43 protein-coding genes and 3 tRNA genes (2 of these 46 cut by a window edge) are annotated in these 57671 nt (G+C 31.6%); 17 read left to right on the top strand and 29 right to left on the bottom strand.

The features are described from left to right. A protein-coding gene (gyrA, locus tag H0I26_RS11730) for a DNA gyrase subunit A (RefSeq protein ID WP_218699085.1) crosses the window boundary here: on the top strand, positions 1-670 show its 3' end. 1889 nt of this gene lie to the left of the window's left edge; only the last 670 of its 2559 coding nucleotides appear in the window; its start codon lies off the left edge, out of view; the stop codon is at positions 668-670. A gap of 26 nt (positions 671-696) precedes the next feature. Continuing rightward, positions 697-1920, top strand: a complete 1224-nt coding sequence (locus H0I26_RS11735; RefSeq protein ID WP_218699087.1) for a tetratricopeptide repeat protein — start codon at positions 697-699, stop codon at positions 1918-1920. 53 nt (positions 1921-1973) lie between these two features. On the opposite strand, the gene H0I26_RS11740 is transcribed toward H0I26_RS11735, so the two are convergent. Both H0I26_RS11740 and H0I26_RS11745 read right to left on the bottom strand, forming a co-directional pair. Beyond that, positions 1974-2723: a C40 family peptidase gene (locus H0I26_RS11740; RefSeq protein WP_218699089.1), complete on the bottom strand. Its 750-nt coding sequence runs from the start codon at positions 2721-2723 to the stop codon at positions 1974-1976. A 9-nt stretch (positions 2724-2732) separates the two neighbouring features. Next, positions 2733-3911 (bottom strand): acetyl-CoA C-acyltransferase, encoded by a 1179-nt coding sequence (locus H0I26_RS11745; protein WP_218699091.1) that lies wholly within the window; start codon positions 3909-3911, stop codon positions 2733-2735. Positions 3912-4036: 125 nt separating this feature from the next. Here H0I26_RS11745 and H0I26_RS11750 point away from each other — a divergent pair, with 125 nt between their 5' ends. The 5 genes from H0I26_RS11750 (at position 4037) to H0I26_RS11770 (ending at position 7857) form a co-directional block, all read left to right on the top strand. After that, the gene (locus H0I26_RS11750; RefSeq protein ID WP_218699093.1) at positions 4037-6079 is read left to right on the top strand and encodes an HD family phosphohydrolase; all 2043 of its coding nucleotides are present in this window, start codon (positions 4037-4039) and stop codon (positions 6077-6079) included. 91 nt (positions 6080-6170) lie between these two features. Then, positions 6171-6259, top strand: a tRNA-Ser gene (locus tag H0I26_RS11755). A 37-nt stretch (positions 6260-6296) separates the two neighbouring features. Further along, positions 6297-6371 (top strand) — tRNA-Pro (locus tag H0I26_RS11760). Positions 6372-6386: 15 nt separating this feature from the next. Beyond that, positions 6387-6460, top strand: a tRNA-Arg gene (locus tag H0I26_RS11765). Positions 6461-7434: 974 nt separating this feature from the next. Continuing rightward, complete coding sequence (locus H0I26_RS11770; protein ID WP_218699095.1) at positions 7435-7857, top strand: hypothetical protein; 423 nt, start codon at positions 7435-7437, stop codon at positions 7855-7857. A 224-nt stretch (positions 7858-8081) separates the two neighbouring features. Here the strand turns inward: H0I26_RS11770 and H0I26_RS11775 are convergent, their stop codons facing one another. The 3 genes from H0I26_RS11775 to H0I26_RS11785 form a co-directional block, all read right to left on the bottom strand. Further along, positions 8082-8786, bottom strand: coding sequence for a hypothetical protein (locus H0I26_RS11775; RefSeq protein WP_218699096.1), 705 nt, complete (start codon positions 8784-8786; stop codon positions 8082-8084). A 490-nt stretch (positions 8787-9276) separates the two neighbouring features. Then, a complete protein-coding gene (locus tag H0I26_RS11780; protein ID WP_218699098.1) occupies positions 9277-9525 on the bottom strand; it encodes a hypothetical protein in 249 nt (82 codons plus the stop codon). Between the two features lie 308 nt (positions 9526-9833). Next, positions 9834-10292 carry a hypothetical protein gene (locus tag H0I26_RS11785; RefSeq protein WP_218699100.1) on the bottom strand — a complete coding sequence of 153 codons (459 nt, stop codon included), beginning with the start codon at positions 10290-10292 and terminating at the stop codon, positions 9834-9836. Positions 10293-10626: 334 nt separating this feature from the next. Here H0I26_RS11785 and H0I26_RS11790 point away from each other — a divergent pair, with 334 nt between their 5' ends. Together H0I26_RS11790 and H0I26_RS11795 are read left to right on the top strand one after the other, a co-directional pair. After that, complete coding sequence (locus H0I26_RS11790; RefSeq protein ID WP_159022877.1) at positions 10627-10938, top strand: transposase; 312 nt, start codon at positions 10627-10629, stop codon at positions 10936-10938. Positions 10939-10982: 44 nt separating this feature from the next. Then, positions 10983-11834 (top strand): IS3 family transposase, encoded by an 852-nt coding sequence (locus tag H0I26_RS11795; RefSeq protein ID WP_256935337.1) that lies wholly within the window; start codon positions 10983-10985, stop codon positions 11832-11834. Positions 11835-11848: 14 nt separating this feature from the next. On the opposite strand, the gene H0I26_RS11800 is transcribed toward H0I26_RS11795, so the two are convergent. From H0I26_RS11800 to tsaD, 22 genes are all read right to left on the bottom strand, one after another. Beyond that, positions 11849-12322, bottom strand: coding sequence for a hypothetical protein (locus H0I26_RS11800; protein ID WP_218699112.1), 474 nt, complete (start codon positions 12320-12322; stop codon positions 11849-11851). After that, on the bottom strand, positions 12319-13104 hold the full coding sequence (locus H0I26_RS11805; RefSeq protein ID WP_218699114.1) for a M23 family metallopeptidase: 786 nt from the start codon (positions 13102-13104) through the stop codon (positions 12319-12321). The genes H0I26_RS11800 and H0I26_RS11805 overlap by 4 nt, the downstream gene beginning before the upstream one ends. Positions 13105-13395: 291 nt before the next feature. Next, positions 13396-14397, bottom strand: a complete 1002-nt coding sequence (locus H0I26_RS11810) for a hypothetical protein (RefSeq protein ID WP_218699116.1) — start codon at positions 14395-14397, stop codon at positions 13396-13398. A gap of 1 nt (position 14398) precedes the next feature. Further along, on the bottom strand, positions 14399-15871 hold the full coding sequence (locus tag H0I26_RS11815) for a hypothetical protein (RefSeq protein WP_218699126.1): 1473 nt from the start codon (positions 15869-15871) through the stop codon (positions 14399-14401). A gap of 30 nt (positions 15872-15901) precedes the next feature. Then, positions 15902-16486 (bottom strand): hypothetical protein, encoded by a 585-nt coding sequence (locus H0I26_RS11820; RefSeq protein ID WP_218699128.1) that lies wholly within the window; start codon positions 16484-16486, stop codon positions 15902-15904. Between the two features lie 4 nt (positions 16487-16490). Continuing rightward, entirely contained in the window at positions 16491-18563 is a 2073-nt protein-coding gene (locus tag H0I26_RS11825; protein ID WP_218699130.1) for a M23 family metallopeptidase, read from the bottom strand. A gap of 6 nt (positions 18564-18569) precedes the next feature. Further along, positions 18570-19157, bottom strand: coding sequence for a hypothetical protein (locus H0I26_RS11830; protein WP_218699132.1), 588 nt, complete (start codon positions 19155-19157; stop codon positions 18570-18572). A gap of 68 nt (positions 19158-19225) precedes the next feature. Further along, positions 19226-20764 (bottom strand): DUF4280 domain-containing protein, encoded by a 1539-nt coding sequence (locus tag H0I26_RS11835; protein ID WP_218699134.1) that lies wholly within the window; start codon positions 20762-20764, stop codon positions 19226-19228. Then, entirely contained in the window at positions 20757-21644 is an 888-nt protein-coding gene (locus tag H0I26_RS11840) for a hypothetical protein (RefSeq protein WP_218699135.1), read from the bottom strand. Before H0I26_RS11840 ends, H0I26_RS11835 begins: the two co-directional genes overlap by 8 nt. Beyond that, positions 21644-22756 carry a hypothetical protein gene (locus tag H0I26_RS11845; RefSeq protein ID WP_218699137.1) on the bottom strand — a complete coding sequence of 371 codons (1113 nt, stop codon included), beginning with the start codon at positions 22754-22756 and terminating at the stop codon, positions 21644-21646. Before H0I26_RS11845 ends, H0I26_RS11840 begins: the two co-directional genes overlap by 1 nt. Before the next feature lie 12 nt (positions 22757-22768). Next, positions 22769-23836: a DUF2931 family protein gene (locus H0I26_RS11850; protein ID WP_218699139.1), complete on the bottom strand. Its 1068-nt coding sequence runs from the start codon at positions 23834-23836 to the stop codon at positions 22769-22771. A 1-nt stretch (position 23837) separates the two neighbouring features. Then, on the bottom strand, positions 23838-25316 hold the full coding sequence (locus H0I26_RS11855) for a T6SS phospholipase effector Tle1-like catalytic domain-containing protein (RefSeq protein ID WP_218699141.1): 1479 nt from the start codon (positions 25314-25316) through the stop codon (positions 23838-23840). Positions 25317-25334: 18 nt separating this feature from the next. After that, positions 25335-27101 carry a type VI secretion system Vgr family protein gene (locus H0I26_RS11860; RefSeq protein ID WP_218699142.1) on the bottom strand — a complete coding sequence of 589 codons (1767 nt, stop codon included), beginning with the start codon at positions 27099-27101 and terminating at the stop codon, positions 25335-25337. Positions 27102-27355: 254 nt separating this feature from the next. After that, positions 27356-27751 (bottom strand): type VI secretion system tube protein TssD, encoded by a 396-nt coding sequence (gene tssD, locus H0I26_RS11865; protein WP_136584800.1) that lies wholly within the window; start codon positions 27749-27751, stop codon positions 27356-27358. 93 nt (positions 27752-27844) lie between these two features. After that, positions 27845-28231, bottom strand: a complete 387-nt coding sequence (gene tssD, locus H0I26_RS11870; RefSeq protein ID WP_101018444.1) for a type VI secretion system tube protein TssD — start codon at positions 28229-28231, stop codon at positions 27845-27847. Positions 28232-28557: 326 nt separating this feature from the next. Continuing rightward, on the bottom strand, positions 28558-29748 hold the full coding sequence (locus H0I26_RS11875; protein WP_218699144.1) for a class I SAM-dependent methyltransferase: 1191 nt from the start codon (positions 29746-29748) through the stop codon (positions 28558-28560). Continuing rightward, on the bottom strand, positions 29741-30835 hold the full coding sequence (locus tag H0I26_RS11880) for an AI-2E family transporter (RefSeq protein WP_218699156.1): 1095 nt from the start codon (positions 30833-30835) through the stop codon (positions 29741-29743). The genes H0I26_RS11875 and H0I26_RS11880 overlap by 8 nt, the downstream gene beginning before the upstream one ends. 24 nt (positions 30836-30859) lie before the next feature. Then, entirely contained in the window at positions 30860-31366 is a 507-nt protein-coding gene (locus H0I26_RS11885; RefSeq protein WP_218699158.1) for a TrmH family RNA methyltransferase, read from the bottom strand. Positions 31367-31405: 39 nt separating this feature from the next. Further along, positions 31406-32047 carry a DUF4159 domain-containing protein gene (locus H0I26_RS11890; protein ID WP_218699160.1) on the bottom strand — a complete coding sequence of 214 codons (642 nt, stop codon included), beginning with the start codon at positions 32045-32047 and terminating at the stop codon, positions 31406-31408. Between the two features lie 3 nt (positions 32048-32050). Continuing rightward, entirely contained in the window at positions 32051-32755 is a 705-nt protein-coding gene (locus tag H0I26_RS11895; protein WP_218699161.1) for a 16S rRNA (uracil(1498)-N(3))-methyltransferase, read from the bottom strand. Next, positions 32756-33388 (bottom strand): peptidylprolyl isomerase, encoded by a 633-nt coding sequence (locus tag H0I26_RS11900; protein WP_218699163.1) that lies wholly within the window; start codon positions 33386-33388, stop codon positions 32756-32758. A 92-nt stretch (positions 33389-33480) separates the two neighbouring features. Further along, entirely contained in the window at positions 33481-34503 is a 1023-nt protein-coding gene (tsaD, locus tag H0I26_RS11905) for a tRNA (adenosine(37)-N6)-threonylcarbamoyltransferase complex transferase subunit TsaD (protein WP_218699165.1), read from the bottom strand. Between the two features lie 191 nt (positions 34504-34694). Here tsaD and H0I26_RS11910 point away from each other — a divergent pair, with 191 nt between their 5' ends. The 6 genes from H0I26_RS11910 (at position 34695) to H0I26_RS11935 (ending at position 52163) form a co-directional block, all read left to right on the top strand. Further along, the gene (locus H0I26_RS11910) at positions 34695-39074 is read left to right on the top strand and encodes a translocation/assembly module TamB (protein ID WP_256935115.1); all 4380 of its coding nucleotides are present in this window, start codon (positions 34695-34697) and stop codon (positions 39072-39074) included. A gap of 159 nt (positions 39075-39233) precedes the next feature. After that, a complete protein-coding gene (gene pfkA, locus H0I26_RS11915) occupies positions 39234-40220 on the top strand; it encodes a 6-phosphofructokinase (protein ID WP_218699167.1) in 987 nt (328 codons plus the stop codon). Positions 40221-40248: 28 nt separating this feature from the next. Next, positions 40249-41250: a type I glyceraldehyde-3-phosphate dehydrogenase gene (gene gap / locus H0I26_RS11920; RefSeq protein ID WP_218699169.1), complete on the top strand. Its 1002-nt coding sequence runs from the start codon at positions 40249-40251 to the stop codon at positions 41248-41250. 92 nt (positions 41251-41342) lie between these two features. Continuing rightward, positions 41343-42206: an N-acetylglucosamine kinase gene (locus H0I26_RS11925; RefSeq protein WP_218699171.1), complete on the top strand. Its 864-nt coding sequence runs from the start codon at positions 41343-41345 to the stop codon at positions 42204-42206. Then, positions 42207-42572 carry a methylglyoxal synthase gene (locus H0I26_RS11930; protein WP_218699173.1) on the top strand — a complete coding sequence of 122 codons (366 nt, stop codon included), beginning with the start codon at positions 42207-42209 and terminating at the stop codon, positions 42570-42572. 378 nt (positions 42573-42950) lie between these two features. Further along, positions 42951-52163, top strand: a complete 9213-nt coding sequence (locus H0I26_RS11935) for a T9SS type B sorting domain-containing protein (RefSeq protein WP_218699175.1) — start codon at positions 42951-42953, stop codon at positions 52161-52163. A gap of 540 nt (positions 52164-52703) precedes the next feature. Here the strand turns inward: H0I26_RS11935 and H0I26_RS11940 are convergent. Together H0I26_RS11940 and H0I26_RS11945 are read right to left on the bottom strand one after the other, a co-directional pair. Beyond that, complete coding sequence (locus H0I26_RS11940) at positions 52704-53084, bottom strand: Rid family detoxifying hydrolase (protein ID WP_218699178.1); 381 nt, start codon at positions 53082-53084, stop codon at positions 52704-52706. 44 nt (positions 53085-53128) lie between these two features. Beyond that, on the bottom strand, positions 53129-55891 hold the full coding sequence (locus H0I26_RS11945; RefSeq protein WP_218699180.1) for a putative LPS assembly protein LptD: 2763 nt from the start codon (positions 55889-55891) through the stop codon (positions 53129-53131). An 87-nt stretch (positions 55892-55978) separates the two neighbouring features. Between H0I26_RS11945 and H0I26_RS11950 the strand changes: the two genes are divergently transcribed. Together H0I26_RS11950 and H0I26_RS11955 are read left to right on the top strand one after the other, a co-directional pair. After that, positions 55979-57091 (top strand): N-acetylmuramoyl-L-alanine amidase, encoded by a 1113-nt coding sequence (locus tag H0I26_RS11950; RefSeq protein WP_218699182.1) that lies wholly within the window; start codon positions 55979-55981, stop codon positions 57089-57091. Positions 57092-57144: 53 nt separating this feature from the next. Next, positions 57145-57671: the 5' portion of an MlaD family protein gene (locus H0I26_RS11955; protein WP_218699184.1), read on the top strand. 427 nt of this gene lie beyond the right edge of the window; 527 of the gene's 954 nt are visible here — the first part of the coding sequence; the start codon lies at positions 57145-57147; its stop codon lies off the right edge, out of view.

Here is a 57671-nt window from a genome sequence, read left to right on the forward strand (position 1 = left end):
ATATTCTAGACCAAGAACTAATGGTATTAACGCCATTACTATTAAGGATGATGACGAATTATTAGAGGCTAAATTAACGACTGGTAATAGTCAAATTATGATAGCACTTAAATCAGGTAAAGCTATTAGATTTGAAGAAGCAAAAACGAGACCAATGGGACGTAATGCTTCAGGAGTTAGAGGTATTACTTTATCGCATCCAAAAGATGAAGCTATTGGTATGGTGATTGTTGAAAATCCACAGGAGGAAACAGTACTTGTAGTGTCTGAAAATGGGTATGGTAAACGTACTTATATTGATGATCCAGAAGATGGAGAAGCAGTTTATAGAATAACAAACAGAGGAGGGAAAGGAGTTAAAACAATTTCAATTTCCGAAAAAACTGGGGATTTAGTGTCTATCAAAACGGTAACAGATACTGATGATTTAATGATAATTAACAAATCGGGTATTGCGATTAGAATGGCAGTAGAAAGTCTACGTACTATGGGAAGAGCAACTCAAGGAGTTAAATTAATTAACCTAAAAGGTAAAGACTCAATAGCAGCAGTTGCTAAAGTAATGAAAGACGAGAATGAGGAGCTTGATGAAACTCTTGAAGATCTTGAAAACACTACAGATACAGAAGCTGGCACAACTATTGATATTACAGAAGAAGAAGAAGAATAAATAACAATAAATTAAAATAACGAATAATGAAAAAACAATTAATTCTTGCGATAGCATTACTTGTATCTGCTGGCTCTTTTGCACAGAAAAAAGAAATAAAAGCTTTAGAAAAAGCTGTAAAAAATAGTAATTATGCTGAAGCGAAAACTTTAGTAAGTCAACTGGAGTCTATGGAAGGTTCTATGGATAGTAAGTTAAAAGATAAATATTATTTAGCAACAGCAAATGCTTTTTTTGCTAATGGAACAGGATCAAACGAAGATGTCACTAAAGCTGTTGAGTCTTTAGGTAAATTGTCAGGTAATTCTGTTGAAGGTTCTAAATTAAAACGTTCTATAGAAAATGATTTATTAACAAAGGCTAATGATGCCTATACGTCAAAAGATTTTTCTAAGGCTGCCGTAGGTTTTGAGAATCTTTATAATGTTAATAAAGAAGATCCTTCATACTTGTATTATGCTGCTGTAAGTGCACTAAGTGCTCAAGACATGGATGCTGCTTTGAAATATTATGTATTGCTTGATGAATTAAATTATACAGGAGTAGAGACTGAATATTTTGCGACTAATTCAGATGGTAAAGTGGAGGTTTTAAATAAAAACGTAAGAGATAATTATGTTAGATTAAAAACACATACAAATCCAGGTGAAAGACTAACGGAATCTAGACAGGGTGAAATCACTAAAAATATTGTGATTATTTATGCAAATAAAGGAGAGAATGACAAAGCTTTAGCTGCGATGAAAAAGGCTAGAGAAGCTAATCCTGAGGATTCTAATTTATTAGTAACAGAAGCGAACCTTCAGTATAAGTTAGGAAACACTGCTAGGTATGAAGAATTGATAAGTCAAGCATTAATTAATGATCCAAAAAATTCTGAATTACTTTATAACTTAGCTGTATTAGCTACAGATTCTGGTGATCCTGAAAAAGCTAAATCATATTATATTAAGTCATTAGAAATTGACCCAGAAAATGCTAATACCTTAACAAATCTGGCTGTTTTAATTTTAGCTGATGAACAAAGTATTATTGATAAAATGAATAGTTTAACAACATCAGCTTCTGATAATAGAAAATATGATGAGCTTAAGGCTAAGAGAATTTCAATATATAACGAAGCCATTCCTTATTTAGAACAGGTTGTAGAATTAGCGCCTGACAACAAAATTATTGATACTTTATCTAATTTATATAGTGCGATTGGTGAAGAGAGTAAGGCTAAAGCTTTAAGAGAAAGAAAAGAATAAATAAACACACAAGTTTATAACAAAAAAAACCTTCAGAAATGAAGGTTTTTTTGTTATATAATCTTTTTAATGACTCTGAGTTTGTGTGTATGTACTCCTTTGTCCGCGTTGTAAATTCCGGTGTGGTCTAATCGATCAATTCTAACCTTTCCATGGGCGTGAATAATATAGTTATCTTGCATGATAATTCCAACATGAATGATATTTCCTTCAGAATTATCAAAAAAAGCTAAATCTCCAGGCTCACTTTCTTCAATAAAACTCAAAGCTTCACCTTGTGTTGCTTGTTGAGAGGCATCTCTTAAAAGTTTAAAACCATTGAGTTTATAAACCATTTGTGTAAATCCACTACAATCAATACCAAAAGGTGTTTTACCACCCCACAAGTAAGGTGTGTTAAGGTATTTAAACGCAGTAGCAATTATTTCAGATTTGGGATGCTTTATGTTTGAAAACAAACCATCAAAAGAATGGTTTAATAGTTCCAATCCATTTAATGTAGAGCCTAAAATGATTGTATTTAACTGATTATTTTCATCTTGAACAAATTCAACTAAATCCGAAGATAATTTAAGTGGTTCTTGTTGTATTAAAGCATAGTTTTCTTCAGTAATTTCAAGGTATTGTTTGTTATCTATCCAACCTTCATATTTATCAAAAGCTAATCTTATTTTACTCCACTGTTTACGTTGCTCTAAAACTTTGAATGTTTCTCCGTACAACACTTGCGAGACTAACTCGCTAGTATCAGAGGTTTCAAGTCTTAAAGGAATACTACTTAAATTACAAATTCCGAACTGCATTACTTGATTTTAGTGACGTTCTATAATTACAGCAGAGGCACCACCACCACCATTACATATGGTTGCAGCTCCAATTTTTGCATTATTCTGTTCTAATACATTAAGTAATGTGATTAGTATTCTTACACCAGAGCATCCAAGTGGATGACCTAATGATACGGCACCACCATTTACATTAACGTTAGAATCATTTAAACCTAATATTTTCATGTTAGCTAATCCAACCACAGCAAAAGCTTCGTTAAATTCAAAAAACTCAACATCTTTTAAAGTAATTCCTGCTTTATCAATCGCTTTTGGTAACGCTTTAGAAGGTGCTGTTGTAAACCATTTTGGTGCTTGTGCAGCATCAGCATACCCTTTTATAGTTGCAAGAGGTTTTAATCCTAATTCTTTAGCTTTCTCAGCACTCATTAATACCATTGCTCCAGCGCCATCATTAATCGTGGATGCATTAGCAGCAGTTACTGTTCCATCTTTTGAAAAGGCAGGACGTAATGCAGGTATTTTTTCCATTTTTACATTAGTAAATTCTTCATCCTTACTAACTATTATAGGTTCTCCACGTCTTTGTGGTACTTCAACAGGAACAACTTCATTGTCAAATTTCCCAGCTTCCCATGCTGCTGAAGATCTGTTATAACTTTGGATGGCATAAGCATCTTGATCTTCTCTAGAAAAATCATACTCTTTAGCACAGTCGTCAGCACAAACCCCCATTGCATTTTGGTCGTAAGCATCAACTAATCCATCTTTTTGCATACCATCTATAAGCGATGTCGGTCCAAATTTAGTACCTGTTCTTGCATATAAATAATGAGGAATCATACTCATATTTTCCATTCCTCCAGCAACAATAATGTCAGCATCACCCAAAGCAATACTTTGAGCAGCTTGCATCACTGTTTTCATACCAGAAGCACATACTTTATTAATAGTAGTACAGGGTACTGAGTCTGGTATTCCAGCATATATAGCAGCTTGCCTAGCTGGTGCTTGACCAGTTCCAGCCTGCACAACATTACCCATTAATACTTCTTGTACTAATTTTGGATCTAAATTTATTTTATCTAAGGCTCCTTTAATAGCAATAGCACCTAACTTTGTAGCAGGTATGGTACTTAATGCACCTAAAAAACTACCAATTGGTGTTCTTGCTGCGGAGACAATAACGACTTCTTTGCTCATAATATCTATTATTTATAAATATGACGAAATTACTAATTTTTTTAGAAAATTTTAGCCTAATCAGGATATTATAAGTTAATTGTAATATTATAAATTGTTACATTTGAAAAACACGAGTTTTAAGTATGAAAGACCATATTAATGCCCTTTATAAAAACCATTCACAATTTTATAAAATTATACTGTTTATAATAACGACCTTTTTAATCGTTTTTATTTTTCCTAAAAGTGGGCGATTTAAGTATAATTTTGAAAAGGGAAAACCTTGGCAGACAGAAAATCTTTATGCGCCATTTAATTTTGCGATACAAAAATCTAATGCTGAAATATTAAATGAAAAAGCTATAATAGCTTCTCAAACTTCCTATTTTTTTAATAGCCAACCAAAAGTTAAAGAAAAGGTCAAATATGATTTTGAAGCGTCTTTTAGTAAAGTTTTTAGTGATACTTTAAGAAGTTATAAAAAATTAAAGAATAAAGGGAGTAAAATATTAAATGGTTTCTATCAATATGGTATTTTAAGTGAAGATGTCAGTTTAAAGGATGATGATAAGGTTGTTCTTCTTGTAGATAATGTTGAAAAAAGGACCACTCAGTATTCTAATATTCAGAAGATTGGTACTATTAAGAAACAGGTAGATAGTGAGTTAAAAAGTACAATGCTAGAAAAGTATTCTAATAAGCTTACAGCACTTTTTTTTGATATTATACAGGCCGATTTAACTTACAATAGAGCGTTGTCTGAAAATGTTTTAAAAGAAGCTTTAGATAAAATTTCTAAGAATAGAGGTGTCGTGGATAAAGGTACCTTAATCATTTCCAAAGGGGAAATTGTAAATGACTCTAAATATCAAATTTTAGCTTCTTTATCAAAGGAATACGAGTCACAAATATGGAGTAAATCAAATTATAAATGGATCGTTTTCGCTTATACTTTATTAGTGGCTTTAGCTCTTTTGATGTTATTATTATTTATTAGAAAATATAGATTAGATATCTATAAAAATAATACTAAAGTGACTTTTGTCTTTTTTAATGTGTTAATCATGGTATTATTAACAACTTTAGTAGTTGACTATAATCCTGAATATGTTTATTTGGTACCAATAGCAATTTTACCTTTAGTATTGAAAGCTTTTTTTGATGCAAGATTAGGATTATTTACACATGTCATCACAGTACTATTGTTAGGATCAATTGTTCCTAATAGTTATGAATATATGTTCCTTCAAATTATAGCAGGTATTGTTACTATTTTGACCGTTTCTGAGCTATATAAGCGTGCTAATTTATTTATTTCGGTAGGACAGATTACTTTAGTGTATATCATCGCTTATTTTGCGTTTTTTGTAATTCACGAAGCAAGTATTGATAATTTGAAATGGGAAACATTTGGTCTATTTGTATTATGTGGATTAGCGACATTATTTGTACAGCCTCTGATATATGTTTATGAGAAACTGTTTGGGTTAGTTTCGGATGTTTCGCTATTGGAGCTGTCTGACACTAATTCTAAATTATTAAAGGAGTTATCTAATAAAGCTCCCGGAACTTTCCATCATTCCTTAAACGTAGCGAATTTAGCAGAGGCTTCAGCTAATGAAATAAATGCGAATGCGATGTTAGTTAGAGTAGGGGCTTTGTATCATGATATAGGAAAAATGAAGTCACCAACTTTTTTTACAGAAAATCAATCGTCAGGTATTAATGGTCATGACGAATTATCACCAAAGGAAAGTGCTAAGATTATAATAAACCATGTTATTGATGGGATAGAAGTGGCTAAGAAGTATAATTTACCTGATCGGGTCATAGATTTTATAAGAACACATCATGGTACAAGTCAGGTCTATTATTTTTATATGAAAGAAAAGGCGAATAACGAGGATGTTGATATTAATGACTTTACTTATCCGGGGCCAAAACCATTTAGCAAAGAAACAGCAATCCTAATGATGTGTGATAGTGTAGAAGCTGCATCAAAGAGTTTAAAGGAGCCAACCTCTAGTAAAATTGACAATTTTGTCGAAAATATTATAAATAAACAGAAAGATGATGGCCAATTTTTAAATGCAGACATAACTTTTAAAGAAATTGAATCCATAAAAAAAGTGCTAAAGCGCAAGCTTGCAAATATTTACCATTTGAGAATTGAATATCCTGAATAAAATTTAAAAAAAAGTATAAAAAAGGTTGTGATATTTAATAAAGTATCCTAAATTTGCACCCGCAATAACATGCTAAGTTCATTATATTATCGGAGAGGTGCCTGAGTGGCCGAAAGGAACGGTTTGCTAAATCGTCGTAGGTGTTAAAACTTACCCAGGGTTCGAATCCCTGTCTCTCCGCTATAATTTTTCAAAAATTATATTTAGATAACCAATTCGGGGTGTAGCGTAGCCCGGTTATCGCGCCACGTTTGGGACGTGGAGGCCGCAGGTTCGAATCCTGCCACCCCGACTTTTTTATTGCTACGGGCTCGTAGCTCAGCTGGATAGAGCACCTCCCTTCTAAGGAGGCGGTCACAGGTTCGAATCCTGTCGGGCTCACTTAAAGCTTCACTAGAAATAGTGAGGCTTTTTTGTTTTATATAGTTTTCTTATATTTTACTATACTTTACAGCTTTTATTGGGCTATAAATACAATTTCAATACAATTACTATTTAATTAATATACATCTTTCTAGGGGTGCTATAAGGTGCACCATTTTTACCATAGGTGTACCAAAATAAAATTTGAAACTTATAACAATTTATATTTATACTGGTTATTCTTGTCTTAGTAGGTCTCTTATAGACTTTGTTGTAGTAGCTGATATAATCGTGTTTATAGTATAGGGTATCTATTCCATCGTTCTTAAATTTATGCACGATAGTAGTCGCAAAAAAAAATATAATACAACGTTTATCGTTAAAGCCATAGAAAAGGTGTTGATATTTTGTCTATTATTTAAGTGATAACCTCGTGTGTCATAAAACGAATCCTTCTTTTAATATATATTACTTGTTAAAGATGACAAGTATCAGTGTCAATTCTAAAAGTCTTATTTTTTAACTATAGGAACATGTAGCTTGATGTTCTTTTAATTTACATGAATATTTTAAGAGCAATTTAAAATGTTTAAATTTATTACAGCATTGAGTGCTTTCTAGATTAACATTGGATTTATATCTAGGTGTTTGAAGTTCTAAAATTTAATATAGCGTCTTTTAAGAGTAGTTAATTACAGTTGATATGTCACTTTCTTAAAGGAGGAGTATAATGATATGTTTTTATGGTGTATTTACTTCGAGTATAGATCAATAACGTCTTTTTTTTATTAATTATTTATTGTCTTTTATGAATTATTTTAGTCAACACTAAAGTAATTATTTTGATCAAAAAAGTGTATTTTAACGGTTAAATATGTTTTTAAACGATTAATGAATTTTATTTTATTTTGGTGTTTTTTGTATTGATTTAATGCATACTTTTGCAGCCCCAAATCAGACGTATATTTTTTACGTTTTAAACCTAAATTAAAATGAATTACCTATTAAAATTATCACTTGCAATTTGCTTATTATTTTCTGTATCTAGTTGTACTGTAGACTCGTTAGAAGATACTATGGAAGAAAGGTCAATAGATGCTAGTGCAGTTGCACCCAATCAAGCGTGTAGTAACCAAGATCCAAAATCTAAACTAACAAATAACGGAACTGTCGCTTTTACATTTCAAATCTTAGATTCAAACAATAATTTAATTGAATTATTAGAGGTAGCACCAGGAGTTACTTCGGCATGGATTAGTTTCTCAGAAGGAGATACTGTTTTTAATTTAGCTAGTAATACTACAGGTGTTTCTGATGATAAAGTATTTATTAATATGACTAATTGTTCAGAAGTAGAGATTATAGTTAATTCTGGAAACCAAATTGATACTCCAGTAGTAAATAATCTGAACTAAAGTTTAGAAGAGCGCATAATGACTTTTGAATAGTCAATATTGGTGGTGAAAAACAAATAGTTTTTACCACCATTTTTGTTTTAAGTTTTTTCTTAGTCAGGTTATAGCTTATTTGAGATTTCTAACTTTTAGGATAGTTCCCATTTCTTGTATTTGACATCTCAAATATATTAATTTTGAAATTTAAAATATCACTCCGATCTTATTAGGGGCAAAACTTTCAATCATAAGTTTACGATTTGCCCATCGTCGTTGATTTTAAATTTATAGATTTCAGATGCCGAAGATTCTCCATCGTAAACATAAAATAGTCTAGTATTTAGTACTCCATCATTAATATAAAAATATTTCATAAATGCGTGTTGATCACCATTACCTTCGAGTAATATATTAGTTTTGTCTATAATTTTAAATTGAAGATCAAATACTACGAGATCTACTCTTTTTGAAATATTGTTTATTGGTTTATCATATTCTTGATTAAAAATTCCAACCCAAAAAGATTTATTCAATTTATAAAGGTTGTTATTACCTATAGTAATTGTGTTGTTTAATTCTTCAAGGTTTTCATTATTAATTAATAGCTCTAAATCAATAATATTTATTTCTGATTTAACAGTCTTAGTTAAATTAAATGACACTCCTAATTTTTCAAGAGATTCTGTAAATTCATTTTTGACAGACTCTTCATAATCATCGCTCCATATACTGGGATAAGACCAAAATTCCGGAAAATATTTTAAAACATTAATTGTACCTAATTTTGAATCGCTCCAAAGAGAAATAGTATCTGAAGTTATTAATTTATCTTTAATAAATTTAGTGTTCTCTGTTTTTGTAATAGATTTTTTTAAAATAGTATTAGTTTCTAAGTTCTTACAATTAAGAAACGAAAATAAGGGTAATAAAAAAACGATTTTGATTTTCATAGTTATATCTTATTTTTCGTTAATAACAAGTTCGCCACAATGCAAATGAGTATCGTGTAGATCTCCTGTGTCTTTTTTTGTATGACCGGTAACTGTATTTAGATAAGTTGTACTACCTTTTATTCTTTCAGTAAATCCAAACATTTCCATTGCTTTTATAATTTTTTCATGGATGATTTTTCATACGTATAGAATCCATTGCTATGTTTGAAACTAGGAAAAGCAGTGCCATCTTCATAACAAGATCCACCACTTTTGATATCTTTAAAATCACATTTTACTAATGCACCAATAAATGCGGCGAAAATTTCTAGTTGGCTATAACGTTTAAGTGTTTTGTACCATTTATATTTTATAATTAATTTGTTTTATAATAATTAAGACCATTATTCTAAAAATCAGAGCTACTTTCATTTATTTATAGTTTGGTTTAAAATTATAAATTCTAGACCTTGAATCTTTTAGGTGTCAATTGATATCTATTATGTTGTTATTCAGAAATAGTAACTTCTGGTTTTAAAGATGTTATTTTGCCTGTAGTATTTATTTTTAGATTTCTTTTAATAGTTGTTGATTCATCCTCTAAATGCATAAAACTTTTAGTTTGTATTTCATAATCGGAGGACATATTGAAGCATTCATAATAGGCAATATCTTCAAGGCCTATACCAACTGTAATAAGTCTTTTTGTAGGCTTCCCCAAAAGTAGCAGCGTTCTTTTCGTGAAAAGTATAGTCATAATTTTTATATTTATTTGTTTTGTAATTTCCAGGGTAATTTTGTGGAATAGTGTGAAAAGGGAATAATAAACCAGGTGTTTCTATTTTAAAAGTAGCACTCTTTAAAACACCATTGGCTCTTTCTTCTTCTGTGGTTTCTATATCATCACCTTTTATTTTTAGGTATAGTTTAGCGGTGTCTCTAATCGTTATTTTTGGTGTCGATGGTTCTTTAATTGTAGTTGTGCGTACAAAATCTGGTTTTGTGCTAAGATCTGGTGTGCCTCTAAATGGTTTTATTTGTACTTTTTTTCCTTTTAGTGCTTTATCAAAAATTATGGTTAATTTTATTATCTACAACTTCGGTTTTGGCGTATGTGTATAAACCTGATTTACTTTTATCTGTAATATAAGTACTCTCTTTACTTGTTTTAGCTTCTCCTTGAACATAGAAAGACCATCGGATATTCTTTTTGTCTTCTTCAGTGGCTTTATCTTTATACTTGTAATTTTTATTATCTATATCTATGTCTAAAATATATTCTATTACCTTTCCAACAGTAGCTGTTTTTGGTGCATTTATTTTTCCTGCTGGATAGGTTTTCTTTTTAGCATCCTTATCGAATTTTAATATAACATCTTCAGGCTTTTCTTTATCTCTATCTGCTTTATCTTTTTCAGCATCTTTAATTGTTTTTTTACCTGCTTCAGTTTCATCTTCAAGAAGATAAAGCGCTTCTTGCCAACCTTTAAAACTTTTTACAGCATCTTCTGTCTTAGAGCCCATTTTATCTTCTTTTGGACGCAATTGTATTTTTTAACCTTCAAAATCACCACAATCTTCATGTTCAAATTTGCTCTCTTTTTTCTTACTCACAAAAAAATTATATCGATTTACTTCTGAATAAAATGCAGGTGGATTATTTTCTATGTCTAACTTATAAACTGTATTCAATTTTTTAAAATTGAATACAGTTTCAATGTATTCAATTTTATCATAGTTTTCAACTGTAAATTGCTCAACTTTATTTAAATATATTTGATAGTTTCCATTATCATTAGTTTAGCCCCCAATAAGATCGGAGTGATATTTTAAATTTAAAAATTAATATATTTGAGATATGAAATACAAGAAATGGACCTTAGATCAGAAGTTAGAAATTCTCTCGAGTTCAGAAGCGATAGGTATCGTAGAAACCTGTCGTAAATACGGAGTTAGTACAGGTACTTTTTATAGTTGGAAGAAGAAACATGAGAGCCAAGGAGAAGCAGGCTTAAAAGTCACCTATGATACTAAAAGTAAAGAACATAAACAGGCAGAAGAAGAAAACAGAATACTACGTAAGCTTCTAAGCAACAAGGAAATTGAATTGGAAGTACAACGGGAACTTTTAAAAAAAAAGTTTGGGACGTCCGATCCAAGAAAGATTTAGTAAATGCTATTTATAGTAAACATAAAATTAGTAAAACCAACATAATTAATATGGTAGGGATGGTTCATAGTAGCTATTACCGTACTCCAAGTTTCGGAAAAAAAGGTAATACTCCTAGTAAGCTCACCTATCATAAATCTAGAGGCTGGGTTAATCAAGACGCTGTTATTGCTTCTATAAAAGAGATTTTAAGTCATGAATTTATAGATTGTGGTTACCGATTAATGACTTCTTACTTAAAGAAAGAAGCATACGTGATTAATCATAAAAAACTCTACAGAATTATGAAAGAACAAGGCATGTTAAAACTAGAGAATCGGATAAACAGGAGTGGTTCTGGGCGTAAATTTGTAAAATTCAGAAAAGTAAACACCTCAAGACCAATGGAATGTTTAGAGATGGATATAAAGATGGTATGGATTCCTAGTGTAGGTAAAAACGCTTATTTATTATCCATCATAGACGTACATACTCGTAGAATATTAAAAGACTATTTTTCTTTTTCTATTAAACAGGATAAGGTGATAGCGTTTTTATCAGAGTTGTTTGTAGAATACCAATACCCTAATAATGTTGTTATTAGAAGTGACAACGGTAGCCAGTTTATTGCAAATAATGTACGTGAATATCTTGGGCTAATTGGGGTTCAGCAAGAATTTACACATATAGCCACACCAGAAGAAAATGCGCATATAGAAGCCTATCATGGAATACTAAAAAAAGAAATTTTTCAAAGAGTGGATTACCAATATTTTGGGCAAATTGAGCAAATCTTAAAAAGGTATGTGACTTTTTACAATAATACTAGGCTACATGGGCTCTTAGGACGAATTACACCAATGGAAAAATGGGACGCTGATAAACACCTCATTTTAATGAAAAAATTAACAGCTTAAGCAATAATCGAAATTTAAAAGATTACTCTTGTTTTATAGGGGTCAAAACAATCATTAATTATTGTTTTTATATCAAATTGAAATAATATTTTATCTTCTTCTATTGCTGTATTTTCAAATGTATATTCTATCGCATATATTTTCTTTTTATATGTATCTATATAAAATGATGCTGCGGGACTATAACAGTAAGCATCAAAGTCTATCCAATATTTATTATAAGCATTATTAGATAGACTATCTTTAATTGCTAAACCAATAAGTTTCGTGTTAAATAAATCGCTAGGATAATCTCCCTTTCGGTTTTTAAAATTTACTGTGTCATTTTTTATAGCATTTGACTTCTCTTTTAGTAAGGAAATACTTTTTTTATCTTCCTTTTGTTCTATTGTGTCTTTTTCTGTATTTAAAATGACTTTAGAATCTGTAACTTTTTTTTTACACGAAATAAAAATAAATACTAACGATATGTATAATAGTTGCTTCATTCTATCCAATTTTCTTTTTTACTTGTTTTTATCATTTCATTTAATAAATCTAATGGATCAAATAGATCTTTTCGTCTTTGAAAGGTTATTCCTTTATTTTTTTTAGATGTAGCATATAACATATCGCTATATTTTATAGACTTATCACTCAAATTACCACTTCCTTCTCCTGTGTACATTTCTATATGTAACATACCTCGCTTGTCAGGATAAGGTTGACGCACATATGGATTTAATAACCCAATTTCTCCTATTTTTTGCCCTCTAGTTACTTTCTCTCCTTCTTTAACTAAAATAGCACTTCCTTTTTTCACTTCACCATATCTGACTAACATTTTATGTCCTTTTATTTTAGCAATTTTAGCTTCATACTCATGTTCTATTTCTATAACCCATGTGTCATAATAGAAAAAAGCTACTCGTTTTACAATACCATCTGCTATAGCATATATTGGTTCGTTTACATCATAGTACAAATCTCGTGCAGCATGAAGTCTAACTATTTTTTTTGTTTTTTTACTTCTTCTTCCATAAGCAAATGTAGCTGCATTCTTTTCATTATAATGATAATTATAACTATCATATTTTGCATTCTTCAAACTATCAGGGTGGTTTTGCGGCATCTTTCTGAAAGGAAATAATAATCCTGGTGTCTCCAACTTAAACCCTCCACCCTTTAAAAAGTCTTTATCTATTATATCTCCTGTGTTTTCTATATTGTCGCATTGTGTTTTTAGGTATAGTTTTGCAATGTCTCTTTTGGCAACTTTAAAACCAGACACAGTTTTTTCATAAACCCATTCTTTTTCTACTTTATGGTCTGGTGTGCCTCTATAAGGTTCTATTTGTATTTTTTTAGATGTAGCTTATAAGATATCGCTAAATTTTACAGATTTATCGCTCAAATTACCGCTTCTTTCTCCTTCACAACATTCTGATTCTAAAAACAAGTTAGTAGTTAGTTTTTAATCAATTTAGCTTTTTCTTGCTCTTCATACTGGTGGTATGCACATAATCTTTAGTATTATTTGTATTTTGCTTTAAACTACCTGAATGTAATTTTTTAATTATTGTTAATCCTCTACCTCAAAAATATTCCTTTCTAGTAAATTACCGCTGTCATCATATTTCTCTGACATTAGCAATATATCTGTCTTTTCTTTCTTGATTTCTACATAATACTCATAACCGTCTTCATCTTTTTCCTTTTTATTAACACTTTTCATCTTATAATAATTCCGGACTACTCTAGGAATCCCATTATCATAAAAAGCCTTAACATATGTATAATCATTGACATAATTATTATATTTAGTTTCTTCCCAAATACCTTGTTTAGTATGGTTCAAAATATTTCCTTTATCCGTCTTTGAAGCGTATAAGCCTTGAACCTTATCAAAATAAAAAACTAAACGTCCATTTCTAGTTATTTTATATTTATTCAATTTACTAATAAACATATTAGATTCTTCTTCCTCTTCTGCAACTCCTCCAATGATTCTAGTATAAATTATATGATTCTTATCTATAAACCAATATTTTTTATACCAATATAAATCTCCAGAATCTATATAGCCTATATTATATCGTCGCAATATTTCCGAATCTTTATAAATTGAAATACAATATTGTTCTCTCAAATTGATTTCATTATTGCATTTATCCGAAACTTTATCGATATAAAGTTTAAATTTAAACTTATCAGGGATACGAAATAATCTTTGAAACATTTCAACTTTTGAATCTTCAAATAATTTTTCTGTTTGAAAATATTCATACTCAATACCACCATTTTCAACAAAACAATCAGAAATATTTAAAGAATCATATTTTTTTTCAAATTCATTGATAGAATGTAAAAAAACATTCTCCTTTTCTACATTATCAGGAAAATCGTATTTAATAATTTTTTTGTTTCCAACTGGCAATAACGTCTTTAAAGTGTCAATATCGTCAGGTACTATCCTATTTTGGGTGTCAGCAATTACTTTCTTTCCTTTAAAAGAGTTCTTTTTATTAAAATTACAAGAGTTAATAAAAAAAAGCAGTATAAACACAAAATTTATAGATTTCATATTATTTATAATTAGGTTTGAATTTTTTTATTCCTTTTTTTGGAGAGCCTCCAGAGTGTAGGTGACTATCATGCAATGTACCTCCATTACCAGTATTATTAAATTTCTTTTTATTAGCTCCTCTTAATTGAGAAATAAATCCAAATTTTTTCATGGCATCAATAAACTGCTGTTCTCTTGTGTTATCTAGATATCCTGTATCTATTGCATAGCCATTATTATGTGTTCTACTTGGATAACTACTACCGTCTTTATAGGAAGATCCTCCACTATCTATATCACTAAAGCCACACTCTGCTAATGCCCCTACAAATGCAGCAAACACTTCTGGTTGACTATATTTTCTTAATGTTTCATGCCATTTAAACTTAATTAGAGTATTGTTACCACTATAATTTAAACCTCCATTAGGTAAAATTATCATTGTAATTTTTTCAGAAGAAGCTATATAATATAGGTGTGTATATGACCCGTTTTTTGTTACTATCTTCTTCCCTTCAGTATAAACGTCGTTATTACTTAAAACATAAGTTTTATAGGCATCAACTCCCTTAATATTCATTGCTTTATAATCGACTATTTGTGCGGAATCTTTCTCAGACTTTATAGGCTCTTTTGATGTGCTCCCTCTTCCCATTTTCCAAGTTTCATAAACCTTACACTCACAAACATCATGCTTGTTTCCATTGGCGTCATGATAACGGTACTTAACCTTCTTTAGCCCATCTAAATTTAGTTTACTCATCTTACCATCGTCATAAATATGTATGGTATTTGGTGTTTCTATTTTAAAAGTAGCACTCTTTAAAACATCATTTGCTCTTTCTTCTTCTGTACTTTCTATATCATCACCTTGTATTTTTAGGTATAGTTTAGCGGTGTCTCTAATCGTTATTTTTGGTGTCGATGGTTCTTTAATTGTAGTTGTGCGTACAAAATCTGGTTTTGTGCTAAGATCTGGTGTGCCTCTAAATTGTTCTATTTGTACTTTTTTTCCTTTTAGTGCTTTATCAAAAACTATGGTTAATTTAATTTTATTATCTACAACTTCGGTTTTGGCGTATGTGTATAAACCTGATTTACTTTTATCTGTAATATAAGTACTCTCTTTATCTGTTTTAGCTTCTCCTTGTACGTGTAAAGACCATCTAATATTCTTTTTGTCTTCTTCAGTGGCTTTATCTTTATACTTGTAATTTTTATTATCTATATCTATGTCTAAAATATATTCTATTACCTTTCCAACAGTAGCTGTTTTTGGTGCATTTATTTTTCCTGCTGGATAGGTTTTCTTTTTAGCATCCTTATCGAATTTTAATATAACATCTTCAGGCTTTTCTTTATCTCTATCTGCTTTATCTTTTTCAGCATCTTTAATTGTTTTTTTACCTGCTTCAGTTTCATCTTCAAGAAGATAAAGCGCTTCTTGCCAACCTTTAAAACTTTTTACAGCATCTTCTGTCTTAGAGCCCATTTTATCTTCTTTTGGACGCAATTGTATTTTTTAACCTTCAAAATCACCACAATCTTCTTTTTCAAAAGAATTTGGGTTTGGTGTAAAAAAAGAACTAATTGTATTTCCAATATAATCAGTAGAAAATTCTCCATCAATTACTAGATGGTAGACGTCGTTTTCTGTTTTGTTAAATTTTAAAATTAAATTAGACTCACTTTCTATTACTATTTTTAGCTCTTGATTTGTTTTTATTATTTTAGCGATTTTATATTCTAAAAAAGGTTCTTTATTTTTTGGCGGTATATCCAATCTGCAATAATTATATAAATAAGCCTTACTAGTAATAGCATTTAATAGAAGTGAGGGAGAATCACACATACAAATAGTATTAAAATCTATCCAATACTTTTTGTCTTTTTTTAGAGATAAACCAATTAAAGGAGTATTGAAGAGTTTCTTAAATAAAGTATCTGTTTTTTCTTCATTTTTATATTTTTCAGTATTATTATTAGCAATAGTTTTTTTTACTATAGAGGAATCTTGATTATTTTGTAATTTATCTGATTGATTATTCGTATTTACCTCTTTACAGGAAACAAACACAAATAAAAAACTTATTATAATTATTCTCATAATACTATTTTATTAAGTTTTCTTTTTTAGAATTGATTAGCATTTTAGCTAGAAGATTTAATGGGTCAAATAAATCTCGCCTCCTTTTAAAAGAACGTCCATTAGAATAGTTATCCGATTTTGCATGTAACATTTCACTTGTGTTTACCACTCCTGGTTTCAAGGTTTTCCCTTTTTCTTCACCAGTATAAAATTCAATATGTAACATGCCTCTATTTTCTCCTGGAGGTTGTTGGAAATTTGTGCCATCACCTCTTATTAATTGTCCTACTTCAGCTAATTTTTGACCTCTTGTAACCTTATCTCCAACTTTTACTTTTATTGTGTTTTTATCAACTTCACCATACCTTACTAGAATATTATGACCTTTAATATGTTCATAATAGTGTTCAACGACTATAACATCAGTATTCATGTAGAAATTTTCACTAGCTCTCACTATTCCATCATCTATGGCATAAATAGGTTCATTTACATCTGTATATAAGTCTCTTGCTGCATGTAATCTCATTCCTGGATTTCTTGGGTACCCAAAAGTAGCAGCGTTCTTTTCGTGAAAAGTATAGTCATAATTTTTATATTTATTTGTTTTGTAATTTCCAGGGTAATTTTGTGGAATAGTGTGAAAAGGGAATAATAAACCAGGTGTTTCTATTTTAAAAGTAGCACTCTTTAAAACACCATTGGCTCTTTCTTCTTCTGTGGTTTCTATATCATCACCTTTTATTTTTAGGTATAGTTTAGCGGTGTCTCTAATCGTTATTTTTGGTGTCGATGGTTCTTTAATTGTAGTTGTGCGTACAAAATCTGGTTTTGTGCTAAGATCTGGTGTGCCTCTAAATGGTTCTATTTGTACTTTTTTTCCTTTTAGTGCTTTATCAAAAATTATGGTTAATTTAATTTTATTATCTACAACTTCGGTTTTGGCGTATGTGTATAAACCTGATTTACTTTTATCTGTAATATAAGTACTCTCTTTACTTGTTTTAGCTTCTCCTTGAACATAGAAAGACCATCGGATATTCTTTTTGTCTTCTTCAGTGGCTTTATCGTTATACTTGTAATTTTTATTATCTATATCTATGTCTAAAATATATTCTATTACCTTTCCAACAGTAGCTGTTTTTGGTGCATTTATTTTTCCTGCTGGATAGGTTTTCTTTTTAGCATCCTTATCGAATTTTAATATAACATCTTCAGTCTTTTCTTTATCTCTATCTGCTTTATCTTTTTTAGCATCTTCTATTGCTTTTTTGCCATCTTCTGTTTCATCTTCACGAATATAAAGCGCTTCTTGCCAACCTTCAAAACTTTTTACAGCATCTTCTGTTTTAGAGCCCATTTTATCTTCTTTTGGGCGCAATTGTATTTTTTTAATACCAACCTCTATTTCTGTACCTTCTGGTTTACCTAAAATTTTCTGGTCTTGTTTTTTAATCTCTAGTTCTATCCAATCGCCAGCTTCAGTCGTTGTCGTTTTGTCTTCTAACTTAGCAAATACTAAAACAGGTAGTGCATCAGTTTCGGTTTTCACTAATTTTAAAACTTCTTTATCTTCTTGATTTTTACTCTTAGCTTCTTGTATTTTTATTTTTAAAGTTTTACCATCTAATTTTTTGGTTTCGGCAACCAAATAAACTTGATAGCCCATTGGAGCTTCTTCAATTTTTTTATAATAAGTATCAGGTTGTTTTTTGTGTTGATCAAAAGTTAACGTCTCATCTTTTTTATAACTTTGTATCGGCCAATTTTTACCTGTTTCCTTAGTGTCAATTATTTTTTTAATGTCTGCATATCTCACTTCTTTATTTTGACCTTCTAATTCTGTTTTTATTAGAGTTTGAATTTCTAAGGCAACCGCAGCACGTTTTGCTACACTATCTGTGCTCTTATCTTCTGTAAAATTAAATTGATAACTACCATCTAAAGTCTCTTTTTTAATAACTTTTTCTGCAAAATAGGCTGTAATCACCTCAGATTCTTCACTTTCCACTATAATGGTTTCGTTATAAGAGTAGGTGCGTCCTGCTGCAGTAACGTTATCTATTATTATATCTAATTGACTTGAATTACTCATAATTGTTTAATTATAGTTTAATAAAAGTGAATGACCATGGTCTGTATAAATGATGTCTAAAATAGGTACATTGTCTTTGTTTTTAACAGTATATATAAAATCTAATGGCTTATTTTGATATTGTAATTTTGCTATTTGACTTAAAATAGTATATAGATTTTGTAGCGTAAAGTCTAATTGGTCTAGTTGTAAAACACAATTATTTTTATTTTCATTTATGATTTTAATAGTAGTCGTTGCATTTTTAAATTGGTTACCTATTCTAATATTTTTTATGGTACCAGATTCTGTATTTAATATATAGTGTAATACAATATCCTTTTCTCTAACCCTATCCATTAATTGATTTGGAGGTGTGTAAAATATAATATCTTCTGGTACTGAAGAGAGCGTTGTACTGGTTAACCGTTCCTTAAACGTTTTAGCTTGGGTATCTTTGGAGGCTACATGTTTTAACGAATCTATAAAAATGTTTTGCGCTTTTATGTCTTGTAAAGCGTAATCATTTATTTTTTTTAAGGCAGCCCTGTTATTTTCTAAATTAAAAATATAAGTCGCTTCGTAGTCGTTAATAGATGTAGTGCGTATGTCCATGTTTTTATTTTGTGATTGACAAGAGAATATACTACTTAATAGCAGTAAATACAGTATGTTTTGCTTTATCATAACTCTAAGTTTAATAGGATTGTAAAGGGTTGAAAAAGTGATTTGTCTTTTACATTTTTAAAATGCTGCAGACAAAACATAGCAACTAATCCTGGTATCCATTGTTTTGCAGTACCATCTGCACCGCCATCTTCCCAACCTGCTCCAAACGTGTCAAAAAAGGATAGATTAGAAATCTCAGCTTTTATGTCTCCATTGTCTTTAACAATTTGATAGTTGGCTAAACAACCTTGCATACCTCCAACAAAAGTGGCGATTTCGTTTACATTGGGATTTGCGCCTTGTAACGCACTATAATAGGGGAGGCTTGTGGTAAATTTATAAATGTTATTACTGTTTTTGGAGACGTATTTATTTTGTTTGTAGCGGTCTACCAATTCTTTTTTTAGATTCGGCAAAAAATTATTTTTGAATTGTGCGGAGTCTTTAATTTCTCTTACAGGATTTGAGTTGTTATCAAAAATAAAATTTTTGCCTTGGCCTGTAAAAAAGTGATCTGCTAATGCGACTCCATTTTTACCAAAACCATCTTCAATATCTGAAAACCCCCATAAAATGGTTTTTAATTCTGCTTTTAGATATAAAGTAGGGTAGGACTTGGTTACATTAATGTTTGTGACATCATAGTTTGTCATACCGTTGGCCTTCATTAGTTTCTCGCTTGGGGCGTCCGCATAAATCCAGTCGTAAGCACGTTTTCCTTTAGTGTTAACAATAACAATATTACCATTTTCGTTAATTCTATTTCCTTTTTCTACAACTCCAGTTTCCAAAATTTCTTTTTGATTACTGCTTTGTGAAATGCTTTGATTAGTAGCACCACTATTTTGAGATGGTGTGGGTTGGTTAGTTGTACTTGTAGACCGTTGCTTATTTAAAGGTTCAATAGTTACTAAATCTAATTGTACTGTACCATCCGCTTTTACTTTACCCGAATATTTTAGATTCTCTTTTCCATCATGGATTACTTTACCTTTTTTTTCTTTAATGAAGACGTCAACAGTTTCACCAACATCCATATTTTGTGTTCTCACGAAAATTGAAGCTTTTTCAGAACGTATCATGGTGCTTGTTCTATTGTCTTGACTTTGATCCATCCAATAGGTTTCTATCACCTTAGGCGCTTTATCGTTGCCCATCATAGCTCCAGGAATGGTCATGGCGATGTCTTTAAACTCTTCTTGTATACTTCCTGCTAAATTTAATTGAGTAGGATCTGTAATGGTTACTTTACCACCTGTACCACACATACATTCAGAATCGTCAAACAACCATTTTTTTGAGCTTCCTAATGTTGATTTATTACTAGTTTTGGACCATTTTTGTAAAGCAGGAATACACGGTAAATAACCGCTATTTGTGGGTTTTAGTTTACATTGTCCAAAGGTTTGAGGTACTTGAACGTCCATGTCTGTAGCTTTAAATTTACCTTGAATTTTTACTTTTTGGTTTTGAGTCACCAATAATTTTGCAGGTGTAAATCCTTGGTTGCACTCTAACAAAGCACCGTCTAACACATATATTTTACTACTCATTGTTTTCTAGGTTAAAGGTTATTGTGGTTATTTTTTTGTACACATCTTTTATGTCAAAGACATAGTTTAATTTTGCATTTGTAACCAACCCTAGTTGTGGCACGACATTATACTGTCCGTTATAACTAAAGTCTAAACCGTAGTTATTACCTTTTATAGTTGGTAAATCACCAATAAAAGCATTAAGCTTTTCTAACGGGAACTTTTTGTTTGTGGCATCAATTTTGGCTGTTGTGCTTATTGTAACATTTGTAAAAGCACGATCTTTTTTTGTTATTCTTTTTTCTTCAATAATCGGAATGTTAAAGGGACCAATACCGTTTGATATTATTTTGGCTTCTACTAAAGGCTTGTCTTTCTCAAATTCGTGATAAAAAATATTAGAAAACAAAAAATTATAAAAGTTATCGTCCAAATATATTTGCTGGATATTTTCTTCTTGTAATTGCCAATCAAAATCTTTGGTCATCAATTCAAGATCTGGATGCTTTTGTAAGAGGTCTCTTTTGACTTTCATCCAATGTATTCTAATATCATCTGTATTGGATACTTTTATCAGTTTGAAGTTTTTTGTTAGTTTAAATTCTAGAATATTATTAATATCGGATACAGTATCTGCAATTTGCTGTGCTTTATTCAACTTTTTAATAGCACTTAGTTTATCATTTAAAAAATAGCGAAAATCTACTTTTAGTCTATAGTTCAGTGTTTTTTGGGTTGTCATCCCTAAATAAGTTAGGTTAAAACCTAAAGCTACAGTTGTTTTATTCTTCTTATTGCCTTGTATTATTTCATTACTAATTTCTGCAGTATAGTGACGCGGGATGCGTTCGCCATTTAACTTTATAATTTCAGTAGTATGAGATAATATGTTTTCCATTACAGTGTATTAAAAAAGTCGTCTAAAATAAGTTGAAAGTTTTGCAGGTTGTCCTTACCCGTGGTAATTATCTCACCTTCTTTATAAGTTGTGTAAGTTCCCATAGTATTTGTGTCTTCAGTCCAGTATATACCGTCTTCTATTTTTCCATTTTTATCTGTAGTCATATAAGCCATTAGAAGCATGTTGACATGCTCTCTATTATTTTTGGTATCTATAGTTTTTATGTAATGTTCCAATATCTCACTGTTATTTTTGTCTTTCAATGAAGAAAAATTATTGGTAAATATGAGATTTTCAAGAAACGAAAAGTTATCCCTGTAGTCATCCATATCGTTAGTGTTATTATTTACGATAAGGCATTTTACATGGTTATTTGTTTTGAAAATTCGTATAATACTGTTTGGTTTTGGTTTTTGTTGCGTGCAGTCGTCTATATTATTACTAGCTAAAACAGCTCCTTTAGCTATTAATTGAACTAATAGTTTATCCTTTTTTTTAGAAATGACAACTTTGGAAATAGGATCTTTAAAATTTGAAGATATGATGTTATCATCAACAATTTTAAGGGATAATCTGTTATAATAATGCATAGCAAATGCATCTATGTTTATAGCTGTTAATTGACCCGCGTTATACCTTTTTGAAAGGTATCCATTTTTTATGTGTTCAATAATTTGACCATCAACAATGTTATCATTTTTAAAAGTTGATGTTATATTTAATACGGTTTTATAATTTTCAGAATAACCATATTCGATTTCTTTTTTTTCTTGCTCATTTAAATTATCAAATATATCATAAGAGTATTGCTTTATCTTTTTTCCTGTTTCGTAATAGTTAACCCAAAAAACATCTCGGTCACCTGCTTTAAAATATCCGTTATATGGTTTGGATTTTTTGTAGAAACCACTATAGTATTTCTTAGGATAATCTACTATGATAAAAGAGCTATCTCTAACTTCGTTTTTTACTTCAAGACTAGACATAGATGGTGTTACTGTTATTTTTGAAGTATTTTTCGCCCCTTTATTTTTAGTTTCAGTTGGGTGCTGTGCGAAGCTAAAAAAAGGTGCTAAAAATAAGATAAGAAGTGTTTCTTTTATCTGCATATATTATTATTATTATTTAGTAGTTTCAAATATTTTAATTGTTAAGTTTTCTAACTTAACAATCTCTGTCTCACTTTTTAATGAAATTTCCATTTTCCCATTGTATTTATCAACCTCAAATACAAGGTCTAGTTTTTTGTTTTCTGAGGTGTTATTTATAGTTTCAAAAGCTTTTTTTACTTCATCTTCATTAAAATACAATTTACTTCCATAAATATTTTTGTTTGCATCTTCCCAATATAATTTTGCGTATTTAGGTAGAGCTAGCAGATTATAGTCTTTAAATTCTGGATTATTAGCCACAGTGTAAATACGTTCTCCATTAACATATTCTATAAAAATTTCGAAATAATCGCCTTTTGTTTTTAGTCTAAATACTGGTTTCCAGTTATAACGTTTTCTATATTCTGTCCATAAACCATAAGTAACGCCTTCTGTTTGAAGATGAATCTTAGCTTCATCAGTTAAACTATTTAGCCTGTTTTTTACATATTCTTCACGACTAATTACAGCATTAGGCACAAATTCTTCCATTGATAGTTCTATTTTATTCGCTTTAAAATGATCTATTTCAGTTATTTTGCCTCCGCCTAGAAGCCATATAGAAACGATACCTCCAGGTGCCATACCACAAACTATTCGCGTGTAAGTGGCATGTTTATTATTTCTATCTAAAAATCCTATATTAAATAGTGCTAGCATTTTATCGTAAGGTAATTTAAAACTTCCTTTGTAAAATGTGTTTTCAGCGTAAGACATCCAAGTAATATCTAGATAGTCTGGTACAGCTTTAAAATCTTCTCCAACAATATAGGTAGAACCTAACTCTCCCCAACCATTTTTAACGGTACGCCCACCACTTGGTATATTTGCTATTAATTCCCCATTTAAAGAGAATGTACCATTATGTATTCTAATTGGATATGCCTCAGGAGCACATTCTGTTGGTAGCCATTCGAATTTATTTTCCTTTTTGTCTAAATTCATTGTATGCGTATTAGTGGATGTTGTTTTGTTTTTACAGTTTAAAGTAATTAAACTAATAAAACCTACTACCAAAATAATCTTTAATTTTTTCATTTTAACCGTCTTGTATAACTCTAGTCCTTACTCCGTTTTCTCTATTTGGAGACATAGGAGCTATTAAACCTAAAACTCTATCATTATAATGTGCAGAGAAATGAAAATACTCGTTTCTTAAATTTTTAAGCATCACTTTATCTGTTGGTGTATTAAACGTAATGGCTTCTTTTTCGCCTTTTACATAAGCATCAATACGTTTTTTAACGTCTGTAAGTTTCACCTTTTTACCATCTTCATTTTTTATAGGAAAATCTTCATTAATTAGTGAAAAATCATATTTCACTACCTTTTTTAATGAATACTCAACCATAACATGTAATGGTATATGGCTGTATTTATTAGATATTCCTTTTCTTTCGGCACGTAGTGAGCCCCAATTGTTATTTATCTTAATTTGTCCTGGTAAATACCAACCAAGATCTATTAAATTTTGACGCTCAACTTCCATTTTTTCTATGTAATTGATTGTGGCATAATCTAAAGTAACTTCTTCGTCTGCTTTATCGGTATATCCACCACCAATATCGGAATGTACACCAGGTAAAAACTTTTGCACACCTTGGCGGGCTTTTTTTATATTGGTTAATCTAAAATTATCACGATGTTCATCTGCAGCAGCAAGTTGAAATGTGAAACTTGCTTTAGAAATGGCATCTAAATGTAATTGAGCGGTATCATTTGTGTGTTTCATTCCAAAAGAAGCAACGGTATCATACAACCCAACAAAACGGACTGTAGTTTTTAGTTTAGGAGTAAGTTTTTTATTTGCTAATTCTTCGCCTAATACACCACCATCTTCAGCATATTTATCTCCAAGATATTCAAACAATCCTAAACCATTATCTACCTCTTTATTTTCTCCTTTTTTTTGATTAATTTCAAAAATAAAATGTCTTGCAGCTGCAGCACCTCTACTAAAGCCATAACTGTCTATTTGTAATCTGTTTATTTTTTTAATTCCTGCCTCTTCTAAAAAAGCCGCAATCATTTCACATCCTTTTTTTACTTTTCCTTTTACACCTGTTGCTCCTTTTCCCATAGATTTGCCCCAAGTACCATCGTCTTCAAGATCTTCTGTACCGATACCTTCTATATATAGCGATAATTGGATGAGTTTTTCTTCTTTAATCTTTTCGTAAGCAGGTTCCATTCTAGAAACATTAGAAAAATCGTTGTTATAACTTCCAGATTGTTTAGAGCTGTACCATTTATCTTTATTGTAAGAATCAGCAAGTTTTTTATTATAGGATTCGCCTTTAACTTTTTTCTCGTGTTCTAATCTTGCTTCTGTGTTTTTTCTATTGTTTAATGTACCATCAAAGAAAATACCCACTGTGACGTTTACGTGATCCTCAGGAATGTGTTCTTCATAGTCAGCGTTACCAACATTTACTTTTGCGGTATTCACATTTAATCCACTAAAAAGACTTCTGGAAGCTGATGCTCCAACAGGTGCTGCTGTTAATCCTATAGGCATAGTTTTACATTTTTTAGATTATTCTCCATATTCTACAGTTTCGGCACTTGAAATACTAATTTTACCACCTGCATTGGTTTTTATCTCTCCGCTAGCATCTGTAGTAATTTCTTGAGCTTCTTGCTTATAAGTGGCACTAATTACTTTTATTTCTTCACCAACTTGTTTTTCTTCATTATTAGCCATAATAAAAGAATTTTCATTAATGGATTCCGTTTTATTTTTACCTACTGAAACGTCTAAATTTTCTTCAACATTTATCTGCATGTTTTTGGCATTAAGCGTCATGTTTTCTAAGGCTGTAACAGTAATGTTATTATTAGCTGTATCTATAGTTATAATATTACCATTCATGTCTGTAATAGTAATACTTTCAGAACCATTGGCATCATTAAGCTCAAAGGTATGACCACTTCGGGTTTTTATAGCTTTAATATCATTAGCATCACTCTGAAAAGCTGTTGCTTTGCCACCACCATTATATAAGCTACCTAGCATATAGGGATGCTCTGCATTACCACCTTCAAATCCAATTAAAACTTCTTCGTTAATTTCTGGAATAAAGTGAAATCCTTTGTCACCTCCAGCGTGTGGTGTAACTATACGTATCCAAGGGGTCATTTCTCCAGATGTTTTTTGCCAAGGCATTTGTACACGTATTCTACCAAATCCTTCTGGATCTGCATTTTCCATAACTACAGCAGTTTGTGTGTCACTTTTAGGAAACGCATTGATATTGGTGTTAGGATAGGCATCAAAATCGGCTGTTATGGCTTCAAATCTGTTTTCGTAATCGCCATTTTCTCTGTTGCTATGTGTGATACTTGTAACTCTGTAATTAGCACCTTCTATATTTACAATATTTCCTAATTTGACTCCAGGATTATCACTAACGGCGTTTAGTTTTACTTGCTGTATTTCTATAGCTTTTTTCTGTAATTCTATACTCGTATCTAATCGTTGTTTTGCTTGCGGGTCATTATATATATTATGCCATACTTTGGTTTGCTTATTATAGATTGTATTTGATTTACTAGAGACAAAACCACTATAACCACTGGCACCGGAACTAACATCTTTAGCATCTTTTTCGTGGACATCGTTTAAAAGATAATCGTTAGCATAAAATTTGTAATTATGGGATTGCGGTGACAGGCTTAAATTGTACTGTTTAAGATCAAAACCGTAGGTCAATGCTAATTCTTCAGTTTCTGGTTGTCCAAATACAAGTTTAGAACCATTATAATAAAACCATTCGCCATATTGTGCGGCTAATCGACTAGCATAGGCATAAGCGCTTTCTCCATTTTGAACAGAATAGTGTAGGGTAGTGGTGTTATTAGGTTGTATGAGTACTTCTAATTTAGATTTGTCATAGTCGCTAAAGGTTAGGTCTAGTATTTCTGACAGTGATACATCATTATAAGAGGCATAATGTGGCCCATCGTCGGCAATAAAGGTTGGGCTTAATGCTGTAATAACAACTTCATCCCCAGTGCTTGCTTCATGTCCTTTTACGGTTGTTATTTGTGATACAATACCTTTAAATTCTAAAGCTCTGTAACCGCTAAACGTATCTATAGAAGCTGTTTGAATGGTTATTGTTTCTCCTAAGTAATTTTTACTAGACTCGCCTAATGTTTGTGTTAGGTTTTCTAATACATCCATACGACATACAAGCTCTAGCTTATGATGTGAGTCTATACTTTGATGCAATTGTATTGATTTAAATGCAGAAATCTCTGTTCCTGATATAAATATAGTAGTGTTGCTTTGTAATGCCATAGTCTTATTATATTATTAAAACAAGGTTGAATTATGATATGTAATAGTCTTTATAAGTAAGCCAAATATTTTCTGTCATGTACAGTGCTTATTAATGTACGTTACATTTTTAGTGAAAGTTTGAAATAATCACAATACAATGTATTAACAAATTAGAGGACAACAAATGATACTATATATAAAAAATAAAAGTATTAAACATTGTATTACAGATAGATATACGGCAAAAGGGGTGGGTCTGGACGTCTTAAGTACTACATTTTTGCTGGCCAGTTATTTGTATATGTTGTCCCTTTAATACTGACCTCTTTTGCAGAAATTACAACACGCGTTTTTAACGGTTGCGAGCCAATAGCATCAAAATCTTCGACATAGTCAAGGCAATAGGCTTCACTAAAATCTACGGTTTTAAGACTAGATAAATTATCTCTTTTATAAAAGACAATACTACCATTTTTTGTCATATTACTAGAAATCATCCACTCTAAGAAGTCTGTTTTATTTGTGGATTCTATAAGAATAGTTATTTGACCTCCTCGAGGCTTTTGTGATGGTCGACCTGTATTATCAGCGCCTTGGTGAAACCCAAAGGAGCATTCTAAAACATTCATTTGGTCATCATCGATATTTAGTTTTGCTAAAAATGACATAATTATGGGAATTTAAATGAATAAAGAAAAAAAAAGGGAGTAGCCATAAGCTCTCCCTTTAGTAATACATAATGATAATTAGAAGAGTTTAAATTAAACCCAGTCATTAACATGTTCTCCATTTCCAATACCGATTCCTTTAGCAGAAATTATGAAAGACTCAGACATTGGGTTTTTCCCAGTCGAATCAAAATTTTCATAATACTTAACCATGTAACCTTCTGTGAATTTTAATTCTTTAGAAGTAGATTCGCTATCTCTTTTTAAGAAGACAACAGATCCATCTCTACGCTCGAAGTTGTTAAACATCCAGTCAGAAAGACTAGTGTCTGCAGTAGACTCAACAGTTAATTTAATTTTACCTCCTCTAGTAATAGAAGAAGGTCTTCCTGTAGCGTCAGTTTCTTGGTGTAATTCGTAAGAAGAACTTAATACATTGTACTCTTGTCCACCTACTTTAAGTTTTGCTTTGAAAGCCATAATAAAAAATATTTAATAAATTTAAAAGCCATTATTGGCATACTTTAAATCTATAGACATCGTAGAGCGCTGGCAAATATATTCGTCAAAATGTCAATTTAATCGTCTAAAAGCATAATTGATTAATACTACACATTATTAATTAATTGTATTTCAATAGGATAGTTTTTTTTGTTAGTGAAGATTAAGAACATTTAAAATGAGTATTCAAGTTGAATTAATAGCAGTAGTTACTGTGGAATATCTCAACTAAAATGGGTCTCCTATGTAGCGCTAGTAGTTAAATCTGAAACCTAAATTGATACTCGATAATAAATTAGTCTAAACTAGAGTTTAGAACAGCTTATAACGATTTTTGAATGGTTTAAATCAGTGGTAAAAAACAGATAGTGTTTACCACCATCTTTTATTTTAAGCTTTTTTCTTATCTGAGTTACTGCTTCGGGAAAATTACGAGAGGTAACATTGGCTTGCTTGAAACCTATGTGTTTAGTAAACTCCTTTTTGTTGTAGTTAATAGTGTTATCTATTTTAAATATTCTTCCTGGAAAGTTAATTAAATTAGTACTTGTATATAAATGAGAGTGCTTGTGTAACTTATAGATGTTAAACGTGTTTGCAACACTATTAAATGCTCCAGACTTTAAAATAGCGGCATTGGGTTCATATAAATAAGTGAGCGGTAGACTATATTCTGCATCTTCAATATTTTCGTTATTTAATATAAAATTAAATTGTTGATTTTCACCATTTTTAAGATTACTTGTTCTTATTTCAATGTCACCTTTAAAATTTTCTTCTAAAACCCAAAGTAATTCTTTGACTTCATTATTTACAGCAACGCAATGTATGGTTTTTACATTTTGGAGCTCATTGATGCCTGAACTTATATCTAATAACGGGGACGTTTTAATTAATATGTTTTTTGAATGTTTAAACAGCATAGTTAAATGCTCAGGAATATTAGGTAGACACTCTTTTAATAAAAAGACTTTTCCTTTTAGATCATCTCTTCTAGAAGGATCAACATATATCCAATCTAAGGTATGATAGGTTTGACTTAAAACCTCAATGCCATTACTTGCGTAGAATTCAATATTTTTGACCTGTAAAACAGAGGCATTATATTCTGCTATATTGGATAATGCTTTATTGATATCACAGTGTATTACTGCGTTTACTTTTTTAGAGAAGTATAAGCTATCAACACCAAATCCACCTGTCAAATCTATTAACGATTGGCCTGAAACTAGATTAGCTTTGTATTGCGCTGTAACTTCAGAAGAAGTTTGTTCAATATTTAACTTAGATGGGAAATAAATATTTGGCGTATTAAACCAAGTCGATAATTTTTTCTCACATCTTTTTTTAGCTTCGATTTGTGTAATTATGTCCTGCTTTAAATGGTCTGGAAATGGGAGTCCTTTTAAAGCTAATTCGGCAATATCAGAATTTACGTGATTATTTATAAAATCTTGGATTTCGCTATTTAAAATGGATTTATTAAAACTAGTCATCTAAACCTTTAGTCAATTTGTTTACTACTCTATACTCCGATAAAAACTCTTTAGAGACTACTTTTATAGCTGTATAGGTTGGTATTGCCACTATCATTCCTATAATACCGAAAAGTAAACCTGCTATAATGATTACTAAAAATATCTCTAGAGGATGTGATTTAACACTTTTAGAGAATATAAAAGGTTGACTAAAAAAATTATCAACTAATTGTGCAACTACAAAACCAATCATGACATAGATTGTTTTAGGTAGGATAACATCACTAAAGTTTTCGCCTAAATTACTTGACATACTCAATAGAATAAGTAAAAAAGCACTTATTATTGGTCCTATATAAGGTATGATGTTTAATAAGGCGCAAAGCGTGGCTATTATTACAGCATTTTGAATATTAAAAATTAATAGTACTATGGAGTAGATTATAAATAATATTGATAATTGTAATAGCAAACCACCAAAATACCGCGTTAATAAATCACGAATGGTCACAAATGATTTTCTTAAACGTTTTTCGTGTTTTTTTGGAAGGACAGTCACTAAGCCAGTACTCATTAATTTACTGTCTTTTAGAAAGAAAAAAGAGATGAATAACACAGAAAATAGCCCGATACTAAAACTTCCAAATCCTGAAATAATATAATTTAAAAATTCAGGAATAACTCCAAAATTGATACTTGACATAAATTTGGAATCTTTTATAGACGCTTCTACTTCTGAAGAATTTAATCCAAAATGACTTATTGCTTCAGTATATAAATTTTCAATATTTGTTTGTAATAAATCAATGTCTAATAGTGCTAAATTTTGACCTTGTTCTATAATTAAAGGTATAAACATGCTAATAATACCAAATAGTAAGCCCAAGAAAATAAGCATTGACGTGACGACCGCTAATGTGTCTGAAAATTTCAATTTGTTTTTAAGAAAGACAACTAATGGTCTTCCTAGTAAAGCAATAATACCAGCAATTACTAGGTAAACTAATACAGATTGTATTTTGTATGTAAACCATATTAAAACAATAATCCCAACTATCGTGGCTACTGCTCTTAATATTCCGTTTGATATTGTTTTTGATGTCATAATGTAAATATAGAATTTTGTATTCTATTTTATCAATAACTGTTTAGTAATTTCATAAAGTGCTATGCTTGTTGCTTGGACAACATTCATGCTGCTATTTTGTCCAAACATATCTATGTGAGCTATGGTATCACTTAATTTTAAAATGGCTTCTGAGACACCAAAATTTTCATCGCCAATCACTAAAGCAATAGGCTGATTAGTGTTAAAAACACACTGATTTAGAGGTAGGCTATTGGTTGTTATTTCTAAGGCTATAATGGCGTAGTTTTCCTTTTTAAGCTGGTTGACCACTTCCAAAGCAGAATCTACAACCTGGTAATTGACTACTTTTTCAGTGGCGCGAGACGTTTTAGTCATTTTACGCCCTAATGGAATATCTGAACCACAAAATATTAGGGTTTCTATTCCAAAAGCATCGCAAGCTCTAAATAAGCTTCCTATATTTGGCGCATTTGTTACATTTTCGCAAACGACGGTTATTGGAAATTGATGTTGTTTAAAATTAGTGGTATAATGTGTGTGTTGCATGTTTTAATTCTCCAAAATGTTGTATTTCTTATCCGTAACTTAATTTTCGAAGGCATATTTTATAATATTTGCTCCCATTTGTAATGCTTTTAAACGTACTTCTTCTGAGTCGTTATGGACTTCTTGATCTTCCCAACCGTCTCCTAAATCACTTTCAAAAGTAAATAAAACAACTAAACGTTCTTTATTATATAATCCAAATGCTTGTGGGCGTTTACCATCATGTTCGTGTATTTTGGGTAGTCCATCTTTAAACTGAAAAGCAACACTAAATATGGGATGTGTACTTGGTAATTCTTCTAATTCTTGGTTTGGAAATATTTTTTTAAGTTCTCTAGTAATATAGGGTTGCATACCGTAGTTATCATCGATATGTAAAAAGCCTCCCGATTTTAAATAACGTCTTAAATTAGTAACGTCATCTTCTTCAAAAAGCACATTACCGTGTCCAGTCATGTGTAATAACGGAAATCTAAAAAGATCAACACTACCAGCTTCAACCGTTTCCGGTTTTTCTGTTAGTTGTGTATCTATATTTTCGTTACAAAATTTTATTAGGTTTGTTAAAGCTGTAGGATTACTATACCAGTCACCACCACCTTTATATTTTAATATGGCTAAATCTTGACCAAAAGAAAAAAGGGAAAAGAAAGACAATAAAATAAAAAAATTAAGTTTCATAAGTTACTCATTTACAAATGCAACACTATGGCAAGCTACTATGGCAGCAGTCTCTGTACGCAAACGTGTGTTTCCCAAAGTTACAGGAATAAATTTATTTTTAATTGCAATTTCTATTTCTTTAACAGAAAAATCACCCTCAGGACCAATTAAAATAGTGATTTCATTTGTAGATGAAATTTGAGATTTTAATGTTTTTTTGTCTGTTTTTTCACAATGCGCAATATATAAATCACCCAAAAATTCTTGATTACAATATTCTTTAAAAGATATTGGTTGATTTATAATAGGGTAGTAGCAATTTAAAGATTGTTTCATCGCAGACTGAATGATTTTTTCAAATCGTTCTAATTTTACGACTTTTCTTTCGCTATGATCGCAAATAATAGGTGTGATGCTTGTAATCCCTATTTCCGTAGCTTTCTCTAAAAACCACTCATAGCGATCGTTCATTTTTGTTGGAGCAACCGCTAAATGCAATTTGTAATTTAGCGGTTCCTGTAATGTCGTGTCTAAAATAGTAATAACACACTTTTTTTGATCAGCAATAACCAGTTCTGCTTTAAACAAATACCCCTTACCATTAGTGATGTATAATAAGTCGCCAGTTTGTTTTCTTAAAACTTTGACAATATGTCGACTTTCATCTTTAGGAAAAATAAATTGCTCTGTATTAGCGTCTATATCTGGATTGTAAAAAAGCTGCATCTAATCTTTGGATATAACTTTAAGTACTTTTATTTCTTTAATTTTTCTAATACGTTCTGTTTTTAAAATCACATAAAACCCATTAGGTTCCGGAATTCTAACCGTGTATAACGTACCTAATTTATTATCTAAATTAAAAGCTTGTGCTTCTATTTCGGCAGGCATACTTCCTTCTTTTAACCAACCAGAATCACCACCACGATTAGCATTTCTATCCATTGAATAACGTTTAGCTAAGTCATCAAAACGAATACCATCCTCGTAAGACTTTAAAATTTCATTTTTATATTCTACAATTTTTGAAGTTTCCAATTGGTTACCATCAAAATAAATGTAACTTATTCTGTAATGTCTTTCCTGGGTTTTATCAATGACTTTATAATGTGTGACATTAAATTCTGATTTAACCACCTCCGTGCTACCCACACTATTATTCAATAGTTTTGTAGCTAGTTTCGTTTTATGCTTTTCTTCGTTAAAAATTAACATTTTGTTTTTTCTAGACTTTTTAGTTTCTAAAAATTTTTCAGCTTGTGCCACTGTTGTTATGGTGTCCAATTCTTTTTCTAGAGATTTTTGGGCAAACGTTGAAATAGTAAGTAAGCAAAGAGCTAATGTAAGTAGGTTTTTCATTTTGAGTTTGTAATTATTTCGACAAAAAAACAAAAAAATATAGTCTTAATGGCGATTATTGATACGAGATTTTATAATGTTTGTAATTCTATTTATAATTTTAGTCTAGAATTGGCCATGACATTCTGTGTCGCAAAATTGCCTTCTAGAAATTTTAAATATCCCACAATAGCAATCATTGCCGCATTATCTGTGGTAAATTCAAATTTAGGAACGTAAGTCGTCCAACCATGCTTGGCTTCACCTTCTTTTAAAGCTTGTCTTATTCCTGTATTTGCAGAAACACCACCACCAATTGCAATATGTGTAATACCTGTTTGTTTTACGGCTAATTTCAGTTTGTCTGTTAAAATACCAATAATTGTATATTGTATTGAAGCACAAATGTCATTGAGGTTTTCTTCAATAAAATTAGGGTTTAATTTGACTTGTTTCTGTATAAAATATAAAACAGCAGTTTTAAATCCCGAAAAACTAAAATTTAGGCCATCAACTCGTGGTTTTGTAAAGGGATAAGCTTTTGGATTTCCTAATTTTGCTAATTTATCAATTTTTGGCCCTGCAGGATATCCTAATCCTAACGTTTTTCCACTTTTATCAAACGCTTCGCCAACCGCATCATCAATAGTTTGACCAATGACTTCCATATCAAAATGATTTTTGACTTTTACAATTTGTGTATGGCCGCCAGAAATAGTCATTGCTAAAAAAGGAAACGGTGGGGTATTGAAGCCTTCTTCCTCTATAAAATGTGCCAATATATGCGCTTGCATATGGTTAACGTCAATTAATGGTATTTTTAATCCAAAAGCTAAAGATTTGGCAAAGGATGTTCCAACCAATAAACTGCCCATTAATCCGGGGCCTTTTGTAAAAGCAACAGCACTAAGTTCCGCTTTTGTAATTCCTGCTATTTTTAAAGCTTGATCAACCACAGGGACGATGTTTTGTTGATGTGCGCGAGAAGCTAATTCTGGCACAACACCGCCATATTGTTCGTGTATTTTTTGACTTGCGACGATGTTGCTTAATATTTTTCCGTTGTGGATTACGGATGCTGCTGTATCGTCGCAAGAACTCTCAATTCCAAGTATATAAATATTTTGTGAAGCCATTAGTTATTTTTAGGCATAATAATTGTTAATTTTGATGCAATGATTAACAACTAAAACTACTTTTGTTTTCAAAAGGCAAAAGTAAGATATTATAAATAATTTTTAACTCTAAAAGCAGTATCAAAAAATTTCTTAAAATAGTAGGTAAATTAATAGCGATCTTGCTATTGCTATTCATCATTTTGATCCTGGTGTTTTTAATCCCTGCAGTACAGACTCGTGTTGCAAAATATACAACAGACTGGGTTAATAACGAATATAAGACCAATATAAATATTGAAAAAATTGGTTTACAATACAATGGAGAGGTAGAAATCAAAGGTGTTTTAATCAGGGATTTTAAAAAAGACACACTGATTAGTGCCACAACACTTAACACATCCATAATTAATTTCAGAAAATTATACAATGGTAAACTTAATTTCGGGGATATAAGTGTAGAAGATTTCGTGTTTAATATTGTGACTTATAAAGACGAGTTAAGTACTAATTTAGATGTATTTGTAGCTAGGTTTGATAGTGATAACCCACGACCAAAGAAAAGTGAATTTTTATTATCATCAAGCGATATAACTATTTCTAACGGGACTTTTAAGTTAATAGATCAAAACAAAGAGACACCGCAAATTGTTAGGTTTAATAAAATTAATTTAAACGGAACCAATTTTCTGATTGATGGGAGTAATGTGAAGAGCAGAATAAACACGATGCAATTTGAAGATAGTCGTGGCTTGAAATTAGAAAATTTAACCTCTGATTTTTCGTATACGTTATCAGAAATGCGTTTTGATAATCTTAATTTAAAAACACACGAATCTTTTATTAAAGGGGAGTTAGTTTTTAATTATGATAGGGCCGATTTTAAAGAATTTGAAGATAAGGTTAAAGTCTCAGCCAATTTTACAGAAGGACGTATTCTATTAGATGAATTAAATGTGTTTTATAATGAATTTGGAGCAAATCAATACGCCAACTTCTCCACAAAGTTATCAGGAACTTTAAATAATTTGACAACTGAAAATTTAAAGTTAGATACTAGTAGAAACACTAAGATTTATGGAACATTAAATTTTAAAAATTTATTTAATAGCGAAGCCGATAATTTTGCTATGCAAGGGAACTTTGATAATTTATCCTCTAATTATAAGGACTTAAAAGACCTTTTGCCTAATGTCTTAGGAGAATCTATTCCATCAATATTTGGTAAGCTTGGAAATTTTACAGCAGTGGGTTCTACAAACATTACCTCTCATAAAATTATAGCCGATATAGAAATTAGTACAGCGCTTGGGCTTGTAAACTCTAATTTAGAAATGTCTAATATTGATAATATAGATTATGCCTCTTATAAAGGTAATATTATTTTAGACGAATTTAATTTAGGTGAAATGTTAGACGATCCTAAGTTAGGAACGACTTCTTTTAATGTGGATGTAGATGGTGATGGATTTAAAAAAGAAATTCTTACCACTAAATTGAAAGGTGATATATACAGTATCAATTACAATAATTACAATTACCAAAATATAGTAGTAAACGGACAATACAAACAAAGTAAATTTAATGGAAAATTAATTTCTAACGATAAAAATTTAAAGTTAGAATTTGATGGTTTAGCTGATTTATCAGACGATGTGAGAACATTTGATTTTGTCGCAAATGTAGAATATGCCAATCTAAAAGCACTTAATTTATATAATAGAGATGAGCAATCAGAGTTTAGTGGTAGTGTTGACATGAAGATGACTGCTAATACTATTGATGATGCTGTCGGTAGTATTAATTTTAAAAATACAGTCTATAAAAATGAAAACGATACGTACACATTTAAAGATTTTGCCATTAGCTCGGAGTTTGTAGACAACGAAAGATTCATAAAAGTTAATTCGCCAGAAATAGTTGAAGGGCAATTAAAAGGGAATTTTAAATTTAATGATTTGGAATTACTTTTTGAAAACTCAATTAAAAGTATTTATGCCAATTATGTGCCAAATAAAATTGAGGGAAATCAATATATAGATTTTAATTTTAAAATTTATAATAAAATAGTCGAAGTCTTTTTACCGGAAGTAGAAGTTGGAGCTAATACTTTTATAAGAGGAAGGGTGGAGAGTAATGAAAAAGCTTTTAAGTTAACATTTAAATCACCTAAAATTAAATTGTTAGATTACTTCGCGGATTCTATAGAGTTGCAGGTTGATAACAATAACCCATTATTTAACACTTACGTAGAAATTGATAGTGTTTATACGAAGCATTATAATATCTCTAAATTTAATCTGATTAATGTAACGCTTAATGATACCTTGTTTATGCGTTCAGAATTTAAAGGAGGAAAACGCAATGATGATGCATATAATTTAAGTTTTTATCATACTATTAATGAAGACAACTTATCCGTTTTAGGTTTTAAAAAGAGTGATGTTACATTTAAGGGCAATAAATGGTTTGTCAATGACGATAAAAACAAGTTAAATAAAATAATTTTTGATCGTGATTTAAACGATTTTAAGATTGAGGAACTTGTAATGAATCATGAGAATGAAGAAATTAAACTTAAAGGTACAGTCAGAGATTCCACATACAAAGATTTAAAACTAAATTTCAAAGATGTTGATTTAAATAAAATTATTCCTGAAGTTGAAAAACTCTCTTTAGCAGGTAATATTAATGGTGACTTAGATATTTTACAACAAAACGGAAATTACCTGCCAAATGCGGCCATTACTATTGACGATTTGGAAGTTAACGAAACTTTTTTAGGCTCTTTTGACGCTAAAATAAAAGGGAATGCAACGTTATCTAGGTATAAAATTGAGGCTAAGATTAAAGATGATGCGACCAATTCGTTTACGGCAATAGGAAATGTTAATGTCATTAATGATGATGCTTTTATTGATGTTGATTTAGGGTTTAACCAATTTAGTTTACAATTGCTTAATCCATTTTTAGAAGGCGTATTAAATAACATTAGAGGTGACGTTTTAGGAAGTGTAAAAGTGGTCGGTAATTTAAATAATCCAGAGTTTAACGGACAATTAAATATTGATAATGGGGGATTGGGAGTACCTTATTTGAATGTTGATTATGACTTTCAGGAACAAGCGTCGGTCTCTTTAAAAAACCAAAGTTTTTTCTTCAATAAAATTAATATTACTGATAGTAAAGAAAATACTAAGGGTGTTTTGGATGGTAGTATTAGTCATACTAATTTTTCTAAATGGAAACTGGACTTAAACCTTGAAACACCTAGACTTTTAGTGCTAGATACAAAAGAAAATGAAGACTCTTTATATTACGGTACTGGATTTATAGGGGGGTCTGCGTCTATTTTTGGTCCAACAGAAGGTTTGAGTATTAATGTCATTGCACAGACGAAAAAAGGAACTGTTTTTAAAATACCATTAAATGATAATGAAGATTTTGGAGATAATTCCATCATTCATTTTTTAAGTCTAGAAGAGAAGGAAGCTAAACAAAAAGGTATTATTCTTGAAAATCTTGTAGAAGCAGGATTAGATTTAAATTTTGAATTAGACGTTACTGAAGATGCGGAGATTGAAATATTAATGGACAAAGCTAGCGGTAGTACAATTACAGGTCGTGGTGTTGGTGGTTTGTTAATAGAAATTAATACCAATGATAAATTTAATATGTATGGTGATTTTGTCGTTTATGAAGGCGTCTATAACTTTTTATATGGAGGTATCATAGAAAAGAAATTTACTGTAGAGCCTTATGTTAGTAATATACAATGGAATGGGCCACCACTAGATGCTATTATTCAAATTAAAGCAAAATATGCTACACGTGCAAATCCATCTCCTTTATTAGATAATCCAATAAGCAGAAGTATTCCTGTAGAATTATTTATCGAGTTATCTGATAAGTTAGAAAGACCTGAAATTGACTATAGTTTTGCTTTTCCAACTACCGAGTCTACAATAAAATCAGAGCTTAATTATAGGTTAGACTCTAAGGAAGAAAAAGAAAGTCAAGCATTATACCTAATTACAACTGGTGCGTTTAGTAGTGGGTTTAATGATCTTAATTTTTCTGGAACATTAACAGAAAGATTAAATGGATTAGTAAATAATTTATTGTCCAGTGGAGATGGTAAGCTCAATGTAGGCGTTAATTTTGAGGCAGGTTCTAATAACCCTGATTATCAAACAGACAATCGAGTGGGATTAACATTACAGACTAAAATATCTGATCGTGTTTTAATTAATGGTAAAGTTGGTGTTCCTGTAGGAGGGTTAGGAGATTCTGTTATTGCGGGCGATTTACAAATTGATTTTTTATTAAATGAGGAAGGAACACTTACCGCTAAAGTCTTTAATAGAGAGAATAGTATTCGGAATTTTGGAGAAGAAATTGGCTATACACAAGGATTAGGGTTATCTTATAGTGTGTCTTTTGATACGTTTGGTGAATTAATGCGTAAAATTTTCAATCCTCAGGAAGAAGAAGACGACAATCCAGTACAATTAAAAGACAATAAAGCAACCGAACCTAACGTAGAAAACAGCTCTCCATTGCCTGAGGATAGTAGGTTTAAAAAAGAGTAATTCTAAGTACTTTAATCTTGCTTTTTAATAATTAACATGCTGTATTTTATTAAGTTATTAACGAAAACGTTATAGTTTTAAGGTTATCGTTAAATTTTAGTAAAAGCAATGTATTATCTAATATTTCTTTATTAGTTTTACTGTAATAAGTAAAAATACATGTCAAAAAATATAAAAAAAATTGCTGTAATGACGTCGGGAGGAGATTCTCCTGGGATGAATGCAGCTATCCGTTCTGTTGCCAGAACTTGTGCCTATTACAATATTGAATGTGCCGGAATTTATCGTGGATATGAAGGCATGATAGAAGGCGATTTTAAAGAGCTAACAGCGCGTAACGTTAAAGGTATTATAAATAAAGGTGGAACAATTTTAAAATCTGCTAGATCTAAAGAGTTTCGTACTAAGGAAGGGCGTCAAAAAGCATATGATTCATTAAAAGAAGCAAACATAGATGGATTAGTGGTTGTTGGAGGAGACGGTACATTTACTGGAGCCTTGATCTTTAATCAAGAATTTGATTTCCCAGTAATGGGTATTCCAGGAACTATTGATAACGATATTTTCGGAACGTCTCATACTTTAGGATACGATACTGCTTTAAATACAGTGGTTGAAGTTATAGATAAGATTAGAGATACAGCGAGTTCGCATAACCGTTTATTCTTTGTCGAGGTTATGGGGCGTGATGCTGGCCATATTGCATTAAATGTGGGTGTTGGAGCAGGAGCTGAAGAAATTTTAATTCCTGAAGAGGATTTAGGGTTAGAACGTTTGTTAGAATCTTTAAGACGTAGTAAGCTGTCTGGAAAATCATCAAGTATTGTGGTAGTCGCTGAAGGTGATAAAATAGGTAAAAATGTTTTTGAGCTTAAGGATTACGTAGAAGAAAACATGACCGAATATGAAGTGCGTGTCTCTGTATTAGGACATATGCAACGTGGAGGGTCTCCGTCTTGTTTTGATCGTGTACTAGCGTCTAGAATGGGCGTGAAAGCAGTAGAAAGTTTATTGGAGGGTAAATCTAACTATATGGTTGGATTGTTAAGCGACTCTATACAATTAACACCATTGGAACAAGCAGTAAAAGGAAAATCAAAAATTAACGAAGAATTAATTCGTGTGTCAGATATCATGACCACATAATATAAATTGAATAAACTAAAACAATAATATGTCAACATTAAAATTAGGAATAAACGGGTTTGGTAGAATTGGTCGTATCGTATTTAGAGCGACTGTAAAACGTAGCGACGTAGAAGTTGTTGCGATTAATGATTTGTTAGATGTAGATCATTTAGCATACTTATTAAAATACGACTCTGTACACGGAAGATTTGATGGTACTATTGAAGTTAAGGACGGAAATCTTGTAGTAGATGGTAAAACAATCCGTATTACTGCAGAAAAAGATCCTAAAAATTTAAAATGGAATGAAGCAGGAGCAACAGTTGTTGCAGAATGTACAGGTATTTTCACAACTTTAGAAACAGCAAACTACCATATTGAAGGTGGTGCTAAAAAAGTAGTGATCTCGGCGCCAAGTAAAGATGCACCAATGTTTGTAATGGGTGTAAATGATGATACTTTAACTGCAGCAAACACTATCGTGTCAAACGCATCATGTACAACAAATTGTTTAGCACCTTTAGCTAAAGTAATTGAAGATAATTTTGGTATTGAAGAAGCTTTAATGACAACTATTCATGCTGCAACTTCAACACAATTTACTGTGGATGCACCATCACGTAAAAACTACCGTTTAGGTCGTAGTGCTTTAAATAATATCATTCCAACATCTACAGGAGCTGCAAAAGCAGTAGGTAAAGTAATCCCTGAATTAGATGGAAAAATTACTGGTATGGCTTTTAGAGTACCAACAGTGGATGTTTCTGTAGTTGATTTAACAGTTAAAACTAAAAAAGAAACGTCTTTAGCAGAAATTAAAGCAGCTATGAAAAAAGCATCTGAAGGTGCTATGAAAGGTGTTTTAGGTTATACTGAAGATGCTGTGGTGTCTCAAGATTTTGTTAGCGAAGTACAAACAAGTGTGTTTGATGCAGATTCAGCTATCGAATTAAATTCGACATTCTTTAAATTAGTTTCTTGGTATGATAACGAATTTGGATACTCAAATAAATTAGTAGATTTAGCGCAAAAAATAAACGCACTATAATTTATACATTACTTATATGATTAGCACAGTAAAATGTAATTTTAAATACATTTTACTGTGCTTTTTTTTATCTTACAATAAATTTTTGAATTATGATTTTAGTTGTTGATAGTGGTTCTACAAAATGCGATTGGATAGCAGTAGACAAAAATGGAAACCAATTACTTGAAAAAATACGCACTAAAGGCTTAAATCCTGCTATACTTTCTGAGAAAAAAATTAAAAAAATATTAAAAAAGAGTACGGCTTTAAAGGATAATAGAGATAAGGTAACACATGTCTTTTTTTACGGTGCAGGGTGTGGAACAGAAAACCCACGTTTAATGCTTAAAGTTATTCTACAAGAGTTTTTTCCAAAGGCAGATATTTTAGTAGATGAAGATACTATGGCAGCTGTATATGCAACCATTAATACTCCAACAGAAGCTGCTGTGGTTTGTATTTTAGGGACAGGTTCTAATTGTAGTTATTATGATGGAATAAAGCTACATCAGCGTGTAAAATCTCTAGGGTATACCATAATGGATGATGCGTCAGGTAATTATTACGGAAAAGAGCTTCTTAGAGATTACTATTTTAATCACATGCCGGAAGATATTAGGATTGCTTTTGCACATAAACACAATTTAGAAGCTGATTATATAAAATATAATCTTTATAAACAACCTAATCCTAATGCTTATTTAGCTCATTTTGCCGAGTTTATGATATTAAATAAAGATTCTACATATATATTAGAATTAATTAAAACAGGAATTAGACGTTTTGCAAAAAATATGATATTGCAATATAAAGAAGAAATTAAAACAGTACCAGTACATTTTGCTGGTTCTATAGCATTTTTCTGTCAAGATGAAATAAAAGCTGTTGCCGAGGAACTAGGGTTTAAAGTTGGTAATTTTGAAAGGCGTCCAATTGAAGGATTAGTTTCTTTTCATACAAAAACGATAGCCTAAATGGAGATAGCAATAATTGCGCATGATGGCAAAAAAGCGGAAATGGTACAGTTTCTTAATCAACACCAAGTTATTCTTCATCAAAAAGAAATCACATTAGTATCGACGGGTACAACAGGGAAAAAAGTTAAAAAAGCTGGTTTTGAAGTATTACGATTATTATCAGGACCTTTAGGTGGGGATGCTCAAATAGCCGCAAGAGTAGCAGAAGGCAAGTGTAAAATGGTTATCTTTTTTAGAGATCCTTTAGAAAAGCATCCGCATGAACCAGATGTACTAATGCTAATGCGTCTATGTGACGTACATGATGTACCGTTAGCAACTAACTTAGCAAGTGCAGAACTTTTCATGAAATCGCTTCAATAAACAACAATATTTAAGATTAGCGCTTTAATTTTATCTGTTTTCTGCAATAAATAACATGAGATAGTAAGAAAATTTTCACTTTTTTTACTATCTTTTTTTTTGTAATTAAATTTCGAAATTAGAGAACTATCTTTTTTTTGTAATCTGTGATACTTATAATAAACATGCGGTTTATCATTAATTTCAGTAATTTAATATTGCCTATTTTTCATCTATTACATTAACTATAATATCATTATTTTGAGTTGAAATTAATAAGTAAGTAGTCAATGTTAATTTTATTTTCTTAAAAATAGGCTGTCTAAAAATAAAATTAACATTAAATTTATACGCTTTTAATCGATTTTATTTTATTTCATTCATTTTTATTAAATATTTATGAGACACCTGATTTTACTTGTAGCTATTGGTTTTACAAGTTTTTTTAACACAAATATTGCTTCTACAGATTTAGAAGTTTTAGAGATACAAGTCTCTGAAAAATATGTAATACCAAGTGCACGTGAAGGTCAAAATTATTACACCGCAATTGGTGGTTTAAATGGTACCGGTTGTATATTAGAGGTCGGAACAATTGTTGATTATTCTACTACTATATATTTATACGATGAGGCTCATAAACAGTCAAACACTATAGGGACGGCTATAACTATTGATATTTGTGAACCGGACAATAGTAGTGGCTCAGAGGTTACTGTAGCTAGATATAGTCCGTATGTTTCTGCTAATAGCACTACTTACAGTGTCCCCCAGTTAGTTACGGATATACTAATTAGTAACCCTTGTGAGACAATTACAGATATTAATTGGAGTTCAGGACCTGATTATGGACATTTAGATAGTAATGGTATTGGTTATTTTACAGCTACGCCTGGTACTTTTGCTTTTGAGTCAGGAATAATTTTATCAACAGGAGATGCTGCTGATGCGGGAGGTCCAGAAACAGGAATTCAAGGTAATAATACTTCTTTTTGGGCTGGAGATAGTGATTTAGAAGCCATTATCAATACAGATTTAGATGGAACTCCGGGGGATGACTTACCAAATAACGCTTCTATTAATGCAAGTTATATAGAGTTTAAATTTATACCCAAGGGAGATAGAATCAGTTTTGATTTTTTATTTGCATCTGACGAGTATAGTGATGAACCATGTCGGTTTTCGGATGCTTTTGCTTTTATATTGACAGATGAGACTACAAACGCTGTTAGTAATATTGCAGTAGTCCCGGGAACAACAGACGTTGTATCTGGATATACAGTAACTGACGGGCCTTGGAATGCTGCTGGTGTTTGCCCTTCTCAAAATCCGACATATTTTGATTCATTTTATGGAGCAAGTTATTTTGGGACTGCTATCGGATTACCACCTATTGATGATCCTCTCAATTTTTCTGGTTTCACACGCCCAATGACGGCAGAGGCTGCTGTTGTTCCAAATCGGACTTACACTCTTAAATTGGTAATTGCGGATGATAGTCGTGAAGGAGTAATTTCACAAAATGCATATAATTCTGCTGTTTTTATCGAGGAAGGCTCATTTGATTTAGGTGGAGAATTAGGTGATGATGTTACTATTGCGGCTGGTACAGCTATTTGCAGTGGCGGTGTTATTCCTTTAGATACTAATTTACCAACAGTTTCGCACATTTGGTACTTAGATGGGGTCGTTATACCGGGAGAAACTGGAGCGACGTTAGATGCTACAGTAGAAGGAGTTTATAGTGTAGATGTTATATTTTCAGCGACTTGTCAAACAACAGATTCTATTGTAATAGAATTTATTCCAACCCCTATTATAGAGAGTATTTCAGATCTTTTTGTTTGTGATACGGGTACAGGAAGCTCAACTTTTGATTTAACGGAAAATGAAACGTCAGCAATTGGTACACAAGATCCAACAACCGTTAATGTAACATTTCATAACTCACAAAGTGATGCTGATTTAGACATTAGCCCTATTGCTACCGCTGGTAGTTATGTTGGTACGGATGCTGAAATAATTTATATTAGGATAGAAGATAATGCTACAGGACAATGTCCCGTAACTAGTTCGTTTACATTACAATATTTAAATCCATCAATTTCTGCTACAAGTGATTTTATTATTTGTGATGATGTGACTAATGATGGGGTTGAAGTCTTTGATTTAACATTAAAAGATGCCGCTATACTTGGAACATTAGATGCTAGCGCATATAGTGTTAGTTATTACTTAGATTTAGCTAATGCGAATTCAGGTACAAATGCACTAGCAGATAGCTATACAAATACAGTAAATCCGCAACCTATTTTTGTAAGGGTTGAAAGTATTGCTAGTCCTACTTGTTTTGTAACCTCTTCGTCAGCCTTGTTCGAATTAATAGTGACACCTCAAGCATATTCGAATCAACTAGATCCTGTTATAGTTTGTGATGATGCATCAAATGATGGTTTTGAGATATTTAATCTTTCTAATTTAGAAACGCATTTCTTAGGGGGACAAAGTGCTTCAGATTTTACTGTAACTTTTCATGAGAATTCAACTGATAGTGCTTTGGGTTTAAATCCAATAGCAAATCCTACTAATTATACTAATATAGTTAGTCCAACACAAATGATTTATGTTAGAGTAATAAATAATTTATATCCTATTTGTGTCTCTTTAAGTAATTTTGACATCACTGTTAGTGCTCCACCTGCAGCAGATGCACCAATGGATGTTTTTGCTTGTGATACCTATAGTTTACCAATTTTGTCCGCAAACAACAATTATTATACAGCAACTGATGGACCAAACGGAACAGGGGCTGTAATGACAGCAGGTGATAATATTACAACAACAACTACGCTGTATGTATATACGGAAATCGGAATAGCGCCAAATACGTGTTCTGATGAAAATAGTTTTGTTATTACGATCAATAATTCACCTGTAGCAGATGCTCCTTTAGATGTTGAAGCTTGTTTTTCTTATGATTTACCTGCCTTATCTGTTAATAATAATTATTATACAGCAACAGGAGGACCAAGCGGTACAGGGGCTTTAATTACTGCGGGAACTACAGTATTAACATCAATTACTTTATTTGTGTATGTAGAAACTGGTGTTTCTCCAAATAATTGCTCTGACGAAACTAGTTTTGATATTACTATTAATAGTGCACCTATAGCAGATTCACCTGCAGATGTTCAAGCTTGTGATACCTATACTTTACCAGTCTTATCTGCAAATAATAATTATTACACGGCATCTGGAGGTCCAAGTGGAACAGGTACTTTAATGATGGCTGGTGATTTAATTCCAACTACAACTACGCTTTATACATATACTGAAATTGGTATAGCTCCTGATACCTGTTCTGGAGAGGATATGTTTTTAATTACTATAGATGCTACGCCAGTTGCAGAGTCGTCTGTAGATATTGAAGTTTGTGACACTTATACATTACCTGCTTTAACGGTAGATAATTTTTATTATACAGCTTCAGGTGGTCCAAGTGGGACAGGAGTTTTAGTTGCCGAAGGTACAGCAATTACAACATCAACTAGTTTATTTATTTATAAGGAAACAGGAACAACGCCAAATAATTGTTTTGATGAAACTACTTTTGATATTGTCATAAATATTTCTCCAGTTGCAGATGCTCCTTTGGATGTTCAAGCTTGTGATACTTATCCATTACCAGCTTTGTCTGTGGATAATGACTATTATACAGCCACAGGAGGTCCTAATGGAATAGGAACTTTAATTGCAGCAGGAAATAATATAACGACAACAACAACACTTTATATTTATACCGAATCAGGAATCGCACCTAATAAATGTTCAGACGAAAATGAACTTATTATTACTATAGATGCTAGTCCTGTAGCAGAGTCGTCTGCAGATATTGAAGTTTGTGATACTTATAGTTTGCCTATTTTAACGGCAGATAATTATTATTACACAGCCTCAGGTGGTCCAAGTGGGACAGGAGTTTTAGTTGCCGACGGTACAGCAATTACAACATCCACTAGTTTATTTATTTATAAGGAAACAGGAACAATGCCAAATAATTGTTTTGATGAAACTACTTTTTATATTGTCATAAATAGTTCTCCAGTTGCAGATGCTCCTTTGGATGTTCAAGCTTGTGATACTTATACATTACCGGCTTTATCTGTGGATAATGACTATTATACAGCCACAGGAGGACCAAATGGAACAGGAACTTTACTAGCTGCAGGGACCGATATAACAACCACGACAACACTTTATATTTATACTGAATCTGGGAGTGCTCCTAATAAATGTTCAGATGAAAATGAACTTATTATCACTATTGATGATACTCCAGTAGCGGAATCTTCTGTAGATGTTGATGTTTGTGATTCTTATATATTACCTGTTTTAACTGCAGATAATTTTTACTATACAGCGACCGGTGGTCCAAGTGGTACCGGAACTTTAATAACAGAGGGATCAGCAATTACAGTGTCAACTAGCTTATTTATTTATAAGGAAACAGGAACAACACCAAATAATTGTTTTGACGAAACTTCTTTTGATATTACTATTAATTATTCCCCAGTAGCCGATGCACCTTTGGATGTTCAAGCTTGTGATACTTATACATTACCAGCTTTATCTTTGGATAATGATTATTATACAGCTACAGGAGGACCAAATGGAACAGGAACTTTGCTTGCGGCAGGAAATGACATTACAACGACAACGACACTTTATGTGTATATTGAATCAGGGATAGCACCTAATAAGTGTTCAGATGAAAATGAGTTTGTTGTGACTATTGATGCTACTCCTGTAGCTGATGCACCTTTGGATGTTCAAGCATGTGATTCATATGTGTTACCAGCACTATCTGCCAATAATTTTTATTATACAGCAACGGGAGGTCCTAATGGAGTAGGAACTTTGGTAGCAGAGGGAACAGCGATTGTTACATCATCTACATTGTATGTTTATATAGAAACAGGAACAACACCAAATAACTGTACAGATGAAAATGTATTTAATATTACAATTGATATTTCTCCGGTAGCAGATGCACCTTTAGATGTCCAAGTTTGTGATGTTTATACATTACCAGCATTATCTACGAATAATTTTTATTACACAGAAACTGGTGGTCCAAGTGGGACAGGGACTATTGTCGCAGAAGGAACAGTTATTAATACTTCTACGACTTTATATGTTTATACAGCGTTAGGTTCAAGTCCAAATAATTGTACAGATGAACATAGTTTTGTAATAGCAGTGGATGTCTCTCCAATAGCAGATGCACCTATGGATGTTCAAGCTTGTGATTCATATGTGTTACCAGCGCTATCTACCAACAATTTTTATTATACAGCAACAGGAGGTCCAAATGGAGTAGGAACTTTGGTCGCAGAAGGAACAGCTATTGTAACGACAACAACACTATATGTGTATACAGAAACAGGGACATCACCAAATAATTGTACAGATGAAAATAGTTTTGATATTACTATAGATATCTCTCCAATAGCAGATGCACCTTTAGATGTTCAAGCTTGTGATACTTATACATTACCTGCATTATCCGTAAATAATAGTTATTATACGGCAACAAATGGTCCTAACGGAGTTGGTAGTTTAGTTGCTGAAGGGACTCAAATTACATCTACTACAACATTATATGTGTTTGCCGAATTTGCGGGATCTCCAAATAATTGTACAAATGAGAATAGTTTCATAATTACTATTGACTTATCTCCTGTGGCCAACTCAGTGGCTGATATGATTCAATGTGAAAATGATTTCAATCAAATTGATATGTTTGATTTGTCTTCTAATAATAATACGGTTAGTAATGGTCAAGCTAATACAGTCGTAACTTATTATAATTCGTTAGCAGATGCAGAAGCAGGTACTTCTGTAATACTAAATCCTAGTACTTATGAAAATACATCTAACCCTGAAACGATTTACGTTAGGCTAGAAAATGAATTTTCAGGGTGTTATGATACGACAGCGTTAGATTTAATTGTTAATGATTCTGGAGCACTTGTCTCATCTTCTTCATTAACTTTTTGTGATCCAGATAGTGATGGTTTTGGTATCTTTAATTTATCAGATTCTGAATTAGAAATTACGGGAGCGGCGACAGGAGTAGAGATTTCATATCATGAAACTTTAAGTGATGCAGAGCTTGATGTTAATCCATTAATTGATACTTATAATAATATAGTAGAGAATAATCAAGTTATTTATGTTCGCGTGGATAATCTAAATAATGGTTGTGCAACCGTTGTATTTTTAAACTTAATCGTCAATCCAACGCCTCAAATAACTGATCCAAGTCCATTGGAGGTTTGTGATAATGATGCAGACGGCATTGCTCTATTTGATTTAGAGTTAAATAATCCGGAAATACTAAATCAGTTAGATACAGATACGACTAACGATTTAGCAACTGCAGATTATACAATTACCTTTTATACGACAGTAGCAGATGCGGCAGTACCACAAAATGCAATAGCGACCCCAAATGCATTTACTAATACAACGGTAAATATGCAAACGATTTGGGTTGTAATAACGGATAATGCTAATGGATGTTCAACAACAACACCAATGGATTTAATAGTCAATCCATTACCAGTGTTAGTACAGCCAACACCATTAGAGTTATGTAATGATACTGATTTACCAGGAGAAGTTCCAGCACTAGCGCAAGAAGCATTTACTTTGGAAGATGCTAATGCACAAATTTTAAATGGACAAACAGGAATTACATTAACGTATTACTTTACTCAAACGGGAGCAAGTAATGGTACCGCTTCTGATCAAATTTTCAGTCCTTATGTTAATACGGCTAATGCACAAACAGTTTATGTAAGAGCAGAAGATAATGTGACAGGATGTATTAGTACAATTACCTTAAATTTAAGAGTTAACCCAACCCCTTCACCAGAAGCTAATCCAAGTACATTAATAGAATGTGATAGTGATAATGATGGATTTGCTCTTTTCGATTTAGACAGTCAAACGATAAGTATCTTAAATGGCGAGTCAGGTGTTAGTATTAGCTATCACGAAACAGAAGCAGATGCCACTAGCGACATTAATCCGTTAACTAGTCCATACACCAATATTGTACCTAGTAACCAAAATGTATACGTACGTGCAGAAAATGATATAACAGGTTGTTTTACAATAGTTATTTTACCATTAGATGTGCAGCCTTCACCAGTTGTGCCAATAACAATAGACGATTACATAGTGTGTGATGATAATAATGATGGTTTCAATCAGTTTGATTTTGATACCGTTATGACACCACAAATTTTAGGGACACAAAATCCTGCAGATTTTACTTTAACGTATCATACTACAGCACTAAATGCAGAGAGTGGAAATAGTCCAATAGTTAACACTAGTAATTATACCAATGTGACTAATCCTCAAACCATTTATATCCGATTAGTTAGTAATACAAATGGTTGTGTGACCACGGGACAGTTTGAAATTATAGTCGAATTTCCTCCAGTATTAGTACAGCCAACACCATTAGCTATTTGTGACGAGTTAGATGCTAATTATTATGAAAACAACGATGACATCGCTACCTTTGATTTAACGGTTAAAAATGACGAAATCATAGCTGGGAATGTGAGTTGGATAGTCGCGTATTATGAGACACAAGCAGATGCACAAGCCGACGTTAATGTCATTGCAGATCCAACACAATATACTAACATGATGGTTGGTACTAATCCAGCAAATCCTCAAACGGTTTATGTTAGAGTTACCAATTCTATCACAGGGTGTTTCTCATTTACGACTTTAACTATACGTGTGTTACCAAATCCAACACCATTAGAAAATCCAGATAATATCGAGTTGTGTGATGATGTTAATATTGTAGGACCAAACGATTTAATCGAACTCTTTGATTTAACTCAAGATGCGGCAGTTATATTAAATGGCGAAGGTATTAATCCAAGTGATCCAAGACATTTAAGTTATTATACGGATTTAGATAACGCTTTAATGGGGACAACGCCAATAGCAGATCCAACAATGCATAGCAATGAAGATCCAACAAATCCAGGAGTGGCTATTACACCACAAACTATTTATGTGCGTGTAACAAATGGAACGGACGAAACAGGAACATCAGGAACAGGTTGTTATACCATTGTTAGTTTTGATATCATCGTTAATCCATTACCAGAGGTTAGTCCAATCGAAGACTATATCTATTGCGAGTTATTTAGTGATGGTCAATATGGATTTGATTTAGTAAGTAAAACAGACGAAATCTTAGGAACACAAAGTGCTACAGATTTTACATTGACGTTTTATGCAGCAGATGGTACTACTATTGGTAATCCATCAAACTATACTAATGCTACTAACCCAGAAATCATCTCTGTAGATATTACAAATAACCTTACGGGGTGTATCGCTAGAACAAGTTTTACGATCGAGGTACAAGAGGGTGCACAAGCTAATCCTGATATGGCTCCAATTGTTTACGAGTTATGTGATGACACTATGGAAACCGATGGGGATACTACAAATGATAGTACACCGTTTGATTTAGTTACTCAAAATCCAGATGTTTTAGATGGACAAGATCCAGCAAACTATATTGTAAGTTACTATGCAACGCAAGCGGATGCAGATGCAGCAATAGATCCTTTACCATTATTATATGAAAACATAATTAACCCACAAGTTATTTATGTCCGTGTAGATAATGATACAATGATTGATGATGGCTCAGGAACCGGAACAATGGTTGATACTTCAATATGCTATGAAACAGCAGAACTAACCTTACAAGTTAACCCATTACCAGAGGTTGAGTTAGAGGCAAGTTATTTATTATGTATCAACACTAATGATACAGAAGTAGTGAGCGCACCAATAATCGAAACAGGATTAAATACGACGGACTATACTTTTGAATGGTTATTAGAAAACGTTACTATTCCAGGAGAAACCGGAAATAGTTTAGAACCAACGCAAGGTGGTAACTACTCCGTGATTGTTACTGATATTAGTTCAAGTAGTGTTACAATGTGTCAAACAGTAGCTACAACTATAGTTGAAGAAAGTGAGCCACCAACAATAGCTGTAGAGTTATTAACAGAAGCGTTTGCAGAAGTGCATAATATTTATGTCACTGCAACAGGTAGTGGAAGCTCAGTATACGAATTTAGTATCGACGACGGACCATGGGAAGTTAATGTGCCAAATGACGGGACGTATACCTTTACCGATGTTGGCGCAGGAGATCATATTGTAACGGTAAGAGATATCAATGGTTGTGGAGAGTCTAGTTTACCAATCTCTATAATGGATTATCCACACTTCTTTACACCAAACGACGATGGCTTTAATGATACGTGGAATATCTACGGAATCGATGATCAGCCTGATGCCGTGATTTACATCTTTGATCGTTATGGAAAGTTATTAAAACAACTAAGTCCAACAGGATTAGGATGGGATGGAACGTATAACGGCAACCCAATGCCAACTAGTGACTATTGGTTTACGGTTGACTATAGAAAGTCAAACGATCCAAATAATAGTAAAAAACAATTTAAGGCACACTTTACCTTAAAGCGATAAACTAAAATCGTCACTTAATTATAATAACTAAAAAAAGCCTGAACATCTGTTCAGGCTTTTTTTAGTCCAAAAGGAATAGCTCTATAATTTAAAGAAGTATTGTATTTTTCATTTCTTAGGCTAAGTTGTAGTCTTGTAATTTATAAAGCTAATAGTGTTATAGAGGTACTTATAAGTTGCTTACATAAAGTTCTTATGTACTTGCAAACTGCATATTTTAAGAGACATAGGTAATGTAGCTCTGTTTAAAATTTTTAAATTATATGTGGTTTATGATTGGGTAATAAATTTCGTTTATAACTTTCCAAATCAGACTCTAAATGGCATTGGTTGAACGAACACCAAAATATTAAGAGTATGATAAGGCGATTATACTATTTATATAATATATCTAATAAACAATATTGTGTCTATTGCACAAATAATTTAAACTACATATTTACCTTAAAATGATAAATCAATAGAGGTTTAACTAATACAACAAAAAAAAGCCTGAACAGATGCTCAGGCTTTTTTTTGATATATGTAAAGAGTATATATTTATTTGATAGCAATCATACTAATTTCGACGTTTACAAACTTTGGTAAATTAGCAACTTCAACTGTTTCTCTAGCAGGAGCAGTGGCATCATTAAAATAAGTACCATACACTTCATTAATTTGTGCAAAGTTATGCATATCACTAATAAAGATAGACGTCTTAATAACGTGCTCAAAAGTCATGTCAGCAGCTTCTAAAACAGCTTTCATGTTTTCCATAACTTGTTTAGTTTCTGTTTTAATATCATCTATTACTAACGCTCCGGTTTCAGGATGTAAAGCGATCTGTCCAGAGGTGTATAATGTATTTCCGCTTAAAATAGCTTGGTTATAAGGTCCTATTGGAGCAGGTGCTTTTGATGTGGATATTATCTTTTTCATTGTGGATATATTTAATTTCCGCTTAAGCGAAAGAATACAAAATTTTATAAACCTTCATCAGGTTTTAGACGTTGTTCGTATTTTAAATCTTTTAATATACTTGATTTAATACCTATAAAGAAATTCCAACTGTTATAAGTCCCAAATGGTACCCAAGTGAAATTCATTCTCCAACTTAATAAATCGCGTTCAAAACGTAATTGTGTTAAACCAAATCCATTATTTTTAAAATCATAACTAGATGACCCTCCAATAGACCATTTTGGGGATAATTCAATATCTCCTGAAAACATTAAAGAGTGTGATGATATTTCATCTTGACGTGTGCTATTGGCGTAATTAACGGCATAAGCAAAACGAAGACTCCAAGGTATTTTATTATTGTAAAACTCGTCAGATTCTCGTTCTTCTTTATCTTCATTATATTGAGAACCTTGCTGAGCAGCAAAATCTTGAGAGACACCAAACAAATCATCCGCACGTCCTCCACTTAGTAATCTATCATCAACAGCATCATTTTGATTTTTATCTCCACCATCTTTACTACTCAAGCTATAACTTAAATTAAGAGAAGCACTGGTTAATCTAAATAAACTTCCGCCATTATCTATATTAAACGTATTAATTCTCGTATTACTAGTGTTTAGAGCGTAAGGGTCTAAAGTAGCGCCAAAATTAACACTCATTTTATTATCAAATAATTGTGTACCTCCTGTAACTCTAACAGGACTCCATTTTAATGAATCTCCAGCAACATTATAAGAAGTAGAAAAATTAAGACTATTAAGTAGAATTATTTTTTTCGACTCAACTTTAGTGGAATCTGAATCTTTTATTTTAGCTTCAAAATTATTGGACACTCCAATTCCTACGGAGCTAGAAAAGGTATTGTTTGGAACACCAAATAGGTTATCCTCAAATCTAGTATATTCACTTTTAGTAGTTCCGTCAGCATCAATGATTTCAAATTCGTCGTAGTAATTATCAAAAGCAGGATTAATATTGTAACTAAGACTCGGTCTGATAACGTGTCTTATAGCTTGTAATTTTTTCCCTTTATCGTCTTTATCTAAGTTGAAAAGACCATAAAGTGTTGTTCCTATACTGGTACTAAAGTTATACGTTCTAAAGGCATCAAAACCGTTTACGTCCTCAGTTATTATTTCTTCATTTGCGGTGTCATAATATTTATCCACAGTTTTTATTGCCCAAGTTTCTTCGAAATTTGTACTGGCAGAAACACTAAAATAGTCGAAAATCTTAAAATTTGTACTCAATGGGATGCTATGACGTGCACCTACTTTGGCATCGTCAAACATTTCTTTTTTAAAGAAAAGAGAATCCGTAGTTGTAATACTATTTTCAGCACGAACACTATATTGTAAATTTATATTTTGAATGATTCCTTTTTTAACACCATCTTTCCCCGCAAATGGATATATTCTACTTAAGCTTCCTTGGAAAGTCGGTAGTGTCATAGTAATCGCTTCAGTTTGCGTGTTTTGCGAGTGTGTTGCAGTTAAACTGATATTAGCTTGGGGCTCTCCTTCAAATGTTTTAGAGTAAGAGATGGATGATGATAGTGTATTATTTTGAGTATTTGGAAGGTTTAATTGATTTATAGACTGCTGGTAGTAACTACTACTACCTAAATTTACAGATGCAGAAAATCTAGAACTTGGATTTGCTTTAGTATCCTGTGCATGGGACCAACGTAAGTTGTAGATTGTTGATTTTGCATAGTCAGGGAAACCAAGTTCACTAGTAATTAAGTTTTCATACCTAAATCCTAAATTACCATTGTACTTATAGCGTGTGGCATACTTGCTTTCTAGTCTTAAACCGTAACTTCCATTAGTATAATAGTCTCCTAAAATAGCTAGATCGACATGATCATTTATAGGGATGTAATATCCTCCATTCTGTAAAAAATAACCTCTGTTACCATCTTCTCCAAAACTAGGAAATAATACACCTGCAGTACGTTTTTTAGATAACGGGAAATAAGCAAATGGCAAGCCTATCGGGGTAGGAACGTCGTAAATAAATAGATTGGTTGGACCAGTAATGATTTTTTTATTCGGTACTAATTTACCAGTTCTAATTAAAAAATAGTATTCAGGATCATCATAATTGTCAGATGTCGTAAATTTTGCATTTTTTAAATAGTATAAAGAATCGTTGACACGTTTTGTAGTTTCTGTAATTAAGACACCTTGTTCTTGTTCGGTTTGAGAATTATAAATTAATCCTTTTCTAGTTTTTGTATTAAATACTATAGAATCGGGTTCTATAACATTCGCCCCTTGTTTAAAAATTGGTTTTTGAGAATATTCACCTAAAGAATCAGTAATCCCTTTGGCATAAACTAAATCTTTAGTGTAGTCTATAATGATTAAACCCGCATAAATATCCATGTCTTCATAAATAACTTGCGCTTCATTATAAAGATACATTTTAGATTCTTTCTTTTTATAAGCCATGTAATCTTTGGCTTTGTACGATATAGTACTTCCTAATAATGGTTTAGGTTTAATGGAATCCGTTAAGACACTATCTGTTTCTTTTTTTACACCAAGTAGTTCATCCACAGAAACTATGGTAGAATCGTTTTCTTTTGTTATTGGCTGTTCTTTTTCTTGGATAGCAGGTATTGTTTCACCATCTTGGGGTAAATCTACCTGTCCAAAGCTTAGAGTGTTAATAAACACTGTAAAACTCAAAGTAAAAAGTATATGAAGACTATTTGTACGCAACGCTTTTAAATGTATTTTTGTAAAAGTATGGCTTGGTTTTTGAAAAGACAAAACTACATATATTTTTTTGTGAATGTTTTAATATTCGTTAAAATTTATGAATCATACTAAACGTAATAATAATTGGTTATAACATCTATGCAAACGTACATTTTTAAACTTATAGTATCCTTTATAATAGTATTAACATTTAATAGTTTCCAATCTATCAATGCACAATCGGCAAATGGTAAGTTTGTGGTGGTGTTAGATGCAGGGCATGGAGGACATGATTCTGGTAATTTAGGAAATGGTCATAAAGAAAGTGACATCGCTCTAAAAATAGTATTAGAAGTGGGGAAGGCTTTAGAGGGTAAAAAAGATTTTAAAGTTATTTATACAAGAAAAACGGATGTTTTTATTGAGTTGCGTGAGCGTGCTGCTATTGCCAATAGGGCGGATGCTGACCTATTTGTGTCTGTACACTGTAACTCACATTCTTCACAAGCGTCCGGTACAGAGACTTTTGTTCTAGGGGTTGCAAATACTAAACGTAATTTTGATATTGCAAAAAAAGAGAACGAAGTTATTTTTTTAGAAAAAGATTATAAGAAAAATTATAAGGGTTTTGATCCTAATGCACCAGAGTCTTTAATAGGATTAGCTTTACAGCAAGAAGATTATATAGAGCAGAGTATTAAGTTAGCACGATTAATTGAAGATAATTTTATAGACCAGTCTAAAAGAAAAAGTAGAGGAATAAAACAAGCTAGTCTTTGGGTGTTACACAATACATATATGCCAAGTGTTTTAGTGGAAGTTGGATTTTTAACTAATAATGCAGAAGGAAAATTTTTAAATTCTAAAAATGGGCAATCTAAAATGGCGACTTCAATTTTGCAAGCCGTTAATGCATATAAAAAATCTTTAGATTTAAATGTTGGTGATAATTATGTTGTAAACGAAACTTTTGAGGATACTATTTCTTCAGAGGTCAAAACAATTAAAAATACTATTTTTAAAATTCAATTAGCAGCAAGCTCAAATGCATTAGAGCCTAAAGCTTATAATTTTAAAGGGTTAGACGGGATCTCTAGAGAAAAGCAAGGCAATTTATATAAGTATTATTATGGCTATACATCAGACTATAATATCGCTCAAAAATTGCAAATTGAAGCAAAAAATAAAGGCTATAAAGATGCCTATATTGTTGCGATTAAGGAGGGGAAACAAATTAAACTGTCTGAAGCTTTAAAAAGCGACGCTAATTAACCCATTCTTTTATAATTTATTTCTAATTTTGTTACCAACCTAAATTTAGCATATTGAAACTAACACTTGAAGTTAAAACAGCCATACTCGTTATACTTGGAATTATATTTTTCATTTTTGGATTTAGTTATTTAAAAGGGAATAATATATTCGATTCGAATAACACGTATTATACAGAGTTTGATTACAACTCACTAAATGTATCTGCACCAGTCACTATTAAGGGAAATACTGTCGGTAAAGTCAAAGAGATCATATATGATTTTGAAACCGGTAAGACTAGAGTAGCCTTTTCTGTTGATAAAAAATTGGAATTTTCTAAAAACAGTACAATTAGTCTGTTTCAAGCTGGATTAATGGGAGGGAATGCTTTAGAAATTATTCCCGTAGAAGATAATCAAATGGCCAAAAATGGTGATTTAATTAAATCTTCTATAAAAGAAGGATTGGTTAATAGTCTAACCAGTGATTTTTCTCAATTAAGTACAAATCTAGACGGAACCTTAAGTACAGTTGATACATTAATGGGGAATCTTAATGTTTTAGTTGCAGACCAATCAGAAAATGGATTGAAAAGCAC

The sequence above is a fragment of the Olleya sp. HaHaR_3_96 genome (assembly GCF_019278545.1).
Lineage (GTDB): Bacteria > Bacteroidota > Bacteroidia > Flavobacteriales > Flavobacteriaceae > Olleya.

What these genes read in the sequence shown, in the direction of transcription:
- gap (WP_218699169.1), top strand. Translation starts at nt 40,249, where the DNA reads ATGTCAACATTAAAATTAGGAATAAACGGGTTTGGTAGAATTGGTCGT.
- tssD (WP_136584800.1), bottom strand. Translation starts at nt 27,751, where the DNA reads ATGTCATTTTTAGCAAAACTAAATATCGATGATGACCAAATGAATGTT.
- H0I26_RS11820 (WP_218699128.1), bottom strand. Translation starts at nt 16,486, where the DNA reads ATGAGAATAATTATAATAAGTTTTTTATTTGTGTTTGTTTCCTGTAAA.
- H0I26_RS11790 (WP_159022877.1), top strand. Translation starts at nt 10,627, where the DNA reads ATGAAATACAAGAAATGGACCTTAGATCAGAAGTTAGAAATTCTCTCG.
- H0I26_RS11775 (WP_218699096.1), bottom strand. Translation starts at nt 8,786, where the DNA reads ATGAAAATCAAAATCGTTTTTTTATTACCCTTATTTTCGTTTCTTAAT.
- H0I26_RS11860 (WP_218699142.1), bottom strand. Translation starts at nt 27,101, where the DNA reads ATGGCATTACAAAGCAACACTACTATATTTATATCAGGAACAGAGATT.
- H0I26_RS11835 (WP_218699134.1), bottom strand. Translation starts at nt 20,764, where the DNA reads ATGAGTAGTAAAATATATGTGTTAGACGGTGCTTTGTTAGAGTGCAAC.
- H0I26_RS11875 (WP_218699144.1), bottom strand. Translation starts at nt 29,748, where the DNA reads ATGACTAGTTTTAATAAATCCATTTTAAATAGCGAAATCCAAGATTTT.
- H0I26_RS11885 (WP_218699158.1), bottom strand. Translation starts at nt 31,366, where the DNA reads ATGCAACACACACATTATACCACTAATTTTAAACAACATCAATTTCCA.
- H0I26_RS11900 (WP_218699163.1), bottom strand. Translation starts at nt 33,388, where the DNA reads ATGAAAAACCTACTTACATTAGCTCTTTGCTTACTTACTATTTCAACG.
- H0I26_RS11770 (WP_218699095.1), top strand. Translation starts at nt 7,435, where the DNA reads ATGAATTACCTATTAAAATTATCACTTGCAATTTGCTTATTATTTTCT.
- tsaD (WP_218699165.1), bottom strand. Translation starts at nt 34,503, where the DNA reads ATGGCTTCACAAAATATTTATATACTTGGAATTGAGAGTTCTTGCGAC.
- H0I26_RS11925 (WP_218699171.1), top strand. Translation starts at nt 41,343, where the DNA reads ATGATTTTAGTTGTTGATAGTGGTTCTACAAAATGCGATTGGATAGCA.
- H0I26_RS11950 (WP_218699182.1), top strand. Translation starts at nt 55,979, where the DNA reads ATGCAAACGTACATTTTTAAACTTATAGTATCCTTTATAATAGTATTA.
- H0I26_RS11930 (WP_218699173.1), top strand. Translation starts at nt 42,207, where the DNA reads ATGGAGATAGCAATAATTGCGCATGATGGCAAAAAAGCGGAAATGGTA.
- H0I26_RS11785 (WP_218699100.1), bottom strand. Translation starts at nt 10,292, where the DNA reads ATGGGCTCTAAGACAGAAGATGCTGTAAAAAGTTTTAAAGGTTGGCAA.
- H0I26_RS11735 (WP_218699087.1), top strand. Translation starts at nt 697, where the DNA reads ATGAAAAAACAATTAATTCTTGCGATAGCATTACTTGTATCTGCTGGC.
- H0I26_RS11750 (WP_218699093.1), top strand. Translation starts at nt 4,037, where the DNA reads ATGAAAGACCATATTAATGCCCTTTATAAAAACCATTCACAATTTTAT.
- pfkA (WP_218699167.1), top strand. Translation starts at nt 39,234, where the DNA reads ATGTCAAAAAATATAAAAAAAATTGCTGTAATGACGTCGGGAGGAGAT.
- H0I26_RS11940 (WP_218699178.1), bottom strand. Translation starts at nt 53,084, where the DNA reads ATGAAAAAGATAATATCCACATCAAAAGCACCTGCTCCAATAGGACCT.
- H0I26_RS11895 (WP_218699161.1), bottom strand. Translation starts at nt 32,755, where the DNA reads ATGCAGCTTTTTTACAATCCAGATATAGACGCTAATACAGAGCAATTT.
- H0I26_RS11890 (WP_218699160.1), bottom strand. Translation starts at nt 32,047, where the DNA reads ATGAAACTTAATTTTTTTATTTTATTGTCTTTCTTTTCCCTTTTTTCT.
- H0I26_RS11935 (WP_218699175.1), top strand. Translation starts at nt 42,951, where the DNA reads ATGAGACACCTGATTTTACTTGTAGCTATTGGTTTTACAAGTTTTTTT.
- H0I26_RS11855 (WP_218699141.1), bottom strand. Translation starts at nt 25,316, where the DNA reads ATGCCTATAGGATTAACAGCAGCACCTGTTGGAGCATCAGCTTCCAGA.
- H0I26_RS11830 (WP_218699132.1), bottom strand. Translation starts at nt 19,157, where the DNA reads ATGGACATACGCACTACATCTATTAACGACTACGAAGCGACTTATATT.
- H0I26_RS11880 (WP_218699156.1), bottom strand. Translation starts at nt 30,835, where the DNA reads ATGACATCAAAAACAATATCAAACGGAATATTAAGAGCAGTAGCCACG.
- H0I26_RS11745 (WP_218699091.1), bottom strand. Translation starts at nt 3,911, where the DNA reads ATGAGCAAAGAAGTCGTTATTGTCTCCGCAGCAAGAACACCAATTGGT.
- H0I26_RS11740 (WP_218699089.1), bottom strand. Translation starts at nt 2,723, where the DNA reads ATGCAGTTCGGAATTTGTAATTTAAGTAGTATTCCTTTAAGACTTGAA.
- H0I26_RS11825 (WP_218699130.1), bottom strand. Translation starts at nt 18,563, where the DNA reads ATGAGTAATTCAAGTCAATTAGATATAATAATAGATAACGTTACTGCA.
- H0I26_RS11845 (WP_218699137.1), bottom strand. Translation starts at nt 22,756, where the DNA reads ATGCAGATAAAAGAAACACTTCTTATCTTATTTTTAGCACCTTTTTTT.
- H0I26_RS11780 (WP_218699098.1), bottom strand. Translation starts at nt 9,525, where the DNA reads ATGACTATACTTTTCACGAAAAGAACGCTGCTACTTTTGGGGAAGCCT.
- H0I26_RS11810 (WP_218699116.1), bottom strand. Translation starts at nt 14,397, where the DNA reads ATGAAATCTATAAATTTTGTGTTTATACTGCTTTTTTTTATTAACTCT.
- H0I26_RS11850 (WP_218699139.1), bottom strand. Translation starts at nt 23,836, where the DNA reads ATGAAAAAATTAAAGATTATTTTGGTAGTAGGTTTTATTAGTTTAATT.
- tssD (WP_101018444.1), bottom strand. Translation starts at nt 28,231, where the DNA reads ATGGCTTTCAAAGCAAAACTTAAAGTAGGTGGACAAGAGTACAATGTA.
- H0I26_RS11840 (WP_218699135.1), bottom strand. Translation starts at nt 21,644, where the DNA reads ATGGAAAACATATTATCTCATACTACTGAAATTATAAAGTTAAATGGC.
- H0I26_RS11815 (WP_218699126.1), bottom strand. Translation starts at nt 15,871, where the DNA reads ATGGGCTCTAAGACAGAAGATGCTGTAAAAAGTTTTAAAGGTTGGCAA.
- H0I26_RS11800 (WP_218699112.1), bottom strand. Translation starts at nt 12,322, where the DNA reads ATGAAGCAACTATTATACATATCGTTAGTATTTATTTTTATTTCGTGT.